Source organism: Bradyrhizobium sp. CCBAU 65884 (genome assembly GCF_028128835.1).
GTDB classification, from domain to species: Bacteria; Pseudomonadota; Alphaproteobacteria; order Rhizobiales; family Xanthobacteraceae; genus Bradyrhizobium; species Bradyrhizobium ottawaense.
In genome coordinates this window covers 1-52,324 of sequence record NZ_LBJU01000091.1, presented here as the reverse complement: position 1 = coordinate 52,324, position 52,324 = coordinate 1, and the positions used below count along the sequence as shown (strand labels likewise).

Annotated in this window: 50 protein-coding genes, 1 tRNA gene and 1 pseudogene; 23 read left to right on the top strand and 29 right to left on the bottom strand. The window is 64.7% G+C overall.

The window, feature by feature from the left end; translation table 11 throughout:
- From odhB to XI03_RS06950, 4 genes are all read left to right on the top strand, one after another.
- Nucleotides 1-891, top strand: an 891-nt coding sequence (gene odhB / locus XI03_RS06965) for a 2-oxoglutarate dehydrogenase complex dihydrolipoyllysine-residue succinyltransferase (RefSeq protein WP_271591694.1), incomplete at its 5' end; no start/stop codon positions are given.
- Nucleotides 892-955: 64 nt separating this feature from the next.
- Complete coding sequence (locus tag XI03_RS06960) at nt 956-1,705, top strand: SDR family oxidoreductase (RefSeq protein WP_028139215.1); 750 nt, start codon at nt 956-958, stop codon at nt 1,703-1,705.
- A gap of 57 nt (nt 1,706-1,762) precedes the next feature.
- Nucleotides 1,763-3,163, top strand: a complete 1,401-nt coding sequence (lpdA, locus tag XI03_RS06955) for a dihydrolipoyl dehydrogenase (protein ID WP_271591693.1) — start codon at nt 1,763-1,765, stop codon at nt 3,161-3,163.
- A 34-nt stretch (nt 3,164-3,197) separates the two neighbouring features.
- Nucleotides 3,198-3,728 (top strand): hypothetical protein, encoded by a 531-nt coding sequence (locus tag XI03_RS06950; protein WP_028139213.1) that lies wholly within the window; start codon nt 3,198-3,200, stop codon nt 3,726-3,728.
- 210 nt (nt 3,729-3,938) lie between these two features.
- Here the strand turns inward: XI03_RS06950 and XI03_RS06945 are convergent, their stop codons facing one another.
- On the bottom strand, nt 3,939-4,529 hold the full coding sequence (locus XI03_RS06945) for a DUF4337 domain-containing protein (RefSeq protein WP_028139212.1): 591 nt from the start codon (nt 4,527-4,529) through the stop codon (nt 3,939-3,941).
- A gap of 100 nt (nt 4,530-4,629) precedes the next feature.
- Nucleotides 4,630-5,595 (bottom strand): tyrosine recombinase XerC, encoded by a 966-nt coding sequence (locus XI03_RS06940; protein WP_095425480.1) that lies wholly within the window; start codon nt 5,593-5,595, stop codon nt 4,630-4,632.
- Between the two features lie 111 nt (nt 5,596-5,706).
- On the opposite strand from XI03_RS06940, the gene XI03_RS06935 reads away from it, so the two are divergent.
- On the top strand, nt 5,707-7,917 hold the full coding sequence (locus XI03_RS06935; protein ID WP_271591692.1) for a primosomal protein N': 2,211 nt from the start codon (nt 5,707-5,709) through the stop codon (nt 7,915-7,917).
- A 283-nt stretch (nt 7,918-8,200) separates the two neighbouring features.
- Here the strand turns inward: XI03_RS06935 and XI03_RS06930 are convergent, their stop codons facing one another.
- Nucleotides 8,201-8,701 (bottom strand): septal ring lytic transglycosylase RlpA family protein, encoded by a 501-nt coding sequence (locus XI03_RS06930; RefSeq protein ID WP_028139209.1) that lies wholly within the window; start codon nt 8,699-8,701, stop codon nt 8,201-8,203.
- Nucleotides 8,702-9,385: 684 nt separating this feature from the next.
- On the opposite strand from XI03_RS06930, the gene XI03_RS06925 reads away from it, so the two are divergent.
- The 6 genes from XI03_RS06925 (at nt 9,386) to XI03_RS06900 (ending at nt 16,329) form a co-directional block, all read left to right on the top strand.
- The gene (locus tag XI03_RS06925) at nt 9,386-9,946 is read left to right on the top strand and encodes a F0F1 ATP synthase subunit delta (RefSeq protein WP_018318859.1); all 561 of its coding nucleotides are present in this window, start codon (nt 9,386-9,388) and stop codon (nt 9,944-9,946) included.
- Nucleotides 9,946-11,475 (top strand): F0F1 ATP synthase subunit alpha, encoded by a 1,530-nt coding sequence (gene atpA, locus XI03_RS06920; RefSeq protein WP_028139207.1) that lies wholly within the window; start codon nt 9,946-9,948, stop codon nt 11,473-11,475. Before XI03_RS06925 ends, atpA begins: the two co-directional genes overlap by 1 nt.
- A gap of 179 nt (nt 11,476-11,654) precedes the next feature.
- Nucleotides 11,655-12,530, top strand: a complete 876-nt coding sequence (locus XI03_RS06915; RefSeq protein ID WP_095425477.1) for a F0F1 ATP synthase subunit gamma — start codon at nt 11,655-11,657, stop codon at nt 12,528-12,530.
- A gap of 52 nt (nt 12,531-12,582) precedes the next feature.
- Nucleotides 12,583-14,025 carry a F0F1 ATP synthase subunit beta gene (gene atpD / locus XI03_RS06910; RefSeq protein WP_095425476.1) on the top strand — a complete coding sequence of 481 codons (1,443 nt, stop codon included), beginning with the start codon at nt 12,583-12,585 and terminating at the stop codon, nt 14,023-14,025.
- Nucleotides 14,026-14,112: 87 nt separating this feature from the next.
- A complete protein-coding gene (locus XI03_RS06905; protein ID WP_091964925.1) occupies nt 14,113-14,520 on the top strand; it encodes a F0F1 ATP synthase subunit epsilon in 408 nt (135 codons plus the stop codon).
- A 162-nt stretch (nt 14,521-14,682) separates the two neighbouring features.
- A complete protein-coding gene (locus XI03_RS06900) occupies nt 14,683-16,329 on the top strand; it encodes an adenylate/guanylate cyclase domain-containing protein (RefSeq protein WP_271591691.1) in 1,647 nt (548 codons plus the stop codon).
- A gap of 289 nt (nt 16,330-16,618) precedes the next feature.
- Here XI03_RS06900 and XI03_RS06895 read toward each other — a convergent pair whose 3' ends face one another.
- From XI03_RS06895 to proB, 10 genes are all read right to left on the bottom strand, one after another.
- On the bottom strand, nt 16,619-17,119 hold the full coding sequence (locus XI03_RS06895; RefSeq protein WP_271591690.1) for an RNA pyrophosphohydrolase: 501 nt from the start codon (nt 17,117-17,119) through the stop codon (nt 16,619-16,621).
- Between the two features lie 62 nt (nt 17,120-17,181).
- Entirely contained in the window at nt 17,182-17,688 is a 507-nt protein-coding gene (locus XI03_RS06890; RefSeq protein ID WP_038972607.1) for an RNA pyrophosphohydrolase, read from the bottom strand.
- Between the two features lie 76 nt (nt 17,689-17,764).
- The gene (locus XI03_RS06885) at nt 17,765-18,997 is read right to left on the bottom strand and encodes a divergent polysaccharide deacetylase family protein (RefSeq protein WP_271591689.1); all 1,233 of its coding nucleotides are present in this window, start codon (nt 18,995-18,997) and stop codon (nt 17,765-17,767) included.
- A 163-nt stretch (nt 18,998-19,160) separates the two neighbouring features.
- Nucleotides 19,161-20,519: a S41 family peptidase gene (locus XI03_RS06880; RefSeq protein ID WP_018318850.1), complete on the bottom strand. Its 1,359-nt coding sequence runs from the start codon at nt 20,517-20,519 to the stop codon at nt 19,161-19,163.
- Entirely contained in the window at nt 20,516-21,847 is a 1,332-nt protein-coding gene (locus XI03_RS06875) for a murein hydrolase activator EnvC family protein (protein WP_271591696.1), read from the bottom strand. The genes XI03_RS06880 and XI03_RS06875 overlap by 4 nt, the downstream gene beginning before the upstream one ends.
- A 32-nt stretch (nt 21,848-21,879) precedes the next feature.
- The gene (rlmH, locus tag XI03_RS06870; RefSeq protein WP_028139199.1) at nt 21,880-22,362 is read right to left on the bottom strand and encodes a 23S rRNA (pseudouridine(1915)-N(3))-methyltransferase RlmH; all 483 of its coding nucleotides are present in this window, start codon (nt 22,360-22,362) and stop codon (nt 21,880-21,882) included.
- Between the two features lie 112 nt (nt 22,363-22,474).
- Nucleotides 22,475-22,846 (bottom strand): ribosome silencing factor, encoded by a 372-nt coding sequence (rsfS, locus tag XI03_RS06865; RefSeq protein WP_028139198.1) that lies wholly within the window; start codon nt 22,844-22,846, stop codon nt 22,475-22,477.
- A 223-nt stretch (nt 22,847-23,069) separates the two neighbouring features.
- On the bottom strand, nt 23,070-23,714 hold the full coding sequence (locus XI03_RS06860) for a nicotinate-nucleotide adenylyltransferase (RefSeq protein WP_028139197.1): 645 nt from the start codon (nt 23,712-23,714) through the stop codon (nt 23,070-23,072).
- A gap of 22 nt (nt 23,715-23,736) precedes the next feature.
- Nucleotides 23,737-25,032 (bottom strand): glutamate-5-semialdehyde dehydrogenase, encoded by a 1,296-nt coding sequence (locus XI03_RS06855; RefSeq protein WP_095425472.1) that lies wholly within the window; start codon nt 25,030-25,032, stop codon nt 23,737-23,739.
- A gap of 146 nt (nt 25,033-25,178) precedes the next feature.
- Nucleotides 25,179-26,300: a glutamate 5-kinase gene (gene proB, locus XI03_RS06850; RefSeq protein WP_028139195.1), complete on the bottom strand. Its 1,122-nt coding sequence runs from the start codon at nt 26,298-26,300 to the stop codon at nt 25,179-25,181.
- Nucleotides 26,301-26,489: 189 nt separating this feature from the next.
- Here proB and XI03_RS06845 point away from each other — a divergent pair, with 189 nt between their 5' ends.
- Nucleotides 26,490-27,458 carry a Bug family tripartite tricarboxylate transporter substrate binding protein gene (locus XI03_RS06845; RefSeq protein ID WP_271591688.1) on the top strand — a complete coding sequence of 323 codons (969 nt, stop codon included), beginning with the start codon at nt 26,490-26,492 and terminating at the stop codon, nt 27,456-27,458.
- Between the two features lie 28 nt (nt 27,459-27,486).
- Nucleotides 27,487-27,993, top strand: a complete 507-nt coding sequence (locus tag XI03_RS06840; RefSeq protein ID WP_271591687.1) for a competence protein ComJ — start codon at nt 27,487-27,489, stop codon at nt 27,991-27,993.
- Nucleotides 27,994-28,016: 23 nt separating this feature from the next.
- Here the strand turns inward: XI03_RS06840 and XI03_RS06835 are convergent, their stop codons facing one another.
- The 3 genes from XI03_RS06835 to XI03_RS06825 form a co-directional block, all read right to left on the bottom strand.
- Complete coding sequence (locus XI03_RS06835; RefSeq protein ID WP_271591686.1) at nt 28,017-29,651, bottom strand: alkaline phosphatase family protein; 1,635 nt, start codon at nt 29,649-29,651, stop codon at nt 28,017-28,019.
- Between the two features lie 223 nt (nt 29,652-29,874).
- Nucleotides 29,875-30,915: a GTPase ObgE gene (gene obgE, locus XI03_RS06830; RefSeq protein WP_038949254.1), complete on the bottom strand. Its 1,041-nt coding sequence runs from the start codon at nt 30,913-30,915 to the stop codon at nt 29,875-29,877.
- 85 nt (nt 30,916-31,000) lie between these two features.
- A complete protein-coding gene (locus tag XI03_RS06825; protein WP_271591685.1) occupies nt 31,001-31,483 on the bottom strand; it encodes a MaoC family dehydratase in 483 nt (160 codons plus the stop codon).
- Nucleotides 31,484-31,602: 119 nt separating this feature from the next.
- Between XI03_RS06825 and XI03_RS06820 the strand changes: the two genes are divergently transcribed.
- A complete protein-coding gene (locus XI03_RS06820) occupies nt 31,603-32,517 on the top strand; it encodes a DMT family transporter (protein ID WP_028139189.1) in 915 nt (304 codons plus the stop codon).
- A 181-nt stretch (nt 32,518-32,698) separates the two neighbouring features.
- On the opposite strand, the gene XI03_RS06815 is transcribed toward XI03_RS06820, so the two are convergent.
- From XI03_RS06815 to rplU, 3 genes are all read right to left on the bottom strand, one after another.
- On the bottom strand, nt 32,699-33,292 hold the full coding sequence (locus XI03_RS06815) for a GNAT family N-acetyltransferase (protein ID WP_161966314.1): 594 nt from the start codon (nt 33,290-33,292) through the stop codon (nt 32,699-32,701).
- 153 nt (nt 33,293-33,445) lie between these two features.
- The gene (gene rpmA / locus XI03_RS06810) at nt 33,446-33,715 is read right to left on the bottom strand and encodes a 50S ribosomal protein L27 (RefSeq protein WP_008137923.1); all 270 of its coding nucleotides are present in this window, start codon (nt 33,713-33,715) and stop codon (nt 33,446-33,448) included.
- A gap of 103 nt (nt 33,716-33,818) precedes the next feature.
- Nucleotides 33,819-34,205: a 50S ribosomal protein L21 gene (gene rplU, locus XI03_RS06805; RefSeq protein WP_271591684.1), complete on the bottom strand. Its 387-nt coding sequence runs from the start codon at nt 34,203-34,205 to the stop codon at nt 33,819-33,821.
- Between the two features lie 332 nt (nt 34,206-34,537).
- On the opposite strand from rplU, the gene XI03_RS06800 reads away from it, so the two are divergent.
- From XI03_RS06800 to XI03_RS06780, 5 genes are all read left to right on the top strand, one after another.
- Nucleotides 34,538-35,686, top strand: a complete 1,149-nt coding sequence (locus XI03_RS06800; RefSeq protein ID WP_028139186.1) for an ROK family protein — start codon at nt 34,538-34,540, stop codon at nt 35,684-35,686.
- A 408-nt stretch (nt 35,687-36,094) separates the two neighbouring features.
- A tRNA-Ser gene (locus XI03_RS06795) sits at nt 36,095-36,184 on the top strand.
- A gap of 53 nt (nt 36,185-36,237) precedes the next feature.
- On the top strand, nt 36,238-36,630 hold the full coding sequence (locus XI03_RS06790; protein ID WP_240536464.1) for a hypothetical protein: 393 nt from the start codon (nt 36,238-36,240) through the stop codon (nt 36,628-36,630).
- Nucleotides 36,631-36,830: 200 nt separating this feature from the next.
- Nucleotides 36,831-38,102: a DUF2157 domain-containing protein gene (locus tag XI03_RS06785; protein ID WP_271591683.1), complete on the top strand. Its 1,272-nt coding sequence runs from the start codon at nt 36,831-36,833 to the stop codon at nt 38,100-38,102.
- Nucleotides 38,099-38,704, top strand: a complete 606-nt coding sequence (locus XI03_RS06780) for a GDYXXLXY domain-containing protein (protein ID WP_271591682.1) — start codon at nt 38,099-38,101, stop codon at nt 38,702-38,704. The genes XI03_RS06785 and XI03_RS06780 overlap by 4 nt, the downstream gene beginning before the upstream one ends.
- Here XI03_RS06780 and XI03_RS06775 read toward each other — a convergent pair.
- The 4 genes from XI03_RS06775 to XI03_RS06760 all read right to left on the bottom strand — a co-directional run bounded on the left by XI03_RS06775 (nt 38,701) and on the right by XI03_RS06760 (nt 42,518).
- Nucleotides 38,701-38,778: an SEC-C metal-binding domain-containing protein gene (locus XI03_RS06775; RefSeq protein ID WP_271591695.1), complete on the bottom strand. Its 78-nt coding sequence runs from the start codon at nt 38,776-38,778 to the stop codon at nt 38,701-38,703. The two genes, XI03_RS06780 and XI03_RS06775, sit on opposite strands and share 4 nt — an antisense overlap.
- Nucleotides 38,779-38,806: 28 nt before the next feature.
- A complete protein-coding gene (locus XI03_RS06770; protein WP_271591681.1) occupies nt 38,807-40,291 on the bottom strand; it encodes a DUF1598 domain-containing protein in 1,485 nt (494 codons plus the stop codon).
- 35 nt (nt 40,292-40,326) lie between these two features.
- Complete coding sequence (locus XI03_RS06765) at nt 40,327-40,989, bottom strand: hypothetical protein (protein WP_131233037.1); 663 nt, start codon at nt 40,987-40,989, stop codon at nt 40,327-40,329.
- 152 nt (nt 40,990-41,141) lie between these two features.
- The gene (locus tag XI03_RS06760; RefSeq protein WP_442869700.1) at nt 41,142-42,518 is read right to left on the bottom strand and encodes an aminotransferase-like domain-containing protein; all 1,377 of its coding nucleotides are present in this window, start codon (nt 42,516-42,518) and stop codon (nt 41,142-41,144) included.
- Between the two features lie 163 nt (nt 42,519-42,681).
- Between XI03_RS06760 and XI03_RS06755 the strand changes: the two genes are divergently transcribed.
- Nucleotides 42,682-43,542 (top strand): DMT family transporter, encoded by an 861-nt coding sequence (locus XI03_RS06755; protein ID WP_271591679.1) that lies wholly within the window; start codon nt 42,682-42,684, stop codon nt 43,540-43,542.
- A 10-nt stretch (nt 43,543-43,552) separates the two neighbouring features.
- Here XI03_RS06755 and XI03_RS06750 read toward each other — a convergent pair whose 3' ends face one another.
- Complete coding sequence (locus XI03_RS06750) at nt 43,553-44,767, bottom strand: EAL domain-containing response regulator (RefSeq protein ID WP_271591678.1); 1,215 nt, start codon at nt 44,765-44,767, stop codon at nt 43,553-43,555.
- A gap of 807 nt (nt 44,768-45,574) precedes the next feature.
- Entirely contained in the window at nt 45,575-46,738 is a 1,164-nt protein-coding gene (locus XI03_RS06745) for a hypothetical protein (RefSeq protein ID WP_212477672.1), read from the bottom strand.
- A 336-nt stretch (nt 46,739-47,074) separates the two neighbouring features.
- On the opposite strand from XI03_RS06745, the gene XI03_RS06740 reads away from it, so the two are divergent.
- A complete protein-coding gene (locus XI03_RS06740) occupies nt 47,075-47,698 on the top strand; it encodes a helix-turn-helix domain-containing protein (RefSeq protein ID WP_028139177.1) in 624 nt (207 codons plus the stop codon).
- Between the two features lie 82 nt (nt 47,699-47,780).
- Here the strand turns inward: XI03_RS06740 and XI03_RS06735 are convergent, their stop codons facing one another.
- The 4 genes and pseudogenes from XI03_RS06735 to XI03_RS06720 form a co-directional block, all read right to left on the bottom strand.
- Nucleotides 47,781-48,029, bottom strand: coding sequence for a hypothetical protein (locus XI03_RS06735; protein ID WP_038949373.1), 249 nt, complete (start codon nt 48,027-48,029; stop codon nt 47,781-47,783).
- Between the two features lie 99 nt (nt 48,030-48,128).
- Nucleotides 48,129-48,506: an Hpt domain-containing protein gene (locus XI03_RS06730; RefSeq protein ID WP_271591677.1), complete on the bottom strand. Its 378-nt coding sequence runs from the start codon at nt 48,504-48,506 to the stop codon at nt 48,129-48,131.
- A 156-nt stretch (nt 48,507-48,662) separates the two neighbouring features.
- Nucleotides 48,663-49,361, bottom strand: a complete 699-nt coding sequence (locus XI03_RS06725) for a Crp/Fnr family transcriptional regulator (RefSeq protein WP_038949375.1) — start codon at nt 49,359-49,361, stop codon at nt 48,663-48,665.
- Between the two features lie 189 nt (nt 49,362-49,550).
- A pseudogene (locus XI03_RS06720) lies at nt 49,551-50,262 on the bottom strand (Crp/Fnr family transcriptional regulator).
- Between the two features lie 412 nt (nt 50,263-50,674).
- Here XI03_RS06720 and XI03_RS06715 point away from each other — a divergent pair.
- Both XI03_RS06715 and XI03_RS06710 read left to right on the top strand, forming a co-directional pair.
- A complete protein-coding gene (locus tag XI03_RS06715) occupies nt 50,675-51,157 on the top strand; it encodes a response regulator (RefSeq protein ID WP_038949377.1) in 483 nt (160 codons plus the stop codon).
- Nucleotides 51,158-51,584: 427 nt separating this feature from the next.
- Nucleotides 51,585-52,324: Hpt domain-containing protein (locus XI03_RS06710; RefSeq protein WP_271591676.1), on the top strand; the 740-nt coding region annotated here is incomplete at its 3' end.

Here is a 52,324-nt window from a genome sequence, read left to right as displayed (position 1 = left end):
GCCCCGTCCGTGCGCAAGCTCTCGGCTGAGACCGGCGTCGATGCCTCCACCGTTCCGGGCTCCGGCAAGGACGGCCGCGTCACCAAGGGCGACATGCTCGCCGCGATCGAGCGTGCGGCCTCCGCGCCGACCCCGGTCAACCAGCCCGCCGCCGCGGTGCAGGTGCGCAGCCCGTCACCGGCCGACGACGCCGCCCGCGAAGAGCGCGTCAAGATGACCCGCCTGCGCCAGACCATCGCGCGCCGCCTCAAGGACGTGCAGAACACCGCGGCCATGCTGACGACCTTCAACGAGGTCGACATGACCAACGTGATGGCGCTGCGTGCCCACTACAAGGATGCATTCGAGAAGAAGCACGGCTCCAAGCTCGGGTTCATGGGCTTCTTCACCAAGGCCGTCGTGCAGGCGCTGAAGGACATCCCGGCCGTCAACGCCGAGATCGACGGCACGGATTTGATCTACAAGAACTACTACCACATCGGCGTCGCCGTCGGCACCGACAAGGGCCTCGTCGTGCCCGTAGTGCGCGACTGCGACCACAAGTCAATTGCCGACATCGAGAAGGGCATCGCCGATTTCGGCCGCCGCGCCCGTGACGGCCAGCTCAAGATCGACGAGATGCAGGGCGGCACCTTCACCATCACCAATGGCGGCATCTACGGCTCGCTGATGTCGACCCCGATCCTGAACGCGCCGCAGTCCGGCATCCTCGGCATGCACAAGATCCAGGAGCGGCCGATGGTCGTCGGCGGCAAGATCGAGGTCCGCCCGATGATGTATCTGGCACTGTCCTATGATCACCGCGTGATCGACGGCAAGGAAGCCGTCACCTTCCTGGTTCGCGTCAAGGAGAGCCTGGAAGATCCGGCGCGCCTGGTGCTCGATCTCTGATCCCTGATGCTCTGCGAGCGCCGTCGCCATTCGCGACGGCGCGTGTCGAACCATGGAGGCGCGCGTGACGGATAAAGTCGTTGTCATCACCGGCGGCAGCCGCGGCATCGGGCGGGCGACTGCGATTGCGGCGGCCGCGCGCGGCTTTCGTGTCGTGGTCGGTTACGCCAGCAACAAGAAGGCCGCCGACGAGGTGGTCGCGCTGATCGAGGCCAGCAATGGCAAGGCGATCGCGGTGAAATGCGATGTGGCCGAGGAAAGCGACATCCTCGCGCTGTTCAAGGCGGCCGACAAGTTCGGCACGTTAGGGGCGCTCGTCAACAATGGCGGCATCGTCGGCCAGAGCGGCGTGCGGGTCGACGAGATGTCGGCCGAGCGCATCCAGCGCGTCATGGCGGTCAACGTCACCGGGTCGATCCTCTGCGCGCGCGAGGCGGTGAAGCGGATGTCGACCAAGCACGGCGGCAACGGCGGCGTCATCGTCAATTTGTCGTCGGTCGCCGCCAAGCTCGGCTCGCCCAACACCTATGTCGATTACGCCGCGTCCAAGGGCGCGGTGGATTCCTTCACCATCGGTCTTGGCCATGAAGTCGCAGCCGAAGGCATCCGCGTCGCCGCGATCCGCCCCGGCCTGATCGACACCGAAATCCACGCCGCCGGCGGCGAGCCCGATCGCGCCCATCGTCTGGCCCATCTGGTGCCGATGAAGCGCGTCGGCACATCGGATGAAATCGCCAATGCCATCGTCTGGCTGATGTCGGACGAGGCTTCCTATGTCACCTCAGCCATTCTCGATGTGTCCGGCGGACGCTGACGCACCGGCGGACGCTGACACATCCTCATCACGCCTAACCTTACGGGACTTTCTCTCATGGCTACCTACGATCTCGTCGTCATCGGCACCGGACCGGGCGGTTATGTCTGCGCGGTGCGCGCAGCCCAGCTCGGCATGAAAGTCGCCGTGGTCGAAAAGAACGCAACCCTCGGCGGCACCTGCCTCAATGTCGGCTGCATGCCGTCGAAGGCGCTGCTGCACGCGTCCGAGATGTTCGAGGAAGCCGGGCACTCCTTCGCCAAGATGGGCGTGTCGGTCTCCTCGCCGAAGCTCGATCTTCCCGCGATGATGAACTTCAAGCAGCAGGGCATCGACGGCAACGTCAAGGGCGTTGAGTTCCTGATGAAGAAGAACAAGATCGACGTGCTCAAGGGCACCGGCAAGATCTTGGGGACCGGCAAGGTGGAAGTCTCCGCCGACGGCAAGTCGCAGACGATCGAAACGAAGAGCATCGTGATCGCGACCGGTTCGGACATCGCGCGCCTCAAGGGCATCGAGATCGACGAGAAGCGCATCGTGTCCTCGACCGGCGCGCTGTCGCTCGACAAGGTGCCCGGCAAGCTCTTGATCGTCGGCGCCGGCGTGATCGGCCTCGAGCTCGGCTCGGTCTGGCACCGTCTCGGCGCCGAAGTCGTCGTCGTCGAATTCCTGGATCGCATCCTGCCCGGCATGGACGGCGAGATCGCCAAGCAATTCCAGCGCATCCTGGAAAAGCAGGGCTTTGCGTTCAAGCTCGGCGCCAAGGTCACCGCGGTCGACAGCTCAGGCAAGACGCTGAAGGCGACCATCGAGCCCGCCGCCGGCGGCGCCGCCGAGACGCTGGAAGCCGACGTCGTTCTGGTCTGTATCGGCCGCGTGCCCTACACCGACGCGCTCGGCCTGAAGGAGGCCGGCGTCGCGCTCGACAATCGCGGCCGCGTACAGATCGATCCGCACTTCGCCACCAGCCTGAAGGGCGTCTATGCCATCGGCGACGTCGTCGCAGGCCCGATGCTCGCGCACAAGGCCGAGGATGAAGGCGTGGCGGTGGCCGAGATCATCGCCGGCCAGGCCGGCCACGTGAATTACGATGTGATCCCAGGCGTCGTGTATACCACGCCGGAAGTGTCCTCCGTCGGCAAGACCGAGGAGGAACTGAAGCAGGCGGGCGTGGCTTATACCGTCGGGAAATTTCCCTTTACCGCCAACGGCCGCTCCAAGGTCAACCAGACCACTGACGGCTTTGTGAAGATTCTCGCAGATGCGAAGACCGATCGCGTGCTCGGCGTGCACATTATCGGCCGCGAAGCCGGCGAAATGATCCATGAGGCCTGTGTTCTCATGGAGTTTGGCGGCAGTGCGGAAGATCTCGCGCGCACCTGCCACGCGCATCCGACCCGCTCGGAGGCCATCAAGGAAGCCGCGCTTGCAGTCGGCAAGCGGGCCATCCATATGTAACCGAGCGCCCAGCGCCGAATCGGGCGGGAAACACATGCTGCGCCGCCTTCTTCAACCGGTCTGGGTCCTGCTTGCGATCGTCTTCCTGATCGAAGCTTGGCTGTGGGACCATCTCGAGCCGATCGTTGCGCGGGTTGTCGCAGCCGTCCCGCTCGCACGTTTCAAGCAATGGCTGACGGAGCGCGTCGATGCGCTGTCGCCGGCCATGACGCTGATCGTGTTCGCGGTCCCCATCGTCCCGCTGTTTCCGCTCAAGCTGGTCGGCCTGTGGCTGCTCACGCATGAATACTGGACCAGTGCGGTCTTCACGATCGTTTTCGCGAAGCTGCTCGGCGTCGGCGTCACCGCCTTCGTGTTCGACGTGACGCGCGACAAGCTTTTGGAGATGCACTGGTTCGAGCGGATCTACGATCTGGTGATGAAGGTCCGCGCCAAGGCCGCCGAGCTGGTCGACCCGATCAAGCGCCGTATCCGCGAGCTGATCGCCGGCAACGGCGAGGGCTGGTCGTCACGCACGCTGCGTGTGATCCAGCGTTTCAGGAAGAGCGTGCACCAGGCGCGGTAGCTGCCCGCACATTCAGTCTCTCACCGTCACCCCCGCGCAACCGCGAAGCGGTTGTCGCTGGAGGTGGCCGCTTCTTCAGCGGCCGCCCTGGAAGGGCGACGGCCCGGCTGCATCTCGGCCGTTCATCCTTCGAGGCTCCGGGCGCAGTGCTGATGCACTGCGCTCCTCGCACCTCAGGATGACGGAGTTGGTGCGACGCTGCTGCGCCAACTAATGCAAATGCACCAGATGCGGCCACCACAGGCCGAGCGCGGTCATGAGCAGGCCGCCGAGCGTCAGGATGCCGGCGACATAGGCCAGCGCGAACATGCCGGTGATGATGGTGGCCGAGGCCAGCACGATGCCGATCTGGAAGGCGGCCGACGCCAGCTCGAAGTGATGGTATTTCGCGGTCGCCTCGTCGCGCTCGTGCTCGGCATGCTTGGCCTTCTCGGCGAGCTGCTCGGTGCCTTCGCCGGTCTCGGGCTCGGAGCGGTAGCGCTGCGCGGTCTTGGTCCAGTCGTCGATCTGCTTCTGCACCGTCGCCTTCATGGCGTCGTCGGTGGTGCCGGCCAGCGTCAGCTTGCCCTGCTCGGCCGCGGTCACCACCACGGTACGGCGGATGCTCTTGGCCTGGAAGAACGCCCAGAGATTGGCGCCCTCGACGTTCTTGCTGATGGATTCGGTCTGGGCGCCCTTGCCGAGCGTCTCCGAGATCGCCAGGAACAGCGCCAGCACGGCGATCAGGAGCGCGATCTTCTTGTTCGAGCCGGACGCGTGTTCGGCGTGCTCGGCATGCTCCATGCTTTCATGTGCGCTCATCAGTCTCTCCTGCCTCGGTTCCGCAACGATTGACCGAACCGCGCGGCGAGCGCAAGAGGCACGCTCGCTGTGACAGCTTCATGTCAGGAATCAGTGGCGTTCAGCGCCTTGGATGCGCGCTGGCATAGACTTCCAGCAGTCGCTCGGAATCGATTCCGGTATAGATCTGCGTGGTCGAGAGCGAGGAATGGCCGAGCAATTCCTGGATGGCGCGTAAGTCCCCGCCGCGTGACAACAGATGCGTGGCGAAGGAATGCCGGAGCGCGTGCGGCGTCGCGCTGTCGGGCAGGCCGAGTGCGCCGCGCAGCCGCTCCATCGCGAGCTGGATGATGCGTGGGCTCAAGGGCCCGCCGCGCGCGCCGACGAAGATGGGGCCCTCGGCGGGCAGCGGATACGGGCACATCGCGACGTATTCCTGCACGAGCTCGAGCACGTTCTGCAGCACCGGCACCATGCGGGTCTTGTTGCCTTTGCCGGTCACGATCAGCACGTCGCCCTCGCCGGGACGCGGCACCTCGCGGCGCTTCAGGCCGAGCGCTTCGGAGATGCGCAGGCCGGAGCCGTACAAGAGCGCCATCACCGCGGCGTCGCGTGCCAAAATCCAGGTCTCGCGATCCTCGCCGGCCCGCTCGTCGGCATCGGCAAGGCGCTTGGCCGATGCCATCGGCAGCGGCTTCGGCAAGGTCTTGGCCACCTTCGGCGCACGGATCGCCGAGAGTGCGCCGACCTTGCCCTTGCCCTCGCGCTCGAGGAAGCGGCCGAAAGAGCGCAGGCCTGCCAGCGCGCGCATCAAGCTGCGGCCGGCAATGTCGTCGGCGCGGCGCATTGCCATGAAGGCGCGGACGTCGGTGGCTTCCAGCGCGGCGAAGCGCTCGAGCGTCACGCGTTCCCCCCAGTGGCTGCAGAGGAAATCCAGGCACTGCCGCAAGTCGCGGCCATAGGCTTCCAGCGTCTTCGGCGACAACCGCCGCTCGGCGCCGAGATGCGACAGCCAGCGCGTCATCTCCTGCGCGATCGAGGGATCGGCGCTGGCGAGCTCGATTTGTGGGGTGACGGCTTTGCTCATGCGCACTGGACGTGGTGATTCCACCCAGTATATCGCATCACACCCGTTTATCGTTCGCTAAGGCCGCCTCAGGGCGCTAGCCTTGAGGCCCCCGGTTCCGATTCTTCGTTCATGGATCACACCTCGCGCAGCACCACCGCCCCCACCAACGCGACCGGCATGGTCGACGTGCTGGTGCCGGTCGCGCTCGACCAGACCTATTCCTACAAGGTGCCGCGCGGGATGGAGCTGAAGGCGGGCGATCTCGTCGCCGTGCCGCTCGGGCCGCGCGAGGTGCTGGCCGTGGTCTGGGGAGAGAACGCCAATCCCGATCCGCGCCTGCACAACCGTCTCAAGGAGGTCAACGAGAAGCTCGATATCCCGCCGCTCAAGCCCGAGCTGCGGTCCGTGGTCGACTGGGTCGCCAATTACACGCTGAGCCCGCGCGGCATGGTGCTGCGCATGTGCCTGCGGATGGGCGAGAATCTCGGCCCCGAGCGGGTGCGCCCCGGCGTGCGCCTGGTCGGCGATCCGCCGAAAAGGCTGACGCCGGCGCGCCAGCGCGTGATCGAGGTGCTGTCGGACCGGCTGCTGCACGGCAAGTCCGAAGCCGCCAAGGAAGCCGGCGTCTCCTCAGGCGTGATCGACGGGCTCGTCGACGAGGGCACGCTCACGGTCGAGCCGATGCCGCCGCCTCCGCCGCCGCCCGTGCCCGATCCGGATTTCGGCCGGCCGGACTTTACCCCGCTGCAGCGCGCGGCGGTCGACACGATGCGCGCGCTCGCGGCCAACGGCACCTTCCACGTCGCATTGCTCGACGGCGTCACCGGCTCCGGCAAGACCGAGGTCTATTTCGAGGCGATCGCGGAAGCCATCCGCCGCGGCAGGCAATCGCTGATCCTGATGCCGGAGATCGCGCTCACCGGCCAGTTCCTCGATCGCTTCGCGCAACGCTTTGGCGTGCGGCCGATCGAATGGCATTCGGAGCTGACGCCGCGCACGCGCGCGCGGAACTGGGCGGCGATCTCTGGAGGCAGCGCGCCGGTCGTGGTCGGCGCGCGCTCGGCGCTGTTTCTGCCCTACGCCAAGCTCGGCCTGATCGTCGTCGATGAAGAGCACGACCAGGCCTACAAGCAGGACGAGGGCGTGCATTATCACGCCCGCGACATGGCGGTGGTGCGGGCGCATATCGCCAAGATCCCGGTCGTGCTGGCCTCGGCGACGCCGTCGGTCGAGTCCGAGGTCAATGCGCGCAAGAACCGCTATCAGCGCATCGCGCTGCCCTCGCGCTTCGGTGGCCAGCACATGCCGCATATCGAGGCCATCGACATGCGCCGCGAGCCGCCGGCGCGCGGCCGCTTCATCTCGCCGCGGCTCGCCGGGGAGATCAGAAAAGCGATCGAGAAACGCGAGCAGGCGCTGCTGTTCCTCAATCGCCGCGGCTATGCGCCGCTGACCCTGTGCCGCGGCTGCGGCCATCGCTTCGCCTGCACCATCTGCGATGCCTGGCTGGTCGATCACCGTTTCCGTCAGCGCCTGGTCTGCCATCATTGCGGCTTCTCGATGCCGCGTCCGCATCTCTGCCCGAATTGCTCGGCCGAGGAATCGCTGGTCGCGGTCGGCCCGGGCGTCGAGCGCCTGCAGGAGGAGGCGGCGGCGCTGTTTCCGCAGGCGCGCACCATGGTGCTGTCGAGCGATCTCATCACCTCGATCGAGACGATGCGCTCGGAGCTTGCCGAGATCGCGGAGGGCCGCGTCGACATCATCATCGGCACGCAGCTCGTGGCCAAGGGCCACAATTTCCCGCGGCTCAATCTGGTCGGCGTGGTCGATGCGGATCTTGGTCTTTCCAACGGCGATCCGCGTGCGGCGGAACGCACCTGGCAATTGCTCAACCAGGTGATCGGCCGCGCCGGGCGCGAGCAGGGCCGCGGCGTCGGCTATCTCCAGACCCACCAGCCCGATCATCCCGTGATGAAGGCGCTGATCGCCTGCGACCGCGAGGCCTTTTACGACAGCGAGATCGATCTGCGCGAGCGCACGCTGTATCCGCCGTTCGGCCGGCTCGCCAGCCTGATCATCTCCGCCGGCGACCGCCCGAGCGCCGAGGGTCTCGGCCGCCGCCTCGTCGCGCTCGCCCCGCGCGACGAGCGCGTGGTGGTGCTGGGACCTGCGGAAGCGCCGCTCGCCGTGATCAAGGGCCGCTACCGCTTCCGCATCCTGGTGAAATCGGCGCGCGGTTTCGATCTGTCGGACTATTTGCGCGATTGGCTCGCCGTCTGCCCGAAGCCGACGGGCAATCAGAAGCTCGAAGTCGACGTCGATCCGCAGAGCTTCTTATAGCGGGCCACCGCTCTCTCCCCTCTCGTGCCCCGGACGCAGTGCAGCGCCCTTCAGCGCTGCGCTGCTGAGCCGGGGCCCATGGCGCCATGCTGCACCGTGTTGCTCTGGGTCCCGGCTCTGCGCCGCAACGCTCACGCGTTGCAGCTTGTCCGGGACACGAGCGGCGATGACGAGCCAATAAACCAATAAAAAAGCCCGCGGTCCCCCAAGACCGCGGGCTTGTTTCATGCGCGCATCAAACTGATGAAAACTGCGCGCGCTCGATGAGACGCTTTGTTGCGCCTTAGGAGACGACTTCCGCGGTGACGCGGCCGACGCCGGCGCCGGTGAGGCCGATGGCGCGGGCAGCGCCCGTGGAGAGGTCGAGAACCCGGCCGCGAATGAACGGGCCGCGGTCATTGATGGTGACGACAACGCTCTGGCCGCGGTGGGTGACGCGCAGCTTGGTGCCGAACGGCAGCGAGCGGTGCGCCGCGGTCAGGGCGTTCTGGTTGAAGCGCTGGCCCGAGGCCGTGCGGCTGCCGGACTCGTTGCCGTAAAAGGAGGCCACGCCGGAGAAGCTGTGGCCCGTGCCCGAGGTCGGCGTCATCGACGCATTGGCGTTGCGCCAATCGGAGGTCGCGTTGGTATCGGTCTGAGCGTGGTGGCGGTGATGATGATGCCGGTGATGCCGGGATTTGGCGGAAGCTTCGGTGGCAGTTCCACCGATGAGGAGAGTTGCGGCTACGAAAGCAATCGCCGTGCGTGGCCGGGTCACAAAGCCCAGCGTCTTCAAAGACAGCATTTAGTGGTCCCTAAGCTAGTATTGCCACACATGTGGCTAGTGGAGCCCCCATCAGTTTGTGAGCGGGTTGGCGTTTCGATTCCTAATGAGGCGTGAATTGGGCAGTAATCCATTCTGTGTCGTCATGAAACATCTTGTTACCGCGACGAGATATTCAGCGGATGTTCCGTAATCTTCGCCTTTAACGATTTGTTAATTCACTTAATACTTCGAAATACTGTAAAAACGAAGTCATCACCTTGAGCATTTAGAATTGGGTAAGTATTCGGCGAGTGGAGCCGGCGAGGCGGGAATCACGCCTCAGCGATCCGTGTTCATGGCCGCTATGCGCTGAGAGCAGGAACCAACAAGGCGAGACACGGCAGAACCCCCGCGACAATTCCGTGACGGGCACCTCGTCACCATGTCCCTGCTCAAGTCCCTGATAGTGGTCGTCGGATCGGGTAGTGATCGATGCATCCAGCGTGCGACGAACTGGCGACAGAACCTCGTGCCTTTAATTTGGCGTCATGTTGCACCTGCGCGCCTGCTATGTTAGCAAAGCCGCGATTTTAACGGATCCGGCACGTCCCGTGTCGGCCGGAAATCGAAGTCCCGCTTGAATTCCAAGGGCTTGGATCGCTTGGCGCCGCTTTGTGGCGACGGTTTTTCCCTTGCGAGTTTGACAGCAAAAAGAGCGCGTCTGTGGCTGCAGAAGATACGTCCGTTTCAGGTGTGTCCGGCCGTTATGCAACGGCCTTGTTTGAACTGGCCCGCGACCAGAAAGTGGTCGACGAGGTCAAAGCCGATCTCGAGAAATTCGAGGCCATGCTGAACGAGAGCGCCGATCTGAAGCGCCTCGTCCGCAGCCCGGTTTTCGCAGCCGATGCCCAGTCCAAGGCGCTGTCGGCCGTGCTGGCCAAGGCCGGCATCGCCGGCATCTCCGCCAATTTCCTGAAAGTCCTGACCGCCAATCGCCGCCTGTTCGCGGTGGTCGACGTCATTCGCGCCTACCGGGCCCTGGTCGCCAGGTTCAAGGGCGAGGTGACGGCCGACGTCACCGTGGCGGAAACGCTTTCGGACAAGAATCTCGACGCCCTCAAGGTTGCCCTGAAGTCGGTGACCGGCAAGGACGTCGCGCTCAACGTGAATGTCGATCCCTCGATCATCGGTGGCCTCGTCGTCAAGCTCGGCAGCCGCATGATCGATAGTTCGCTTCGCACCAAACTCAATTCGATCAAGCACGCGATGAAAGAGGCAGGCTGATGGACATCCGCGCCGCGGAAATTTCCGCGATCCTCAAGGACCAGATCAAGAATTTCGGCCAGGAAGCTGAAGTCTCCGAAGTCGGACAGGTGCTGTCCGTCGGCGACGGTATCGCTCGCGTCTACGGTCTGGACAACGTCCAGGCCGGCGAAATGGTCGAGTTCGAGAACGGCACCCGCGGCATGGCGCTGAACCTCGAAACCGACAACGTCGGCGTCGTGATCTTCGGCGGCGACCGTGAGATCAAGGAAGGCCAGACCGTCAAGCGCACCCGCGCCATCGTGGACGCGCCGGTCGGCAAAGGCCTGCTCGGCCGCGTCGTTGACGCGCTCGGCAATCCGATCGACGGCAAGGGCCCGATCCAGGCCGACAAGCGCATGCGCGTCGACGTCAAGGCGCCCGGCATCATTCCGCGCAAGTCGGTGAGCGAGCCGATGGCGACCGGCCTCAAGGCGATCGACGCCCTGATCCCGATCGGCCGCGGCCAGCGCGAACTGATCATCGGCGACCGTCAGACCGGCAAGACCGCGATCGCGCTCGACACCATCCTGAACCAGAAGCCGCTCAACGCGCAGCCCGACGAGAACATCAAGCTGTACTGCGTCTACGTCGCGGTCGGCCAGAAGCGCTCGACGGTTGCCCAGTTCGTGAAGGTGCTGGAAGAGCAGGGCGCGCTCGAATATTCGATCGTCGTCGCCGCCACCGCGTCGGATCCGGCGCCGATGCAGTACATCGCGCCGTTCACGGCCTGCACCATGGGCGAGTTCTTCCGCGACAACGGCATGCACGCGGTCATCATCTATGACGATCTGTCCAAGCAGGCCGTCGCCTACCGCCAGATGTCGCTGCTGCTGCGCCGCCCGCCGGGCCGCGAAGCCTATCCGGGCGACGTGTTCTATCTGCATTCCCGCCTGCTTGAGCGCGCGGCCAAGCTCAGCAAGGATCACGGCTCGGGCTCGCTGACCGCACTGCCGGTCATCGAAACCCAGGCCAACGACGTGTCGGCCTACATTCCGACCAACGTCATCTCGATCACCGACGGCCAGATCTTCCTGGAAACCGACCTGTTCTTCCAGGGCATCCGTCCCGCGGTGAACGTCGGTCTGTCGGTGTCGCGCGTCGGCTCCTCGGCGCAGACCAAGGCCACCAAGAAGGTCGCCGGCAAGATCAAGGGCGAGCTGGCGCAGTACCGCGAAATGGCGGCTTTCGCGCAGTTCGGCTCCGACTTGGACGCCTCGACCCAGCGCCTGCTGAACCGCGGCTCGCGCCTGACCGAGCTCCTGAAGCAGCCGCAGTTCGCGCCGCTGAAGATGGAAGAGCAGGTCTGCGTGATCTGGGCCGGCACCAACGGCTATCTCGATCCGCTCCCGGTCAACAAGGTGCGCGCGTTCGAGGACGGCCTGCTGTCGCTGCTGCGCGGCAAGAACGTCGAGATCCTCAATTCGATCCGCGATACCCGCGACCTCTCCGACGACGTGGCTGCCAAGCTGAAGTCGGTTGTCGAAGGTTTTGCGAAGAGCTTCGCGTAAGAAAGAACCGTCGCGGCCGGGCTAAAGCGCGAAGCGCGTCTTCGCAATTGAAGTCCCGGCCATCCACGTCTAGCGACGTGTGAGACGGCACGTGGATGCCCGGGACGAGCCCGGGCATGACGACTGGGATAGGCTAGCGGCCTTGATCCAAGAGATCGAACCGCCGGGGTGAACGAAGAATGGCGTCACTTAAAGACATGCGCGTGCGCATCGCCTCCACCAAGGCGACGCAAAAGATCACCAAGGCCATGCAGATGGTCGCTGCGTCCAGGTTGCGCCGCGCCCAACAGGCGGCCGAAGCTGCGCGCCCCTATGCCGACAAGATGAGCGCGGTGATCTCCAACATCGCCAGCGCTGCCGCCGGTTCGCCCGGCGCGCCGGCGCTGCTTGCCGGCACCGGCAAGGACCAGGTTCACCTGCTGCTGGTCTGCACCGGCGAGCGCGGCCTGTCCGGTGCCTTCAACTCCTCGATCGTGCGTCTCGCGCGCGATCGTGCCCAGGCGCTGATGGCGCAGGGCAAGGAAGTCAAATTCTTCTGTGTCGGCCGCAAGGGCTATGAGCAGCTCCGCCGCCAGTTCGACAAGCAGATCGTCGAACATCTCGACCTGCGCAGCGTTCGTCAGCTCGGTTTCGTCAACGCCGAGGACATTGCCAGGAAGGTGCTGGCCCGTTTCGAGAATGGCGAGTTCGACGTCTGCACGCTGTTCTACGCGCAGTTCAAGTCGGTGATCGCCCAGATCCCGACCGCGCAGCAGATCATTCCGCTGGTCGTGGAAGAAAAGGCGGCGAATGCGCCGACGACGTCCTACGAATATGAGCCGGAGGAGGACGAACTCCTTTCGGGCCTGCTGCCGCGCAACATCGCGGTGCAGATCTTCCGCGCGCTGCTGGAGAACACCGCTTCGTTCTACGGCGCGCAGATGAGCTCGATGGACAACGCCACCCGCAACGCCGGCGAAATGATCCGCAAGCAAACCCAGATCTACAACCGAACCCGTCAAGCCCAGATCACCAAGGAGCTGATCGAGATCATCTCCGGCGCCGAGGCGGTCTGACGCACGAACTCAACGACGGTCGTTCAAGTAAAGAATTTCGAAGGAGAGCTTCATGGCTACAGCAGCTAACCCGGTCGGTCGCGTCACCCAGGTCATGGGCGCCGTCGTCGACGTTCAGTTCGAGGGCCACCTCCCGGCCATTCTCAATTCGCTGGAAACCAAGAACGGCAACATCCGCCTCGTGCTGGAAGTTGCGCAGCATCTCGGTGAGTCCACCGTCCGCACGATCGCGATGGACGTGACCGAAGGTCTGGTGCGCGGCCAGGAAGTGACCGACACCGGCCAGCCGATCCGCGTTCCCGTCGGCGAAGGCACGCTCGGCCGCATCATCAACGTCATCGGCGAGCCGATCGACGAAGCCGGCCCGGTCAACGCCGAAAGCCTGCGCCCCATCCATCAGGACGCGCCGAGCTATACCGACCAGTCGACCGAAGCTGAAATTCTGGTCACCGGCATCAAGGTCGTCGATCTCCTGGCTCCGTATGCGAAGGGCGGCAAGATCGGCCTGTTCGGCGGCGCCGGCGTCGGCAAGACCGTGCTGATTCAGGAGCTGATCAACAACGTCGCGAAGGCGCACGGCGGTTACTCCGTGTTCGCCGGCGTCGGCGAGCGTACCCGCGAGGGCAACGACCTCTATCACGAGTTCATCGAATCCAAGGTCAACGCCGATCCGAAGAATCCGGATCCGAGCGTGAAGTCGAAGTGCGCGCTGGTGTTCGGTCAGATGAACGAGCCGCCCGGCGCCCGCGCCCGCGTCGCGCTCACGGGTCTCACCATCGCGGAAGACTTCCGCGACAAGGGCCAGGACGTGCTGTTCTTCGTCGACAACATCTTCCGCTTCACCCAGGCCGGCTCGGAAGTGTCGGCGCTGCTCGGCCGCATTCCTTCGGCGGTGGGTTATCAGCCGACGCTCGCCACCGACATGGGCGCGCTGCAGGAGCGCATCACCACCACGCAGAAGGGTTCGATCACCTCGGTGCAGGCCATCTACGTTCCGGCCGACGACTTGACCGACCCGGCGCCCGCGACCTCGTTCGCGCATCTTGACGCGACCACCACGCTGTCGCGCTCGATCGCCGAAAAGGGCATCTATCCCGCGGTGGACCCGCTGGACTCGACCTCGCGCATGCTCTCCCCGCTGGTCGTCGGCGAGGAGCACTACGCGGTTGCCCGTCAGGTCCAGCAGGTGCTGCAGCGCTACAAGGCGCTCCAGGACATCATCGCCATTCTCGGCATGGACGAGCTTTCGGAAGAGGACAAGCTGACGGTGGCGCGCGCCCGCAAGGTCGAGCGCTTCATGTCGCAGCCGTTCCACGTCGCCGAAATCTTCACGGGATCGCCGGGCAAGTTCGTCGAGCTCGCCGACACCATCAAGGGCTTCAAGGGCCTGGTGGAAGGCAAGTACGACCACCTGCCCGAAGCCGCCTTCTACATGGTCGGCACGATCGAAGAAGCCGTCGAGAAGGGCAAGAAGCTGGCGGCGGAAGCCGCCTAAGCTGGCGAATAGCGAATAGGGAGTGGCGAATAGCTGCTCCCTGTTTCAAGCAATCGCCATTCGCTACTCACCATTCGCAGGTTTGTTATGGCCACCTTCCACTTCGATCTCGTCTCTCCGGAAAAGCTCGCCTTCTCGGGCGAGGTCGATCAGGTCGACATCCCCGGCGTCGAGGGTGATTTCGGCGTGCTGGCAGGGCATGCGCCGGTCGTGGCCGCGATCCGTCCGGGCATCCTCACCATCACCACCGGCGGCCGCCATGAGAAGGTCATCGTGCTCGGCGGTCTCGCCGAAGTCTCCGAAAAGGGCCTGACCGTGCTCGCCGATGTCGCGACGTCGCTGGCCGAGCTCGACCGCGCCCAGTTCGCCGCGACCATCTCGGAGATGGAAGAGGGGCTGAAGGAGCATGAAGGCGGCGAGCTCGATCAGGCGATCGAGCGGCTCGACCACTTCAAGAGCATCCAGCAGCAGCTCAACTCCACGGCTATGCACTAAGCCCCGGGGCACCGCTCCGGGGCTCGAACGAGAATCCTGCAAGACATTCCCTGACCAAGTGCAGCGCTCGTCACACCCGTGGCGGGCGCTGAAACTTTGTTGCACCCCGCCGCCGATAACGGCATTCTGCAGGTGCGAATTTGGTCCGGGGGCCGGTGGCGGATGAAACGCAAGATCGCAGCGATTTTCGCGGCCGATATTGCCGGCTACTCGAGACTGGTCGCGGAAGACGAGGAGGAGACGCTGCGGCGTCTGGCCTCCTATCGCGAAGTCGTCGACGATTTCATCGCGAGGGCCGGCGGGCGCATCTTCAATACGGCGGGCGATGCCGTGCTCGCGGAATTCCCGAGCGCGGTCGATGCGGTGCGTTGCGCGATCGACATCCAGGAATCCCTGCGGACCCGCAACATGGCCTATCCGCCGAGCCGGCAGATGTCGTTCCGCATCGGCATCACCATCGGCGACGTGGTCGAGCGCAACGGCGATCTGCTCGGCGACGGCGTCAACATCGCGGCGCGGCTGGAGGGTCTCGCCGAGGTCGGCGGCATCTGCGTCTCGCGCGCAGTGCATGAGCAGGTCGCCAACAAGCTCTCGGTGCAGTTCGCCGATATCGGCGCGCAGGAGGTCAAGAACATCCCGACGCCGGTGCATGCCTACATGGTGGCGATGCGGCGCGAGGACGGCAGCTATACCAAGCCGCAGCTGAAGAAGGCGGGCTCAAAGCTCGCCACGGCGCCGGTGTGGATGTGGCCGCTGGTGGTCGCAATCGTCTCGATCGTCGCCATCGGCGTCACCGGCTTCCTCTACAACACCAAGCTCAAGCAGACGGCGAATGTCGCGGCGACGCCGGCCGCAGCACCAAGCGCGGAGCCGAGCTCCGCGCCGACGCAGCTCGCCAAGGCGCCGATGTCGCCGATGGCGCCGCAGAATGCTGGCGCTGCGATGGCGCCGATGCCTGCGCCGTCACCCTCGGCCGCGCCGATAGCGGGCAAGTTTGCGGCCGACAGCGTGCCCTTCATCAACGAGCGCGTCCGCACCTTTCTTGCCGGAGACTATTCCACCGCCGGCGACTACAAGGCCTTCGCGCTCAATGTCGGCGGCTTCAGCGGCTCGGCCCTGAATCAGCCGAACGAGGAGGCCGCGCGCAACACCGCGCTCGAGCAGTGCCAGAAGCGCGCCGATGCCGCGCAATCGCCGCGGCGCTGCGAGCTCTATGCGGTCGGCAACAACGTCGTCTACACGCACGGCAAGCCGCCGATGCCGCTGTCTCCCTATTTCAGGCATGACGCCATGACCGAGCGGCGCTTCGCATCGAAGGATTTTCCGATGGTGCGCGAACCGCAAAAGGTCCGGCTCGAGAACATGTTCGTGCCGGCGGCGAAATCCCGCTCGGTCGCGCTCGGCCCCGGCGGACAATATTTCATGGTGCTCGGCGCCTCATCCGCCGAAGATGCAGCGCGCCGTTCGCTGGAATCGTGCGGCGCGATTGCCGGCGTGGCGTGCCTCGTGGTCGCAATCGACGACAATTTCGTCGTTCCGATCCCGACGCTGTTCAGGATCACCGGCTTCTTCAATGCCGCCTCCAACGCCTCGATCATGGCGGATGCGCGCGGCGAGGTCGTGCGCAAGCTCGGTGACGGTATGGGCTGGAACGCGGTCGCGGTCGGCACCGCGGGCCGGCCAGGCCTCGGCCTCAAGGCCGCCGACGAGCAGGCCGCCGTCACCTCCGCACTCGCCGACTGCGCCAAGCGCGACAGCGACTGCCACGTCATCGCGCTCGGCCCGTTCACGGTGGGGCCGATCAATTAGCGCGTGCTTTGATTGAGCCCGATCGTTGCCGGGCGCGAGATGCGCTCCCTCTCCCGCTTGCGGGGGAGGGCTGGGGTGGGGGTGTCTCCGCAACGGGACACTCCCTGGGTGGAGAGAGCCCCCACCCGGCGCTTCGCGCCGACCTCCCCCGCAAGCGGGAGAGGTTGGACACCCGTGACGGATTGCGCAGCGCGGTGAACTTCTTCCGCGGTGTCAATCGCTTCACAACAACCACAGCCCACCGCGCCGGCGGCGGCCTTCTACTGTGCATGGGGTTGATTTCGCGGTTTCAGTTTGCGAAGGCCGCAAACTCTCCTGCCACCGCGCGATAGACCTCCCGTCGGAACGGCACCACGACGTCGGCAACACGGTCCAGACGCTCCCAGCGCCAGGCGTCGAACTCGGCGGGCTGGCCGTTGCGCGGCGTCAGCGGGTCGATCTCGTCATCCTTGCCGGTGAAGCGCAGCGCGAACCATTTTTGCCGCTGGCCGCGAAACTTCGCGAGGCGATGCGTCTGCGGTCCGTCATAGGGCGGGAATTCGTAGCTGAGCCAATCGGTCTCGCCGAGATAGTCCGCGCTCTTGACGCTGGTCTCCTCCCAGAGCTCGCGCATCGCGGCATCGCGCAAATTCTCGCCGTCGTCGACGCCGCCCTGCGGCATCTGCCAATCGAGGCCGGGCAGGATGATCTCGGGACCGTCGCCCTTGAAGCGATGGCCGATCAACACGCGGCCTTCGGTGTTGAAGAGAGCGATCCCCACGTTGGGGCGGTAGGGCTTTTCATTCGTCACGCGCAAATCTCTCATCGTCATTCCCGGGTGCATTAGCACCGAAGCCGGGACGACAATTCGATTTATTGGTCCGCCAGCGCAGAAAATTCCTGCACCACGCGCTCATAGACCGGGCGCTTGAAGGGAATGATCAGCCCGGTCAGATTCTTCATCGGTTCCCAGCGCCAGCTCACGAATTCGGCCTTGTGGCCGCCGCCGCCAGGATTGGCGACATTGATCTCGCTGTCCTTGCCGGTGAAGCGCACGGCGAACCATTTCTGGCGCTGGCCGCGGTAGCGGCCCTTCCAGGCGCGCCCGGCGACCGTGCGCGGAATGTCGTAGGTTAGCCAGTCCGGGACCTCGCCGAGCCGCTCGACCGAGCGCACGCTGGTTTCCTCATAGAGCTCGCGCTTGGCGGCGTCCCAGGTGTCCTCGCCGGGATCGACGCCGCCTTGCGGCATCTGCCAGACGTGGGTGTCGTCGACATGCTCGATGCCGCCGGCGCGGCGGCCGATGAACACCCGTCCCTCTGTGTTGATCAGCATCACACCGACGCAGGTCCGGTAGGGCAGATCCTCGTAACGCGCCATTCCGCCAGACCTCTCGCATGCTGCTGGTTGCGGCTTGACCGGTCCCGCGGGACCCGTGCCGTACCAATCCGTTGATTTAGCTGGATTTTGATTTCAGCATCGCGGTTGTCAATGGCACCAAAAGGATACCCCGGTCGCCCAATGTCTTGGTCCAGGCGCCGATGCGCTCGATCGAGACGGGAAGGGCGGAGGCGGTGCCGACAGCCGCGCCGCGCTCGCGTGCCGCCGATTCGAGCTTGTTCAGGGCGCGGTCGATCTCGGTCGGGGTCGGCACCACGTCGATCGCGATGTCGCCCTTGCCGAACGGCATGGCCTGGTTCGCCGCGGCCTGGGCTGCAATGCTGCGGGGCGAGGAGCCGTCGTCGAAGAAACCGAGGCCGCGCTTGGCCGCCTCGCGGATGATCGGCTGCATCGCCGGCTCCGTCGCGACGAAGCGGGCGCCCATGAAATTGGTGATGCCGGCATAGCCCTGCATCCGGCTGAAATGCCAGTACAGGCGGTCCATGTTCTGGTCGGCGCTGAGCGAGGTCAGCAGCGTCTGCGGTCCCGGATCATTGTCGGGGAAGTCGTAGGGCTCCATCGGGATCTGGAGGAAGATCTCGTGGCGCTGCGCGCGGGCCCGTTCGGCGAGCTTGCCGGGATCGGTGCCGTAGGGCGTGAAGGCCAGCGTCACCGCTGCCGGCAGCCTCATGATGGCATCGGCGGTCTTGGCGGCGCCGACGCCGAGGCCGCCGATCACGATGGCGACCACGGGCATCTTGGCGGCCTTGGCGCGATCGGCGTCCGCCGCATAGACGTTGAACGGCTTCAGCCCGTCGGCGACCACCGGGATCATGCCGTAGCGTGACTTCTCGAGCAGTTTTGGATTGATCCCGGCCATGACCGGCGGCGGGGCCGAAGCGGCCCCGGCCTTGTCGCCTGCGTCCTCGCCGATCACCACGTCGTGGCGGGCGCCGGTGGAGCCGTCGATCATGGTGACGGTCTTCTGCTCCCCGGGGGCGGCCTGCTTCGGCGCCTCCTGGCTGTCGTGCTTGCCGTCCTGCTTGCTAGCTTGCTTGCTGTCCTGGCCGGCGGCGGGCTTCTCGTCGGCAGCCTTGTCGGCGCCCTTCTCGCTGATGGCGATCCGCGTCATCGGCTCGCCGCCGAGCGGATCCTTGTTGAAGATGGCGAAGCCGGCAAAGGTGAGGAGGAACAGGCCGAGCAGCACGGCGAGCACCTGCATGGCCGTGAACGGCAGCCGCAGCCGGCGTTTCCGGCGCGGCTTGTCCTGTCCGAGCGGGGCGCTCAGATCATCGGCCGTTTCAGTCATGCGCGATCCCGAATCACTGCCAATGACGATACCACGCCGGGGTCAAGCGGCGGCAGGCCGGGATAGGCCGGGGATGCCAGGAGTTATCAGCAACCAGGAGTTCCAAGCAAAAAGGGCGGCTCCGAGGAGCCGCCCTTTCGTGGGATCGCGCGGATACGCCGACTTAGTTCGCCGCTTTGGGCTTGTCGGTCGTGGCCTTGTTGTCGCCGCCGGGGGTGGGCGCGGCGGAGGCGCTGTTCTTGATGCCGTGGAGCAGGTCGTCGGCGAGCTTGAGCGCCTTGTCGTCCTTGGCGTCCGGCGGGACGTAGGACTGCGAGCCGGTCTTCTCGTCGCCGTCGTTCTTCAGATGGCCGCGCAGCGAAGCCTCGCCCTTGGTGTCGGTGCGCGACTTCAACTCGTCCGGCACGTCCTGCAGCACTTCGATGTCGGGCACGATGCCCTTGGCCTGGATCGACTTGCCCGACGGCGTGTAATAGCGCGCCGTGGTCAGCCGCAGCGCGCCATTGCCGCTTCCGAGCGGAATGATGGTCTGCACCGAGCCCTTGCCGAACGAGCGCGTGCCGACGATGGTCGCGCGCTTGTGGTCCTGCAGCGCGCCGGCGACGATCTCCGAGGCCGAGGCCGAGCCGCCATTGACCAGCACGATGACAGGCTTGCCCTTGGTCAGATCGCCCGAATGCGCGGTGCGACGCTGGGTCTCCTCGGCATTGCGGCCGCGGGTCGACACGATCTCGCCCTTCTCCAGGAACGAGTCGGAGACAGTGACTGCTTCCTCGAGCAGGCCGCCCGGATTGTTGCGGAGGTCGATGATGTAGCCCTTCAGCTTGTCGCCGATCTGGTTCGAGAGGTTGGCGACCTCGCGCTTCAGGCCTTCGGTGGTCTGCTCGTTGAAGGTGGTGATGCGGATATAGGCGATGTCGTCGGCCTCGACGCGCGCGCGCACCGAGCGGACGCGGATGTTGTCGCGCACCAGGGTGACGTCGATCGGATTGTCCTGACCCTTGCGGATGATCTTGAGCTTGATCTTGGTATTGACGGGGCCGCGCATCTTCTCGACCGCCTGGTTCAGGGTCAGGCCCTGCACCGCCTCGTCGTCGAGATTGGTGATGATGTCGTTGGCCATGACACCGGCGCGCGAAGCCGGGGTGTCGTCGATCGGCGAGACCACCTTGATCAGGCCGTCCTCCATCGTGACCTCGATGCCGAGGCCGCCGAACTCACCGCGGGTCTGCACCTGCATGTCGCGGAAGCTCTTGGCGTCCATGTAGCTCGAATGCGGATCGAGGCCGGTGAGCATGCCGCTGATGGCGGATTCGATCAGCTTGGTGTCGTCGGGCTTCTCGACGTAGTCGGAGCGCACGCGCTCGAAGACGTCGCCGAACAGATTGAGCTGACGATAGGTGTCTGCGGTGGCGGCTCGCGCGCTGGAGCCCATGAACACCGCACGCGGCTGGGTCACGAACAGCATCAGCGCCGCACCGGTGGCCGCGCTGAGGAGGATTACTGAAGTCTTGCGCATCATCCGCGAACCTTCTCGCCTTCATTTGCGGCCCACCATGGGCCTGGATCGATTGGAGTGCCGTCCTTACGGAACTCGACATACAGCACAGGTTGACTCGCGTTCGTCGCGAGAATGGAGGCGACCTGAGAGGTCGATCCCATCGTCGCGACCGGCTCCCCCGTGAGCACAAACTGTCCGATGTTGACCGAAATGCGCTCCATCCCGGCGATCAGGACATGATACCCGCCCCCGGCATTGAGGATCAAGAGTTGTCCATAGCTGCGGAACGGGCCTGAATAGACCACCCAGCCGTCACACGGCGTTGTGACCTGGGAGCCGGGCTTGGTCGCCAGGGAAATGCCCTTCTGGACCCCGCCGGCCCCGTCGGAACCGCCGAAATCCCTGATCTTGTTACCGTTAACCGGAAGAGGCAGGAGACCCTTGGCGGAGGCAAAGACGATCGCGGGGGTGGTCCGGGACCGGTCCTTGAACACGCCCGGGCCGGACTTGACGCTCGCGCTTGCGGCCGCCTTGGCCTCGGCCTGCCTTGCGGCCTCGGCTGCCTTCTCGGCGGCCTTGGCTGCGCTCTGCAGATCCTGCTCCATCTTGGTGATCAGGCCCTGGAGATCGCCGACCTGTCTCGAAAGCGCGATGGCGCGCGAATTCTCGGCGTCGAGGTCCTTTTCGCGTGCCGCCTGCTGGCGCTGCCGCTCGTCGACGAGGGCGGTGAGCCGGGTCTGGTCGCTCCTGACCTTGTCGCGATCGGAGGCGAGCTGGTCGCGCTCGGTGGCGATATTCTTGCGCAAGGCCACGAGCTCGCCGAGCTCGCCTGCGATCCTCTCGGCGCGGCCGCGCAGCTCCGGCACCACGGCGCCGAGCAGCATCGCCGTGCGCAGTGATTGCAGCGCATCTTCGGGCCGCACCAGCAGCGCAGGCGGCGTGCGCCGTCCGGCCCGCTGCAGTGCTGCCAGCACCTCGACGATGTCGGCACGGCGCGAATCGAGCGAGGAGCGCATCGCCTGCTCGCGTCCGTTGAGCGCGCGCAACCGGGCTTCGGTCTCGTCGATCGTGGTCTCCACGTTGCGCACATTGGCGGCGGTGTCGATCAGCTGCTGATTGAGCTGGGTACGGTCCTGGCCGAGTGAGGTGATCTCGGCCTTGAGCTTGGCCTGCGCCTCTTCCGCGCTCTTCTGCCTGGCACGCGCTGCTTCGAGCTCCTGCTCGCGCTGCTTGATGGCGTCGGGCGAGACGGCGGCGGTCTGGGGCGCCGGCGCCGCGGTCTGGGCTTGCGCGAGGCTTGCGCCGGCAACGCTTGTGATCAGCAACAGGTTGAGGAGCGGCGCTCGCATCGTGTCGGCAAAGGTGCTCGTTGTGGCGCGCATCACGCGCGGTGATAGGGGTGGCCGGCCAGAATGGTGGCGGCCCGATAAAGCTGTTCCAGAAGCATGACGCGGACCATTTGGTGCGGCCAGGTCGCAGAGCCGAACGCGATCGCGAGCTTCGCCTTACGGCGCAATTCGGGCGAAAGTCCGTCCGCCCCTCCGATCACGAAGATAGTATGTCCGGCTCCCTCGTCTCGCCAGCGTCCGAGATGCCGTGCGAATACGGTGGAGTCGAGATTTTGCCCGCGCTCGTCCAGTGCCACCAGGATCGATTTGTCCGGAATATGCGCGGAGATCGCGGCGGCCTCTTCGGTCATCCGCGTCGCGGTGTCGCGCGCGCGGCTCTCGGGGATTTCGTGGACCAGGAGCTCGCGGAATCCGAGCTTGCGGCCGGCCTCGTCGAACCGCTCGAAATAGCGGTCGGCAAGCTCCCGTTCGGGGCCCTGCTTCAGCCGGCCCACCGCAATGACAGCAACGCGCATGATATCTTCAGGGGTCTGATATCTTCAGGGTCGTGTTTTCAAGACCGCGCGCAAATGGCGCGCGCACGACGCTAGCATGCGCGTCAGCCGATTCGAAATCGGCTCGATCAGCCTAGATCGCCTTCGCCGCGATCGCTTTCGCAGCCCCTGGGCCCTGCGTGTACAATCGCTCGAGATTGTAGAACTCGCGGACCTCGGGTCTGAACACGTGCACGATCACGTCGCCGGAATCGATCAGCACCCAGTCGCAATTGGGCAAGCCCTCGACATGGATGTTCTTGATGCCGTTTTCCTTGAGGCCCTTGGCGACGTTTTCCGCGATCGCGCCAACGTGCCGGTTCACCCGGCCGGTGGTGACGATCATGTAGTCGGAGTACGCCGATTTGCCGCGAAGGTCGATGGTGACCGTCTCTTCCGCCTTCATGTCGTCGAGGCGGGAGAGGATCAGGCTCAGCGTCTTGTCGGCGTCGGGTTGCGCCTTCAAGGCCGCAGCTTTGGCTGATGTTTTACGCGCCGGCTTGGCAACCTTGGGTAAAACAGACTTCGTCGAAGCTGACTTGGACAATACAGATGTGGTCAGGGACCATTCCTTTCACTGTATCGCGAACGCCGAATCCGGCGCTCACCGGTTACACTACATCATGTGGGGTTAAGGGTTTCAATATGCCAGAGAGGCGGAAGTCCACACCACATCCACGCCCTCGTCCTCACATTGTACCTTTCCAGCTCCCGTCCGGGTTCCGTAAGCCGGTCGAGGACAGATTCAGCTTCATTCCGGTCAGGAAAACCCAGGCCGGCGCCGGCTGATCCGCAAGCAGCGCTGCCTTGTTCTCGGGGAGGCGATAGCGCGCCAGCGCCTGGGCGGCGGGGGAGGCGAGGGCGCGAAAACTCTGCGGCGGGCGGTCGATGACTGCCATCGGCACCTGGCCGGCGATGCGCCGCCAGTGCTGCCAACGATGGAATTGAGCGAGATTGTCGGCGCCCATGATCCAGACAAAGCGCAGGCCGCTGAGGCGGCGGCGCAAGGTGTTGATCGTGTCGATAGTGTAGCGCGTGCGGATGACGGATTCGAGACAGCTGACCTCGATCCTGGGATCATCGGCGACGTCGCGCGCGGCCTGCATGCGCTCCCCGAGCTCATGCAGATTGCCGTTCTCCTTCAGCGGATTGCCCGGAGTCACCAGCCACCACACGCGGTCGAGCTGAAGGCGCTTCAGCGCGAACTGGCTGATCGCGCGATGCGCCTGGTGCGGCGGATTGAACGAGCCGCCGAGCAGGCCGATGCGCATGCCTTCGGTGTAGGGCGGTATCGCCTGCGCGAAGAAGCGGGGGGCGACGAAATTGTTACTCAATGTCCGCGCCCCGCGACGTTACTTACGGCCGTGTCTGACCGGTGCCGTGAACGCGATATTTGAAGCTCGTCAGCTGCTCGGCCCCGACCGGGCCGCGGGCGTGGAAGCGGCCGGTCGCAATCCCGATCTCGGCGCCGAAGCCGAACTCGCCGCCATCGGCGAACTGCGTGGAGGCGTTGTGCAGCACGATCGCGGAATCGACCTCGCTCAGGAATTTCCTCGCAGCCGCCTCATCTGCGCTCACGATCGCATCGGTGTGATGCGAGCCATGGTTCTGAATGTGCGCGATTGCGCCATCGACGCCGTCGACGACCTTCGCCGCGATGATCGCGTCGAGATATTCGGTGTCCCAATCGTCTTCGCTCGCAGGTTTTACGCGCGCATCCGTTCCTTGCACCGTTTCGTCGCCGCGTACTTCGCAGCCCGCCTCGATCAGCATTTCGACCAGCGGCTTCAGATTTTTGCCGGCCGCGGCGCGATCGACCAGCAGCGTCTCGGCCGCGCCGCAGACCCCGGTGCGGCGCATTTTTGCGTTGAGCACGAGCGACTTCGCCATCGCGAGGTCGGCGCTGGCATCGACATAGACGTGGTTGACGCCTTCCAGATGCGCGAACACAGGCACGCGCGCCTCCTGCTCGACGCGCGCGACGAGGCTTTTTCCCCCGCGGGGCACGATCACGTCGACGGCGCCGTTCAGGCCCGACAGCATCATGCCGACGGCCGCGCGGTCGCGCGTCGGGACCAGCGTGATCGCAGCTTCAGGCAGGCCGGCTTCACGCAGGCCCTGCACCAGGCATTCATGGATCGCGCGGCAGGACCGAAAACTGTCCGAGCCGCCGCGCAGGATCACGGCATTGCCGGACTTCAGGCACAGCACGCCGGCGTCGGCCGCAACGTTCGGACGGCTCTCGAAGATCACGCCGACGACGCCGAGCGGCACGCGCACGCGCTCGATCCTCATGCCGTTTGGCCGCTGCCAGCTCTCGGTGACGATGCCGACGGGATCGGCGATGCCGCGTACGATGCCGATGCCCTCGGCCATGCCCTCGATGCGGGCCGGCGTCAGCGTCAGGCGGTCGATGAAGGAGGAGGTGGCATTGCCGGAGGCGCGGGCTTCGGCGACGTCCTCGGCATTGGCGGCGAGGATCGCCGCAGAGCTCGCGCGGATCGCCCGCTCCATGGCTTCCAGCGCCCGGTTTTTCTGCTCCGGCGGCGCCAGCGCCAGCACGCGCGCGGCAGCGCGGGCACGGGTGGCGAGATCGGACATCAGCGCCTGGAGATCGGCATTGCCGTCAACGGCTTTGAGGGGGGCGGCCATTGGAGTTTCAACCTTCTGCTAAGGCGGTGTCCTAGCACGGAAATCCCGCTTTTGCGAAGGGCGGGGAGGGTATGGCTGCTCTCCCCGGCGAGGCGCCGGCTAGGTCATTGGCCCAGCAAACTCAGTGAAAAGGGCCGTCGCGGCCCTTACCCGCCCACCACCAGATCGTCGCGGTGGATCATCTCCGATCTTCCGCTGATGCCGAGGATGGTCATTACATCAGGGGACGAGCGGCCCTTGATCCGCTCGGCGACCTCGGCGTCGTAGGCGATCAGGCCGCGGCCGACCTCGCTGGTGTCGGGGCCGCGCACGATCACGGCATCGCCGCGGGCGAACTGGCCCTCGACCTTGATCACGCCGGCCGGCAGCAGGCTGGCGCCGGCACGCAGCGCCGTCACTGCGCCGGCGTCGATGGTCAGCGTGCCCTTCGGCTCCAGCGTGCCCGCGATCCAGCGCTTTCGCGAGGTGATGGGATTGGCCGGCGTCAGGAACCAGGTGCAGCGGCCGCCGTCGGCGATCGCCTGCAAGGGATGCTCGATCTTGCCGGAGGCGATCAGCATATGCGTGCCGCCGGTGGTCGCGATCTTGGCTGCCTCGACCTTGGTGCGCATGCCGCCGCGCGACAGCTCGGACTCGGCGTCTCCCGCCACGGCTTCGATCTCCGAGGAGATGCTCTCGACCACCGGAATGAGCTTTGCGTTCGGATTGTTCTTCGGTGGAGCGTCGTAGAGCCCGTCGATGTCGGACAGTAGCACGAGCAAGTCGGCGCTCGCCATGGTGGCGACGCGCGCGGCGAGGCGATCATTGTCGCCGTAGCGGATCTCGTTGGTGGCGACCGTGTCGTTCTCATTGATCACGGGGATCGCGCGCCACTCCAGCAGCTTGCCGATGGTGGAGCGTGCATTGAGATAGCGACGGCGCTCCTCGGTGTCCTGGAGCGTCACCAGGATCTGGCCGGCGCCGATGTCGTGTGCCCCGAGCACCTCGGACCAGATCCGCGCCAGCGCGATCTGGCCGACGGCGGCGGCGGCCTGGCTCTCTTCCAGCTTCAGCGGGCCGCGCGGCAGCTTGAGACGGCTGCGGCCGAGCGCGATCGAGCCGGAGGAGACGACGAGGACGTCGCGCCCCTCCCTGTGCAGCTTGGCCATGTCGTCGGCAAGCGCGGCGAGCCAGGATGCCCGCACCTCGCCCTTGTCGGAATCGACCAGCAGCGCGGAGCCGACCTTGACGACGATGCGGCGGAATTGACTGAGTTCGGGGCTGGCCATGGCGGTCGTCAAATTGCTCTGTCGTTGGTCCGGCGGAGCGAAAAAGGGCGGCGCCGATGCGGCTAGCTTTTGCAGCAGGACGGTGGCCGGCGCAAGGCAGCGGAGCCGGTAAATAGGCCGAACTGAGCCCTTGTCGGCCGAGGCCCGGGCAGTCTATGCCTCGAATAATCAATAACGAGGGAGGATGACGTGGACCGACGCAGCTTCATCGCCGGAGGCCTCTCTCTGCCCTTGCTGGCGCAGGCCAGTGGCGCACATGCTCAATCCGGTCCGCTGACGCGCATCATCTTCCCGTTCGCGGCAGGCGGCAGCGGTGATGCCTTGTGTCGTCTCATCGCCGAGCAATTCGGCGCCCCGCTTGGGCGAACCATGATCGTCGAGAATCGTACCGGTGGTGACGGGTTGATCGGAATCAGGGCCGTGAAGGGCGCAAGCTCCGACGGCAATACAATCTTGGTGACGACGGGTCCGACCATGTACCTGCTGCCGATGGTGGAGAATCAACCGAGCTTCGACGCGGCCAGGGATTTCGTCCCCGTGTCGCAACTGGTTCGCTTCGAGTTTGCCGTCGTTGCAAGTCCCGCGATCGGGGTGGGTAGTTTCAGTGAACTCGTCACCTGGTTGAGGGCAAATGTCGCAAAGGCCGCCTATGGGACACCAGGCAGCGGCAACATCCCGCACTTCCTCGGATGGCGACTTGAACAGATGCTTGATCTTTCAATGACCCGGGCGCCCTATCGCGGGAGTGCGCTGGTCATGAATGATCTCATCGCCGGCCATCTGCCGTTCGGCATCACCACGGTATCCGATGCGATCGCGCAGCATCGTGCCAACGGCGTGAGGATCCTCGCGATTGCAAGCGCCGAGCGCTCGACGTTCGTCCCCGACGTGCCGACGCTGAAGGAAAGCGGCATCGATCTCGTTGCCGACGGCTGGTACGGCATGTGGCTCCCCGCCGGCAGCCCGCCGGATTTTGCCGAAAAGCTCAGCGCAGCCGCGGTCGCGATGCTGGCCAAGCCGGAGGTGAAGGAGAAGCTCACCGCGATCGGGTTGATTCCGGTCGGGAGCAATGCGGACGGGCTTTCGAAGGAGCTCGCCGCCAACACGGCGTTCTGGCAGCCGATCGTCAAGGCGACGGGATACAAGATCGAGAATTGAACCGTAATCGTGAAGTGGGTCTCCGCTAATGGAACAGCAGCTGCGTGGCGCCGCGCGGTTGTTTGCGAGTCACTATCAAATCGTCGTCTGCGACGATCCGCGCAGACCGCTTGGTGCTGATGAAAATTGGAATGACGAGAAGACCAAACGGGGCTTTGCAGGCGCGCCCACGTTCCGCATGATCAATACCGAAGCTGATCTTAATGACCATTGGGTCGAGCTGGTCGCCGCTAGCCGGCCGCCCTCCTTCGATGAATGGCAGCGGATCACCTGCGTCCACTTCCGATCCGAGAGCGGACGCGTTCACGTCATGTCGGTGATCGACAATGAGCCTGCATATTCCGCAGACGTGAAGCCGGGCGATTATTCGATCTATGCGGCCGCGCAAAATCTCGGAATCGATCAATTGAGCCTCGGCGAGAGCACGAACCTCGCTGATGTCGAATTCGCCCAGCGAAAAGATGTCGAGTGGTATCGCCTCTTTCTGGTTCCGGGCAAACCGGAGTTCGAAGGACGACTCGTGGACCGCCCTTAAGACGTACCGAGCGATGATTTGGCTTACATCTTCGCGCGTTGCGCGATGCCGTCCTTGATCGCGTCGAGCTCTTTCTCATCCCAGATGCCGATCAGGAAGCCGCCCTTCACCTGGAGCTGGTTATCGGCATAGGCCGCGATCTTCTCGCGCGGCGTGGTGATGTGATCGTTCGGATGCAGCGCCCAGTCGAACAGCTCGGCCTGCAACCGCGCGATGATGCCGGCGCATTCGGGGTCGTCGCCGCGATCGACATATTCTTGCGGATCGGTTTCGAGATCGTACAGCATCGGGCGGAAGCCGGAGGCGTGGATGTATTTCCAGCGGCCGTCGAACACCATGAACAGGCGGCAGCGCTCGATCGGCTGGTTCAGCTTCAGCCGCACATCCTGCATGGCATAGTCGTATTCGGAGAAGGCGACCTTGCGCCAATCAGGCGGCGTCGATCCGCGCAGCAGCGGAAGCAGCGAGCACCCTTCGAGGATGTGACCCGGCACCTTGCCGCCGAAATAGTCGACGAAGGTCGGCGCGAGGTCGATGCCTTCCACCAGCGCGTCGCTGCGCGTGCCGCGTGTGGCGTCGGCCTCTTTCGACGGGTCGATGATGATCAACGGAATCTTCGCCGACTGCTCGTGGAACAAATCCTTCTCGCCCATCCAGTGATCGCCGAGATAATCGCCGTGATCGGAGGTGAACACGATCATGGTGGTTTCCAGCAGATCGCGCTCACCCAAGAACTTCATCAGCACGCCCATCTGGTCGTCGATCTGGGTGATCAGGCCCATATAGGTCGGGATCACCTTCTCGCGGGCCTCGTCGCGCGCCATGTTGCGGGAGTAACGCATGTCCATATAGGCGCCGAACACCGGATGCGGATTCTGCCGCTCGCGCTCGGAGCGGATCACCGGGATCATGTCCGAGGTCGAGTACATGCTGGCGTAGGGCTCCGGCGCGATATAGGGCCAGTGCGGCTTGATGTAGGACAGATGCAGGCACCACGGCCGACCATCGGTCTCGGCCTCGCCGATGAAATCCATCGCGCGCCGCGTCATGTAGGGCGTTTCGGAATGCTCATCCGGCACGCGCGCGGCCTTGTCGGCATGCACCAGCAGCCAGCCGTTCTGCAACGAGCCGTCCTCGGCCGCGCCCGAATTGGCCCAATGCTCCCAGGGATTGCTGGCTTCAAAACCCTGCTTGCGCAGATATTCGTCGTATTTCGGGCGCGGGCGGCCGGTCGGATGCAGACCGTCGTCGCGCTCATAGGGTTCAAAACCGCATTCGGCGACATGCACGCCGATCATCGATTCCGGGGGAATGCCGAGCGCCTTCATGCCTTCGAGATCAGGCGCCATGTGGGTCTTGCCGACCAGCACGTTGCGCACGCCAATCTTCTTCAGGTGATCGCCGAGCGTCGGCTCGCCGACGCGCAGCGGCCAGCCGTTCCAGTGCGAGCCGTGCGAGCGCATGTAGCGGCCGGTGTAGAACGACATCCGCGACGGGCCGCAGATCGGCGATTGCACATAGGCCTTGCTGAACAGCACGCCGCGCTTGGCCATCGCGTCGATGTTCGGCGTCTTCAGCGTGGGATGGCCGGTGCAGCCGAGATAATCATAGCGAAGCTGGTCGCACATGATCCAGAGAACATTCTTCGCGCGCGCCATGCGTCATCCCTGCCGTTTCTTGATTGTTGATGCTGCGCTATCGCGCTAGCGAAGACAAGCCAGTGACCCGCGTGCCCGTAGTCTCACACTCCGCTGTCGTCCCTGCGAAAGCAGGGACCCATAACCACAGGGAGTGGTTTGGCGAAGATTCGTCGCTCGGGACTACAGCCATCCGCATCGAGAGATCACGCGGTATGGGTCCCTGCGTGCGCAGGGACGACAATCACGCCGACCACGGCTCCGCTTCGGCCGCGCTCTTGGCCTTGGCCGACACCGGGGCCTCGCCGATCACCTCGACCAGCGCACGCAGGGCTTCCTTGACGCCATCGCCGGTGACGCCGGAGAGCAGCAGCGGCGTCTTTTTCGCAGCCCGCTTCAGCCGGTCCCTCTGCTTCTTCAATTCGTCCGGCTCGACCGCGTCGATCTTGTTCAGCGCGACGATCTCGATCTTGTCGGTCAAGAGCCCGCCATAGGCGTCGAGTTCCTTGCGCACCGTCTTGTAGGCCTTGCCGGCGTGCTCGCAGGTCGCATCGATCAGATGCAGCAGCACGCGGCAGCGCTCGACATGGCCGAGGAAGCGGTCGCCGAGGCCGGTGCCTTCATGCGCGCCTTCGATCAGGCCGGGAATGTCCGCGAGCACGAATTCGCGGCCGTCGGCATTCACGACGCCGAGCTGCGGATGCAGCGTGGTGAAGGGATAGTCGGCGATCTTCGGCCGCGCCGCGCTGACCTTGGACAGGAAGGTCGACTTGCCGGCATTGGGCATGCCGACGAGACCGGCATCCGCGATCAGCTTCAGCCGCAGCCAGATCCAGCGCTCTTCGCCCACCTGGCCGGGATTGGCGTTGCGCGGCGCGCGGTTGGTCGAGGTCTTGAAATGCGCGTTGCCGAAGCCGCCATTGCCGCCCTCGGCCAGCACGAACTTTTCGCCGACCTTGGTGAAGTCGTGGATCAGCGTCTCTCGGTCCTCGTCGAAGATCTGCGTGCCCATCGGCACCTTCAGCACGATATTCTTGCCGTTGGCGCCGTGGCGGTCCGACCCTGAGCCGTTCTCGCCCTTCTGCGCCTTGAAGTGCTGCTGGTAGCGGTAGTCGATCAGCGTGTTGAGGCCATCGGCGACCTCGATGATGACGTTGCCGCCACGGCCGCCATTGCCACCGGAGGGACCGCCGAATTCGATGAACTTCTCGCGGCGGAACGCCACGCAGCCGTTCCCGCCGTCACCGGAGCGGATATAGACCTTTGCTTCGTCGAGGAATTTCATGGGCCATAGGTAGGCCAGCCGGCCCCCTCCGGCAACCCGGATAGATCCGCAAATCGGCCGAATTTCTCGCGATTTCGCCCCTTGCTTAACCAGTCGGCCGGCGCCGGATCAGGAATTTCTGCATCCCCTCCAGCACCAGCTCCTTGCGCTGGTTGAACACGGTGCTGCGAAGCGTCACCGCGCCGGTGGTGCGGCCCGGCACGAGCTCGGTGACTTCGAGCGCGGGGTAGATGGTGTCATCGGCAAACACGGGCTTGAGGAACCGGCTCGACTGCTCGAGGAAGCCCACCAGGGACTCCTCGACCATGAACGGAAACAGGCCGGCGCCCGGCGCGGTGTGGATCAGCGTCTGGAAACCGTGGGCGAGCAGATGCGGCATGCCGCGGCTGCGGCAATATTCCACGTCATAGTGCACAGGATGGGTGTCGCCGCTCGCAGTCTGGAACGCGGCGAATATCGCCGAGGTCTGGGTCCGGCTCGGCAGCACGAAGCGTTCGCCGATGACGAAATCCTCAAACCAGCGTTGCGTGGGGATCATGCGATGCTGGGTCGGATCGAAGTCGGGCATGTCCCTGCTCTCTGTTCGTGGTCGGCCTATCGCTACCGCGACGCGAAGAGTGCGACAATCCGTTCAATTCGCCGGATGCGGGCTTGTCCCTGTGGCTCATGCCATTACAACGGCGCTCGATGCCCCTGTTCAAGAACCTCTCCGCCTATGACGATCGCTCCGCGCGCCTCGCCGGCATTGGGCTGATGGTGCTGTCGATCTTCATGTTCTCGTTCGGCGACGCCATGGGCAAGTTCCTGGTCGGGACTTATTCGGTGGGGCAGCTCTTGTTCCTGCGCGCCTGCGCGGCGCTGCTGCTGCTCGCACCGCTGATCTGGCGGCAGCGCCACGATTTCGTCCGCCTTGAGCGGCCGTGGCTGCAGCTGTTTCGCGTCGTGCTGTCGACGCTCGAGGTCGCCGCCTTCTTCCTCGCCACCGTCTATCTGCCGCTCGCCGACGTCATCACCTATTATCTTGCCGGTCCCATCTTCGTCACCGCGATGTCGGCGATCTTCTTAGGAGAGAAGGTCGGCTGGCGGCGCTGGACCGCGATCCTGATCGGCTTTTGCGGCGTCCTGATCGCGCTGCGGCCGTCGGCGCAGACCGTCAGCCTGCCGGCGCTGATCGCGCTCGGCGGCAGCCTGTCGTTTGCGACCTTGATGCTGATCACGCGCAGCCTGCGCAAGACGCCCGACATCGTGATGGCATCCTCGCAATTCGTCGGCACGTTTTCGCTGGGCGCGGTGCTGTCGGCGTTTCACTGGGTGCCGCCGACGCCGAGCAGCCTCGTGATCTTCGCGCTGGCCGGATGCGTCTCGGTCACCGCGCTGTTCTGCGTCAACCGCTCGCTCAAGCTGGCGCCGGCCAGCGTCGTGGTGCCCTATCAATATTCCATGATCGTCTGGGCCGTGATCTTCGGCTTCGTTGTGTTCGGCGACGTCCCATCAATGGCCACGCTCATCGGCGCCGCGATCATCATCGGGGCGGGGTTCTATATTTATCTGCGCGAGCGCGATTTGGGGCGCGCAAGTGAAGAGATCAATCCGCCGGCGTAGCCCCACCCACGCTGTCGTCCCGGACAAGCGCGCCTCAAGCGCGCGTAGATCCGGGACCCATACCCACAGGGAAGTGTTTTGCGAAGGCTCGGAGTGGGCGCTTCGCCCCACACTCCTCCCTGTGGTTATGGGTCCCCGCCTTCGCGGGGACGACAGCGGTGATTGAGGACGCGCCCGCGCCCTACCTCACCCGTCTTGCACTGCTCCAGCTCTTCAGCGACGCCCACACGCCGCGCGAGAGGCGGAAGCAGTCGACCGGCGTCGAGGAGCCCAGCGCGAGGAAACGGTGCAGCTGCACGCCGCTCCACTGGAAGCCGCACTTCTCCAGCACGTTGCGCGAGGCCGGATTGGTGACGCGCGCGCCGGCATAGAGGTGCTCGTCCTCGAACTCCTCGAAGAAGAAGTCGATCGCGCCGCGGGCGGCCTCGGTGGCAAAACCCTGGCCCCAGTGCTCGACGCCGAGCCAATAGCCGAGCTCGGCATTGCCGGGCGTGGAGCAGTCGATGCCGACCATGCCGACCGGCCCGGTGTCGTGCTCGATCAGGAACACGGTCTCGCTGCCGAGCGCGGCGGTGGCGCGAACGAAGGCGACGGCGTCGTCCTGCGAATAGGGATGCGGGAGGCGGCGGGTGTTTTCGGCGACACGGCGGTCGTTGGCGAGCCAGGCGATGGTCCTGACATCGGCGAGGGTCGGCCGCCGCAAGGTCAGCCGTTCGGTGGCGACGACACCAGGTCTCGCCTCAGCCAAGGTCGCGCTCGAGAAATCCTGCAACATGTCCGGCTCCGTGAAAGTCACTAAGTCAAAGTGAGCAAGTCAAAAGAAAAGGGGAGGCCGGTTTCCCGCCTCCCCCTTGGAGCCTTCGATCTCTTGTGATCTCTGGACTCCGCCGGTTTGGTAGGACCGGCGGACTCCAATTTGATCCACCGTCTATTCAGCCGCCTCTGCGAGCGGGAGCACCGATACGAAGGTGCGGCCGTTGGCTTTGGCCTGGAACGTGACGCGACCCTCGATCTTGGCGAACAGAGTGTGGTCCGTGCCCATGCCGACATTAAGGCCCGGGTGCCAGGTGGTGCCGCGCTGACGCGCAATGATGTTGCCGGGAATCACAACTTCCCCGCCGAACGCCTTAATGCCGAGGCGCTTACCCTTGGAATCGCGACCGTTGCGCGATGAACCGCCTGCTTTTTTGTGAGCCATGGCTCGTCTCCGAAATCCTGCGTATTTCTAGATCAATTCCTTGACGGAATCATTTCAAAATTTCTCACGCATCAATTCGTGAATTGGCGTGATCGATTTCGCGTTACTCGGCGGCTTCCGCTGCCGGCTCCTTCGGCACCTTCTCCCGCTTCGGACGCGGGCCCTTGGTGGGCTTGGCGCCATCGGTCAGGATCTCGGAGATGCGGAGCACCGTGATCTCGTCGCGATAGCCGCGCTTGCGGCGCGAATTCTTGCGGCGGCGCTTCTTGAACGCGATGACCTTGGGGCCGCGCTTGTGGTCGAGCACCTCGACCGCAACGGACGCGCCTGCGACCGTCGGAATACCCAGCACCGGCGTGTCGCCGCCGACCACCAGAACTTCATTCAGCTGAATGATCGAGCCGACTTCGCCTTCGATCTTGCCTACTTCGAGAACATCATCCGGCACGACGCGGTATTGCTTGCCGCCGGTTTTGATGACTGCGAACATCGTTTTTTTCTCCGTGTTCAATCCCGGCCTCGCGACGGATATCGTCGGGGTCGGCTTTTTGTCAGTCGCTATGGGTTTATGCGAGTTTTGTGCGGGCGGGAGTTATCCCTTTGAAAACCCACGCAAAAACAAGCGGCGCGAGAAACGCCCCGCGCCGGTTGTGGGACTTATAGCCGCCGGCCGAGAAGAGTCAAGGAAAAGCGGGCGAAAAGCGCCCGGATTTGAAGGATTTGGCCCGGCTTGCGGTCTTCAGCCGAATCTCGACCGGCTTTGCAACAAACCGGTTCCCTCGCAGTTAGTCCGCCGGAACAAGTAAGCGGGCAAGGGCTCCCATGGCAACGGACGAACTGGTCAAGGCGACGGGCATCGCCCATCACGGCGCGGAGCGGCTGCCGTCGGTGGAGATCGACAGCTTCAACATCGAGATGAAGGACGAGGACGGCTTTCTCGGCGATCGCGCCAGCAAGGGCGCCTTCCGCGACATCCTCGACCGCTGGCGCAAGCCGCTGCGCAAGACCGGGGAGGACCCGTTCGGCAAGGAACCGTCGGAGGAGATCAGCAAGAAGACGCTGGATGCCATCCTGGTCGGCGACGACACCGAGGCCTCCGCGGTCGTGCACAGCGCGATCGAGGATTTCGCCCAGGAGCTCGCTTACGTCACCCGGCGTTTCCTCAAGACCAAGGCCTGGGCCAAGACCGAGCGCATCGTGGTCGGCGGCGGCTTCCGCGATTCCCGGCTCGGCGAGCTCGCGATCGCGCGCACCGAGATCATCCTGAAATCCGAGGACTTCAAGATCGACATGATGCCGATCCGCCATCACCCGGATGAAGCCGGCCTGATCGGCGCGCTGCATCTGGCGCCGTCCTGGATCTTCGAGGCCCATGACAGCATTTTGGCCGTCGACATCGGCGGCACCAATATCCGCTGTGGCCTGGTCGAAACCGCTTGGAAAAAGGCAAAAGACCTGTCGAAGGCCAAGGTCGTGAAATCCGAGCTGTGGCGTCACGCCGACGATGAGCCGACGCGCGAAGGCGCGGTCAAGCGGCTCACCAAGATGCTGAAGGGGCTGATCACGGAAGCCGAGAACGAAGGCTTCAAGCTCGCGCCTTTCATCGGCATCGCCTGTCCCGGCGTGATCAAGGACGACGGCTCGATCGAGAAGGGTGCGCAGAACCTGCCGGGCAATTGGGAGAGCAGCAAGTTCAACCTGCCGGCGAGCCTGATCGAGGGCATCCCCGAGATCGGCGAGCACGACACCGCGATCCTGATGCACAATGACGGCGTGGTTCAGGGCCTCTCCGAGGTGCCGTTCATGCAGGACGTCGAGCGCTGGGGCGTGCTCACCATCGGCACGGGCCTTGGCAATGCGCGCTTCACCAACCGCCGCAAGGACAGCGGAAAGGACCGGGACACTACGGAGAACGGCAAGAAAAAGGCCAAGGAAAACAACAAGGACAGCGCCAAAAGCGACAAGGAGTAACCTTGACTGGTTAGGTTAAGGACCGGATTGCGTTGCGGCGCCGGGGCCGCACGCTAGGGTCGAACGGTCGCCTCACCCTGGCCGGCGAAGCCGCCCTTCCCAGCCAGTATTTCAATGAGCGGCACGGGACCGCCAGTGTTTACCGCGTCTGGCGGTCCCACCCCGTTTTTTACCAAACCCGTGATTCGGGACCCGCGCGCGGTTTCAGCCGGCGCGTCGGCTGACCGGCGGCCGTATTTCCGCAAAGTGCCGCCGAAATCCGCAAGTCAGCCCCGCCACCGCCGCGACATCGTGGGGTCCGGCCGGAAAACCGGTCTGATTTTCGCCCCGCGCGCCTTGTCTGGCCCGCCATCCTCGCCTATTAACGCCCCCAACCACAGGGGCCCTGCTCCTACCATGGCGCCTTCAGGAGAGGTGGCAGAGTGGTTGAATGCACCGCACTCGAAATGCGGCATAGGTGCAAGCCTATCGGGGGTTCGAATCCCTCCCTCTCCGCCAATTTGCGCCCGACCTCCATCAATCTGTGAGCGCGAGCAGTAAAGTATCCAGTGATGGCGATGAAGATCGGACCGCAGCCCGCGAAATGGCTGCACAAAAAAGCCAAGCAAGGGATGCGTGGCTATCCGGTCGGTACGCTTGCCTTCTATGGTCCCGACAATCAACGGGCCTCGAAGGTTGCGGTGTCGGTGATCCGGTATGAAGGAGCTGAGCCCGATCTGCGTCGCTGGTTTTCGGAAACCGGCGACGTGCGAACCGATCCGATAATTCTCTCGGAGATCGCTGCGCATCTGCGTCAAAGCTCCGTGCACTCGGTGGCGATGGTGGACGGAATCATTGGATGTCCGCACGAAGAAGGCGTTGATTATCCGATGGGCGAGCCTTGCCCAAGGTGTTCCTTCTGGAGGGGACGAGATCGCTGGACAGGCGAGTTGGATCCCGGCTGAATATTTCTCGCGCAGGCTCCAGGGCGGTATTCTGGCGGTCGCGCATGCGATCCGCGAACGCAGCCTCACCGGTTGACCTGCTACGCAGCAACCGACACCCCGATGTCCCCACCAAAGCGGTGCCAGCTTGAACCCACCACCCGCACGACCCGACCTAGCAATGCCCCGCCATCATGCGGGACCGAGGTAACCTCACCCCAATGTTCGAAAAGACCTACCGCGACCGCCTCGACGCTGATCTTGCGCAATGGGAAGCCGAGGGCGTGATCGCGCCGGCGGCGGCTGCCGCGATCCGCAATGCGCTGCCGCCGCTGCCTGCGGGCATCAACATCGCCGTGGTCGTCGGCATCGTCGGCGGTCTGTTGATCGCGGCCGCATTCCTTGCCTTCGTCGCGGCGCACTGGACCGAGATCGCGCGGCTGTTGCGGTTCGCGATCCTGCTCGCCGGCATGATCGCTACCTCTGGCCTCGGGGCCTGGTTCGCGGCGAGCGGCCGCAATGTTCTCGCCGATCTCTGCGCCAGCGTCGGCGCGATCATCTTTGGCGCGGGCATCGCGCTGGTCGGCCAGATGTATCATCTCGGCGACGACTTTGCCGGCGGCATGCTGCTGTGGTCGATCGGCGCGTTCGCCGCGGCGCTGCTGACCGGCTCGCGCGGTGCGCTCGCGGTCGGCCTCGTCGCCGCCGGCATCTGGACCTGCATGCGGATCTACGACGCGCCCGACGTCCTGCATCTTCCGTTCGTGGCGGTCTGGCTGATCGCAGCAAGCCTCGCCTTCGCCTGGAATTCGCGCGCCGCCGCCCATCTCGTCGCGCTCGCGGTGCTGCCGTGGTGGATCGCGACGTCGCTCCGCTTCGAGTTCGACGGCGCCCAGCCGTCCTTCGTGCTCGCCAACGGCGCCGCCCTGCTGTTCGGCGCCGGGCTCGCGCTCGCAGCCTGGCCCTCGCCGAGGGCGCTCCGGCTCGGGACCGTCCTGTCGATCTACGGGGCGTTCTCGCTCGCCGCTGTCGCTGTCCTGGAGGTGACGACGGTCGACGACTTCATTCGCTTCCGGACCGGCACGGCGTCCGGCCAGCCGCTGTGGGCGATCCTGTGCGGGGCCGCAGGGGTGATCCTCGCCCTCGTCTCCGCCACGTTCACGAAGCGTGCGGGTGAGATCCTCGGCGCCTGCGCGACCGGGCTGGTGTTGCTCGCCGCGCCGATCTGGCCGGTCTCCACGGCCGGCGAGCCCTGGCTCGCTTATGCCGCGCTGTTGTGCGCCATGCTGTGCCTCGTCGTGTCAGGCGTGCTCGATGACGTGCGTCCGCGCATCGTCGCCGGCTGGCTCGGGATCGCCGGCGTCATCGCCGGCATCACCTGGGCGGTGAAGGGCTCGCTGCTGCGTCGCTCGGCGTTCCTTGCGGCGGCCGGCATCGTCACTGTCGTCTTTGCAACGGCGCTCAATCGCGCGCTGCCGAGGGCTGCGCGATGAACAGGTTGGTCACGTCCGTTTCCGAGTTCTGGCAGCGCATCCCGAAAGCCCTGCTGTTCGCAGCCGCCGTCCTGCTGCAATGCGTTCTGCTGGTGCTGATGGTCGCCGACCGCATGCAGATTTTGCGCGAGGGCACCGAGGTCACTCTGCAGACGCAGCCGGTCGATCCGCGCGATCTCCTGCGCGGCGACTATGTCGTGCTGCGCTACGACATCTCGCAACTGCCGGCAGGTGCGCTCGCCGGCAAGCCGGCCGACGCGCGCAATCCCGCCGTGTTCGTCAAGCTCGCGCCCAACGCCGATGGCGTCTACGCCGCCGTTTCGGCGCATGCCGAGCCCGTGCCGGTCTCGGCGCCCGAGGTGCTGATCCGCGGCAGGGTCAGCCATTCCTGCGGATCCAACGTCCGCACCTTCTGCGACAGGCTGACGATCAAATACGGTCTCGAAAGCTATTTCGTGCCCGAAGGCGAGGGCGGCAAGCTCGAGCAGGCCCGCAACCAGCAGAAGCTGCGGATCGTTGCCGCCGTGCTCCCCTCAGGCCGCGCCGCCATCAAGCGGCTGCTGCTCGACGGCGAGCCGGTCTATGAGGAGCCGCTGTATTAAGTTGCTTCGTGTGCGCCATGACAATGCTTGAAGCGCTTTCCTGAATTGCATGGGCAAAGGTCGTTGCGTCGCAAGCCTGCAAGCTCCCCCGACGTCCCTGGTTCACCGGGACTCTTCAGGAGTGGCGTTGATGATGCGTCCGGACCGGCGGCCGCCAATTCCGGGCTCGGTGCGTTTCGACGATTCAGCAGCCACCCGGCCAATATTCCGGTCACCACGAACCCGCCCAGCAGCCGCCATTCCCATCTTGATGTCGTTAGCCTCCTTGCGCTCCTTCTCCTCGGACTCCCTCGCCGCTTGTAAGCGTTGCTCTTCCCGTTCCACATACCACTTTGCAGCGGCTTGAAGCGCCGTCGGCGGAACCGTCCAGCTCACCGATGATTTTTCCGGTCTTGAAAGAACGATCGCCCGCGACAGCAGTGCCATTTGCGACGGCGACTTGCTTTCAGAACTGACTCTGTTCGCCGTCAAACGCGATGCGAGCCCGAGCGAAACCCCACCACAGACCGATGACACCAGCGTCAGACGACGATTGCCCTTCGCTTCTTCGAGGGTTTCCCAGCGCCCCAGGCCTGGAAGCGAATCCGGCAATGCAACGTGATCGATCTCATGAGCGTCGATCAGTCGCGTGAGATCATACGCGTAGAGGTTCCGCTCCTTCAGGATATGTGCAATCGCGAAATGCCGGTAGATATTGTACATGTCGCGCCAGATCGGCTCGGCACGAATTGTCTCCTCCATGCGAGCGGTCCAATCACAGGCGAACTCCCTTGCGATGGGATCTTCGTTCCCGCTCTTGGCCCCTGCATCTGCGTCGGCATCCGCGTCGCTGAGGATCACCTGGGCCGACTGCAGGAACGCTGTTTCATAATCGTGCGCATATTCGAACTTGCCGGGTTCAAACCAGAACCGGCGCCGGCTGCTCCAATCGCCCGTGGACGTGCCAGCCCGAAGCATCTGCCGCGACTGGTTGAGCCGGCGCGTGAACGTCCCGGGCAAGGGCGGATCAACCGGCAGTTGAAGCGTGCCCTGCGAAACCTGCTTCATGCGATAATCGGCTTCGACGAGCACCTTCGTCACGCGGGAATGCCTGGGCAGGGCGTCCACGCGAACCATTTGCGGCTGTTGCGAGCACATGCGCAGGTATTGTTGCTTCGCGGCCGCGTCGCGCCCGGCAATCTGGTCGAGACCGGGCGTTTGGCTTCTGTCCGGGTCCAGAGAGATTCCCGGCTCGATCTTCCCGTATTTTCTGTCGGCCGATCTGATCGCGACGATGAGATCGTCGAGATAGAGATCCGGTTGGCCCCTCTCGGCAACTCCGCAAAGCAGGATATCGTTGTCGTCGTCCCGGCAGACAGCGTCGATGCGGGTCAATCCGGTCAGCCGCTTTGGTCCGCCCGACTTCGCCCGCTTCAAGGCTTCGCGCAGCGAAACCGCGACGTCCGCCCGCATGTCCGTGATCGCCGTCGCGGGGGGAGCCTTGCAGGCGCTGTCAGCCGCCACCGCAGCCAGGGGCTGTTGCGCGACGAGCGCGCTGACGCCCGACGCCAGGAAGCCGCGCCGATTGACAAGCACTCTGTGCATCATGGAGGTCTATTTCCCCGCTTCGAGAAATTTCGAGGTTAAGTATCCGGCTTCTTCAAATTGAGAACCTTGCGCCTGAGCTCGCCCAGGTCGCTTTCCTTCCCCGTCGGAGCCGCTCCGATGTGCACGCCGCCGACAGGTGCCGCGGATGGCGAATGAGTTGGACTGCTGACGTTTGATCCGGATGGCTTTGAGCCGATTTCGGGTGAATTCGAGCCTGATCCAGCTCGCTCGCCGGCGCCGCTGACGCCCGACTCTCTGGTGGGGAAGGAATTTCCGCTTGGGGAGGAATTTGGTCTCCGGGCGCTGGGGGCCACTCGTCCGCCGCCGTCACCTGAAACGTCCGAGTCCAGCGGCGTGCGCTGATTTCGCCAGCGCTGAAGCTCCTGCAACTCGCGAGCGACGGCGGCTGCGCCGTTCAACCGCATCCGCTCCTCCTGGGGACTCTCGTAGTCTGGCCGGGTCGTGAGGTTTTCTCTCAACGAAGCCCTGTCAATGCATTGTCCGGCATCATAGGCAGTTCGAGCGACGTCCTGCTTGAGACTGTCGCACTCCATGCATTTTTTATACAGACCCTGCAATTCGACGGAGATGTAGCTGCAGTTCCACCCGGGACCGTGCTTCTTCTGCAGGGTCTCGGCCTGGGCCGGAAAATTGCAGGCTCCAACAGCTGCAATTGCCGCGAGAATGAAGTAGCGCATGAATGTCATTCAGCTAATGATGTGACCGGATCGACGGCCGGCAAAACAATTTTCACTCGCAGCTTAAACCAGCAGAACTATGCTGCAACTTCTTTCCGTCCAATTAGTATCGGCCTTGCACAGTTTGGCTAATTCCGTTGTTGCGACGGGTATCAGGCGCCATGGTTTCGGGCGTGTTTTTTCAATGCTCGCCGCAGCACGTCCCACACGCGGGGATCGTTCATTTGCGCCACGTTGAAGCGCATGAAGTGCTGGGCCGTTTGCGATACGCTGAAAACGTTGCCCGGCGCCAGCACGACATCCTCCTCCAGCGCCGCGCGCGCGACCTGCGCGGCGTCCTGTCCGCCCGTAAGGCGGCACCAGAGGAAGAATCCGCCGCGCGGCATCAGCCATGGCTCCAGCCCCAACGCCTGAAGTTTTCGCGCGACGTCGCGGCGCGTGCGCGTCAGCTTTTGCCGGAGCTCGTCCATGTGCTTGCGATAGCCGCCGCCGGCCAGCACCTTCGCGATGATTTCCGTCGCGACCGGGCTCGGGCCACCAAAGCTGGTTGCGACCTGGAGGTCGACGAGATACTCGATCCAGTCGGCGCGCGCGGCGATGTAGCCTGAGCGTACCGAGGCCGACAGCGTCTTGGAGAAGCTGCCGATGCGGATCACGCGGGTGAGCCCGTCGAGCGCCGCTAGGCGCGGCGAGCGCTCCGGCTCGAAATCGCCAAAGATGTCATCCTCGATGATGGTGAGGTCGTGCGCGGCGGCCACGGTCAGAAGCCGGTGCGCGGTTGCAAGCGACATCGTCGCGCCGGTCGGATTGTGCAGGGCCGAATTGGTGACGTAGAGCCTGGGACGTTCGGCACCGAGGATCTGCTCGAAGCGGGTGACATCAGGGCCCGACGGCGTATAGGGCACGCCGACGATCCTGGCCTGATGCGCCCGCAGCAGCGCGCGGAAATTGAAATAGCAGGGATCGTCGACCAGCACCGTGTCGCCGGGACGGAGCAGGAAGCGGCAGACGAGGTCGGCGCCTTGCGTGCCCGAGCCCGTCAGCATGAGCTGATCGACCGACGCGGGAATCGAATCCTCGGCAAGGCGCGCGAGCAGCAGCCGGCGCAGCGAAAGGCCGCCGCGCGTGCTGCCATAGTCCGTCAAGAGATCCGCATCGGTCCGCGCGAGGGCACGGACGGCGCGGCGCAAGGCCGCTTCCGGCATCCACTCCGCCGGCAGCCAGCCGCAGCCGGGCTTCGACACGGCGGCGTCGGCATCGAGCGATTGCCTGGAGACCCAGAACGGATCGACCTCCCGGTCGCGCCGCGGCCCGGCCTCGGTCAGCGCAAGCGGCGGCATGATGGTCGGCGAGACATAGAAGCCGGAGCCGCGACGGGCGCGGATCAGGCCTTCGGCCGCGAGGCGATCATAGGCTTCGACGACGGTCGACGGCGACACGCCCATCGTGGCGGCCAGGCTGCGGACCGATGGCAGGCGGTCGCCGGCACTGAGCGCGCGGCCGGCGACCTTGGCGCGGATCGCGCTCATCACGTCAATGGTCCGCGTGCCGCCGCGCCCCTTCGATGACGCTCCGATGTCCAAGGTGTATCACCTTCCATATCCATACAGTTCTGCCGGATTGTACTGGATTGTGACTGGCCGTGCCACCGCCGGCAGCCGAGTATCGCGGCTCGGGAAAGGCGGAACGGACATGCAATCTGCGGGAAGCGGCTGGGGCAACGGCCTGCTCGGCGTCATCATCTTCAGCGGCTCGCTGCCGGCGACGCGCGTCGCGGTCGGCGGCTTCTCCGCGCTGTTCCTGACATCGGCCCGCGCGGTCATCGCGGCGCTGATCGGTGTGGCCGTGCTCGGCGTGCTGCGGCAGGCCCGGCCGCAGCGGGGGGATTTCGCCTCTCTCACCATCGTCGCCATCGGCGTCGTGGTCGGCTTCCCGCTGCTGACGGCGCTCGCGCTCCAGCACATCACCTCGGCCCGTTCGATCGTCTTCATCGGCTTGTTGCCGCTCTCCACCGCGGTCTTCGCCGTGCTGCGCGGCGGCGAGCGGCCGCAGCCCTTGTTCTGGCTGTTCGCGATCCTCGGCAGTGCCACGGTGGCCGGCTTTGCCTTGTCGAACGGCGGTTCGGCCTCGCTCACCGGCGATCTCCTGATGGTGGTCGCGATCGTGCTGTGCGGCCTCGGCTATGCCGAAGGCGCCGCATTGTCGCGCCGGCTCGGCGGCTGGCAGGTGATCTCCTGGGCGCTCCTGCTCGCGCTGCCGCTGATGGTGCCGGTCGCGGTTCTGACCTGGCCGGCGAGCTGGAGCGGCGTCAGCGTGCCCGCCTGGATCGGGCTCGCTTACGTCTCGATCTTCAGCATGTTCGTCGGCTTCATCTTCTGGTACCGCGGCCTTGCGATCGGCGGCATTGCGCGTGTCGGCCAGTTGCAGCAGCTCCAGCCGTTCTTCGGTCTCGCGCTCGCCGGCCTGCTGCTGCACGAGCCCGTCGCCTGGAGCATGATCGTCGCGACCGTCCTCGTGGTCGCCTGCGTGTTCTTCGCGCGGCGGTTTGCGTGAGGCTTGTGCCTCACGCCTGCCCCATCACCGTCTTCGTCAGCGCGCCCTTTGCAAACTTCTTCAGCGGCATCGGCTTGCCGAACAGGAAGCCCTGCACGAGATCGAAGCCGAGCTCGTTGGCGGCGACGAGGTCGGCGCGGCTTTCGACCCCCTGGGCCACGCTGCGCGCGCCAAAGCCCTGCGCGAGCTCGACGATGTGACGGCACACCGTGCGCTTCAACCGGTCACTGCCGCTGCCGGTGACGAATTGCCGGTCGGCCTTCAGCTTGACGAAGGGGACTTTGTCCCGCTCCATCAGCGCCGGCCAGTTGGCGCCGAGATTGTCGATCGACAGGCCGATATTGTGTAGCCCGACCTCGCGCGCGACCTCGGTCAGGTGATCGAGATCGCGGATTGCCTCCTCGCTGTCGATCTCGACCGTCAGCCCGCCGAAGGCCGGATGCGTCGGCACGCGGCGGCAGAGATCGCGCACCGCCTGCGGCTCCTTCAGATAGGACGCGGGCAGGTTGATCGAGAGATCGACCGGGGTCTGCTGCTCCAGCAGATAATGCCAGTCCCGTATAGCGCGCTCGATCACGAATTCGGAGAGGTCGCGCAGATGCGGATCGCGCTCTTCGGGAATGAAGTAAGCCGGCGGCACCACGCCCCAGGTCGGATGCCGCATCCGTACCAGCGCCTCGGCGCCGCTGCGAATCAGCGTGCGTGCGTCGATCTTGGGCTGGTACCAGAGCTCGAGCCAGCCGGCATGAAGGGCCTCGCCGACATGCACGGCGGGACTCGGCGCGGGCTCTTCCGGCAGCAGCATGGCGATGCGCTCGCGCAGCGTTTCCGCCGCAAAGGGCGTGGTCAATGGCGGCAGCATGGCAAGGCCATATTCCTCGCCGACCTGCCGCACGGCCTTGACGATGATCGACTCGCGGGCGCCGACGGCGAGAACCTTGCCGGCGAATGCCTCGCGCACCAGTATTTCGAGGAATCTCCCCGGCTCGATGCCGTCGGCGGCGACGCCGAGCAGGATCAGGTCCGGCAATTCGGTGGCGAGCACGGTTTGCAGCTCGTCCGAGCTGGCGCATTCGCTGGTGACGAAGCCGAGATCCTCCAGCACCTCGCTGAGGAAGGCGCGCAGATGCCGCTTGCTATCGGCCACGCAGGCGCGCGGCGTTACCTTTCGTCGTCCGAAGGTCACAGGCCTTCGTCCGACGAGTTCAACCATCCCATCGTTCATCAACACCACTCCCGTTCCGTGACGGTTTCTTAAACGCCGAGCGTGGGTTCAAATAAGGAGAGCTTCACATCGTTCTTGAATTATCTGAGTAACGTTAAGCCCTGCAATTCGAGCTAATTTGTCGACAGACTCTTCGCAAAGAACTCGCATACCCGAGCACCACGCGCGCAACGCCTGCCAGCGCACGCGAAATGTCTCTCGCGCGATCTGAGCTGCGTCCTGTTCGCCGACGGATGGAAGCGAGCGACGCAGATGTGTGCCCTTTCGAAGCAACGACGCGACCAGCGGAGATTAATTTCCGGCGTTTCTTCGGGGTGTGCGCCCGCTCGTGCGCGACGAAGACGGTGAACAGGACCGCGTCGTCCGCGGTGGGCGGGCTGCGTTGCGGCGGTCGCTCTCCCCGATGGCTTTGGGTGGATTGGGAGCGTGCGGCGGCGACGTTCGGAGGATTGCATTCGCGCGATGCGCGCAAGTTTCGCTTTCGCTCGTGACGGTTCTGCGACACCGCGTCCGGGCCCACGGCTGCAAATGTGAAGTGCATCACACGCGCATTGCTGCACCTGCGCTATTGCTCCGCACAGCCGGTGGTGGGCTGTCGAGGATTTACGACAATGACGATGCGGCGAATGATGTATTGGTGGTTCAGGGTCGTGATGTCAGGGCGATTTCTCGATCGCTTCCTGTGCCTGCCGCGTGCGCATTAAAGCGCGATGCGATCATCGCGCTTTGGGTTATTGTTCAAGCATGATCTTTTCGGAAAACCGCTGCGCACTTTTCCGGATCATGCTTTAGACACCTCGCGCGATATCAGGTCTGCCCGATCAATTTGCGAAACGCCGCCGCGCCGTCCTGCACCACGTCGCGGCCCTTCCAGGCCAGATAGGTCAGCTTGCCGCCGAGCGTGTCGTGGCTGCGCAGCCGGCGCGAGCCGAGAATGTGGCCGACATTGGACGGGAAGCGGCTCACCTCGGCCGACACCAGTGCCGCGATCGCGTCCATCAATTGCTGGAGCCGGATTCCCCATTCGCAACCCTCGATGCCGTCGATGCGCACCTTGAGTGCATATTCGGTGTCGTAGATCTCGGCGAGCAGGTCGCGGGCGACCAGCACCCGGTTGTGCCGGAGTGCGATCCGAAGCGCGAGGCGCTTGTCGTCGAGCCGGTCGAGTACCATGGGAATGACGCAGGCATAGGGCGTCGCGGCGACATCGGTGACGCTCTTGCTCGCAGCGGCCTTGGTGGCGAGACGCGCCAATTGCCAGGGCATCGTCAGGCGCCTCGCCACCAGCGCCAGCGCGAAGGGCAGCGCATCGGGATGAGACTTCTTGAAGGCGTCGAGCTGTGCGGTGATCTGGGCAACCCGGCCGTCGTCGAATTTCACGATCTTCTCAGGCAGCTTTTCGTTGAACTTCGGCAGCGCATTGCCCGCACGCAGCACGTGCTGCATCTTCCTGACGTCGTCGAAGGCGGTGCGTGAGGCCGTGTATTGCGCGAGTTTGCCGCGCGCGAATTCGGTGCTCTCGGCCGAGGCGAAGGTGCTCTCGAGGACCTTCACGACCTTGGTCTGGAAGGTCGAGGCGACCTTCAGGACTTCCTTCGGGTTGTTGGCGGCGACCTGGTCGTTGATCGCCTTGATGTAGTCGCGTGCCATGGTCGGCAGCAGGTCGCGGCAGATCCACTCCCAGATCGGGGTGAGGGTGTTGCGCGAGATCCGTCCCATATTGGCGTGCTCGGGCGCGCCGTCGATCAGGAGCAACTCGAGCGGCGCGAAGAAATAGCGCGACGGGCTGGTGGCGCGCGCCTGGGTCGATCCGTCCTTGCGAAACTCGGCGCGCAAGCGCGACTGGATGTCGGACGAGCCGGGCATGTCGATGCCGCACAGCTCGAGCCGTTCGAGTTCGCTGAGCAAACAGCTGCGCGACAGCGGCGTCAGCCTCTGCAGGAATTCCGACAGCCGATCGATGTCGTTCATGGCACGCAATCTTTCGCAGCGTTTCCCGCGGGCGTGCGGGCCCAATGCGTGGAGGCATTTGCGCGCTCTCTACTTCCCCTCAGAGAAGCAAGTCGCCGTTAATTAATCCGTAAAACCCGGGGGGCGGCGTCGGGCCAAAGCAGCGGTTAAGGATGATTTCGTCCGTCTGCCCAAGTTTTGGGCGAAAAACTCAACCCTGGCGTGGGCCGGCGCCGCCAAACGCAAGCACAAATTGTGCCGGCGACACCACTTTAACGCAAAACCGACAAAATCACCGTAGTCTTACGGAGCAAAAAGTTAACCACAGACCGCCCCCGGTTCCGCTAAACGAGTGACATGGGGTCACAGAATGATACGGCCACCGATTCGCGGCCGTCGGAATGGTACGAAAGCAGCGCTGCTCCAACTGAAGAGCTCGATTTCGTCCGCCTGAGCGCCGCCCGGGCCAAGGCCGCCGACGAAATGGCTGCTGCCATCGCCCGCGAGCTCAACGGCCCCCTGACTGCCCTGCTGCTCTACATGGGCGAGATCAAGCATCACAGCGATCAACTCGCGCCTGTGACCGGCGACCGCGCCTATTTGCAGCGCGTGGTCGAGAACGCGCTGGCACAAACCGAGCGCGTTTGCGGCCTGGTCAAGCAGCTTGCCGGTCCTCACAAGGGTGGCTTGTCGATCCCCTCCAGCGCCGAGGACGCGGAATCGAAGGCCGTCCGCGCCCAGCAGGCCCAGCGCGTGCCGAGCGCCGAACTCCTCAGCCTGTCGGGTCAGAAGCGGCTGACCAAGCGCGAGCGCGAGGTGCTGAGGCTGATCAGCGAAGGTTATTCGAACAAGCAGGGTGCGCTTCGAATGCAGATCAGCCCGCGCACGTTCGAGAGCCATCGCGCCGAGGCGATGCGCAAGCTCGGTGCGCGCAACACCGCGGATCTCGTCCGCGCGGCGCTGCTGCACTCGATCGACTGAGGCTGGTGTGTTGCAGCGCCGGCGGGCGATGCGGACAAGGCCCCGAGAGATCTTCCGGGACGTCTGAAAAACCCGATCGCGCTCAGAAATAATCTTCGGCGAAGGGACGCGCGCGCGAGACGGGACGCAGCGGCTTGATCTCTTCCTTCGGTCCGTTCGGGATGATCGTGATGGTCCAGCGGGGCGGCATGCTCGATTCATGCTCCAGCACCGAACGCACGAAGCCGGTCACCGTGGACTCGCCAGCCCTCACCGTCGCCATGCGGCCGTTGAACTGAGCAATACGGAAGCGGCGAACCTCTTTCTGGTCCGCGGTCTCGTAGGTGAACATGGAAACCCTCCTGGTTTCCGGCGACTATCGCCACCTATGATTAGCCATCTCTAAAAATCCCAAGCCGTAGAAGTACGGCGGGAATGCACGCGCGTGTGGTTAGCCCTGCGGCTCCTGCGCGCGCGCGGCGGCGTAGGCGGCGTCCATCAGGTCCAGGAGATCGCGGAATTCGCCATCGCCGAGCCTCTCTGCGGACTTCTCCAGTCGCAGCGCCAGCGCCGCGAGCCTGACATAGCCGAACGTTCCGGCCGCGCTCTTCAGCGAATGCGCTTCGCGCGCGATCCTGGCGTGATGCTGCGGCGGCGGGAGCGTGCGAAACAATTGCAGGCGCGCGGAAGTCTCGCTCCAGAATACATCGCGCACTTCGCAGGCACCGTCCTCGCCGATCTCGCGCACCAGCGCTTCGTAAGCGCGCGGCTCGCGGGCAGGCTCGGCATCGAGCGCCTTCTGCGCGGGCGCGACGGTGACTTCAAACATGGGCCTGCTGCCTTGATCACGGGTCATTTGTCGCGCGGCACGTCCCGGCGCGAGGAATGCCCCGTGTCTACGGCATTCGAATTTCAGTTCCGGTAGCAGGACACTAGGTGTTTGCAGGCCGGCATTAGCAGGCAGTTTACCATGCGCGTGCGGCGGTCAGCGCGCGCCGAGCAGCCGGTCGTACTGGGCCTTCACGGTGGCGTAGCATTCGCATGCCGTCTGGCGCAGGCCGTCGAGGTTGGTGATCTGGATGTGCCCGCGGCTGTAATGGATGAAATTGGCTTGTTGCAGGGTGTTGGCGACCAGCGACACGCTGTTGCGCCGTGCGCCGATCATCTGCGCCATGGCCTCCTGGGTCAGCAGCAGCCGGTAGTCGCCCGAGAGGTCATGCGTGTGCAACAGGCAGCGCGACAGCCGCGACTCCACCGGATGGGCGGCATTGCAGCCTGCCGTCTGCTGGACCTGGGCGTAGACCGCGAGCCCGTGGCGCGTCAGCAACGTGCGCAGGGTGCTGCTCTGATCGGCGGCGATCCGCAGCCGGTCGAGATCCATCACCGACGCGACGCCCGGAACCAGCACGATGGCGGTGTTCAGCGCGGACGCATCGCCCATGGTCGAGAGCGTCCCGAGCAGGCTGTCTCGGCCGATCATGGCGACTTGCACATGCTCGCCCTTGGCGAGTTTCACCACCAGCGAAATGACGCCGCGGTGGGGAAAATACGCGCGCTTCAGCGCCTCGCCGGTCTCGACCAGCACTGCGTCATGGGGCAGGTCGACTGTTCGCAGGTGCGGGCGGATCGATTCATAGTCGTCTGCCGACAGTGCGGACAGGAAACCGTTGGCTGAGCGCACCATCGTTTCCAAAAGCTGCCTCCCGTTCCCGCGCCATCGAATCGCGATAGACGAAATCACGCCCGGCGGCGGGTAAGTTCCATCATGTTCACGCCGGGATATATTGGCAATTGGGACAAGTTGTCCGACCACGGCAGCGGTCCTGCCACGCTGCGTGCATGCCGGCATACAGTCGATTGTGCCGAGCTGTCGTCACGGCACGGTTCCTACCAGGCGGAGGTGGTGGGCTTTCACGGCCGAATAGCAGTCGCAGGACGTCCTCTCCAGCGCCCGCAGATCGAGGATTTCAATCTGGCCGCGGCTGTAGTGAATGATGCCGGCCCGCTGCAGCGCATGCGCGACCAGCGAGACGGCATTGCGCCGTACGCCCAACATCTGCGCCAGCGCCTCCTGGGTCAGCGGCAGGATTTCACTGTCCGAGAGATCGCGGGCACGCAGGAGCCAGCGCGCGAGGCGCGCCTCGACCGGGTGCAGCGTATTGCAGAGCAGCGACTGCTGCGCATGCGCGAGCAAGGCCTGCTCAATGGCGGACCATCAGCTGGCGAAACGGCGCGCTTGCGGCAGCGACCGTACGGAAAGCTGCGATTTCCAGCACGGAAGCGGTCCCTGGGAACAGCACGACCGCGTCTGTCGGCGCGATGCCGCCGGCAAGCGCCGCGCCGCCACCGACGACACTGTCGCGGCCCAGCATCGCCACCTCGATCATCTGTCCTTCGGACAGGCCCACCGTGATCGAAACGGATCCGCCATGCGGGAAGTAGACATATCTCAGCGCAGCACCCGCCTCGCACAAGACAGATTTCCTGACCATTTCGACTGTGGCGAGATGCGGACGCAGCAGATCGAGATCTGCCGCGTCGAGCATTTGCAGTAATTGGTTGGACGGGCGGCCGCTCGCAATCATTGAAGGTCAATCCGGCGTGTTCGATGTACGATCGGTGTAAGGCCCGCTCGTCATCCAGTTGCGCGGTGACAAAAACATATTGTAAAGGTTGTGGGGCTGTCCATATACCCGTTAGAGGGCAGACAGGCTGCGGCATTTGCGGCGGAAATAAGAATGGCGCGCTGATTCGCTCATGAGCCTGTGCGCCGGTCCTGCGGGGGCTGCGCAGGAAAAAGCTGCAAGGGGGCTTTCATGAGCCGGAAGCATTGCATCCGCGCTGCGATCAGAGGCCGGTCGACCCAGCATTTACAGCCATCCAATATTGCCATGAAGCCTGGCGTCGCGTGGCCGCAGATTTCGCGTCCATCTTCCCCGTGTCGCCAATGACATTCGCGACCGTCCATTTTTTCGATTGAAAGCAAAGGAGAACGGCGTGCCCCACGGTTCAATTATTGAATCGCCAAAACGGGAAACTCAAATGGGGACAGAAGGTCTGCGCCATATTCTCGTTGTCGACGACGACCCGATGGTCTGCATGGCCATCGAGGTCTATCTCCAGCGCAACAATTTTCGGGTAACGATTGCCGAAGGAGGTGAAGCCGGACTGCGCGCGCTCGAACACCAGCAATTCGATCTGATGATCATCGATATCTTTATGCCGCACATGCGCGGCTTCGAATCGATCCGGCTCTTTCACGAGCGGGCGCCGGTCATTCCGCTGATCGCGATGTCCGGCTACGCCTTTGCAAATCTGAATTCGCCTGCACCCGATTTCCTCCGGATGGCGCTCGAGCTCGGTGCCGCACGCTGTCTGCGCAAGCCGTTCACGCCGCACGCGCTGCTCGCCGCCATCAACGATTGCCTGGCGGAGCACCGTCCCGACGGCGACATCGCCTCGGCCGCGCGATTGGGTTAGCGCGGCGCGGGCGGCTATGGCCACGGGGTAACGGTTCGTTTACCGCGTCCGCGGACCACGCAGATCGCGCCGCCAATGCGAACTGAGGGGCGCGACTGCGCCTCTGGTTGCGGACGGCGCGGTTCGATGTCCCGCAGGCCGCCCCTATCGTCCTTCATGAGCAGGATTTTCCGGCGCGCTTCGCCCGCTGTTATCGGCCCGTTTACCTCACGCGTCCCCACCGTCGCGGCGCGGAGCCGGTTTTGCCGAAAGGCGCAGCCGCATGCGGGCGAACCGCAAACTTCTCTTCAATATCCGTATTAGGACGGAGGATGAAATTAACGGGACTGTGAAAAGGGATGTCTAACGATCGAGAATAGGGCTTCCGTCCGTGCCAAAGGTGGCGCAGGCGCCGAAGTCCAGGGGTCAGGTCAGTAAGGCGTAGCTCATGGATGATCTGTTGCGGGAGTTTTTGACGGAGACCAGCGAGAGCCTGGACACCGTCGACAACCAGTTGGTGAAGTTCGAACAGGAGCCGAACAACGCCAAGATCCTGGATAACATCTTCCGCCTGGTCCACACCATCAAGGGCACCTGCGGCTTCCTCGGATTGCCGCGGCTGGAAGCGCTGGCGCATGCCGGCGAGACGTTGATGGGCAAATTCCGTGACGGCATGCCGGTGACCGGGCAGGCGGTGACGGTGATCCTGTCCTCGATCGACCGCATCAAGGAAATCCTCGCCGGCCTCGAGGCGACCGAAGCCGAGCCCGAGGGGACCGACCGCGATCTCATCGACAAGCTGGAAGCGATGGTCGAGCAGGGCATGGCGGCAATGGCCGCGGGCGCTGCCGCCGCTCCCGTTGCCGAGGCTCCGCCGCTGGTGCCGGAAGCTCCGGCCGCCGCTGAGCCGGCAAACCTGACCTCGGGCACGCTGATCGACCAGACCCTGGAGCGCCCGCTGCGTCCGGGCGAAGTCTCGCTCGACGAGCTCGAGCGCGCCTTCCGCGAGACCGCGATCGAAGCGCCGACGCCCGCCCCCGTCGCCAAGGCTGAAGCCAAGGCCGAGCCCGCGCCGGCCGCTGAAGCGCCCGCGCCCGTTGCCAAGGAAGTCGCAAAGCCCGCCAAGGAGAAGGCCGCGCCGAAGAAGTCGATGGCCGACGAGGGCGCCAGCGAAGGCGACCGCATCGC

Excerpts from the sequence above, each read along its gene's own strand:
- XI03_RS06820 (WP_028139189.1), top strand. The coding sequence starts at position 31,603 with ATGCCCCTGTTCAAGAACCTCTCCGCCTATGACGATCGCTCCGCGCGC.
- XI03_RS06740 (WP_028139177.1), top strand. The coding sequence starts at position 47,075 with ATGGGGTCACAGAATGATACGGCCACCGATTCGCGGCCGTCGGAATGG.
- XI03_RS06760 (WP_442869700.1), bottom strand. The coding sequence starts at position 42,518 with ATGAGCGCGATCCGCGCCAAGGTCGCCGGCCGCGCGCTCAGTGCCGGC.
- XI03_RS06880 (WP_018318850.1), bottom strand. The coding sequence starts at position 20,519 with ATGATGCGCAAGACTTCAGTAATCCTCCTCAGCGCGGCCACCGGTGCG.
- XI03_RS06835 (WP_271591686.1), bottom strand. The coding sequence starts at position 29,651 with ATGGCGCGCGCGAAGAATGTTCTCTGGATCATGTGCGACCAGCTTCGC.
- XI03_RS06785 (WP_271591683.1), top strand. The coding sequence starts at position 36,831 with ATGTTCGAAAAGACCTACCGCGACCGCCTCGACGCTGATCTTGCGCAA.
- XI03_RS06855 (WP_095425472.1), bottom strand. The coding sequence starts at position 25,032 with ATGGCCGCCCCCCTCAAAGCCGTTGACGGCAATGCCGATCTCCAGGCG.
- atpA (WP_028139207.1), top strand. The coding sequence starts at position 9,946 with ATGGACATCCGCGCCGCGGAAATTTCCGCGATCCTCAAGGACCAGATC.
- proB (WP_028139195.1), bottom strand. The coding sequence starts at position 26,300 with ATGGCCAGCCCCGAACTCAGTCAATTCCGCCGCATCGTCGTCAAGGTC.
- rlmH (WP_028139199.1), bottom strand. The coding sequence starts at position 22,362 with ATGCGCGTTGCTGTCATTGCGGTGGGCCGGCTGAAGCAGGGCCCCGAA.
- XI03_RS06825 (WP_271591685.1), bottom strand. The coding sequence starts at position 31,483 with ATGCCCGACTTCGATCCGACCCAGCATCGCATGATCCCCACGCAACGC.
- rplU (WP_271591684.1), bottom strand. The coding sequence starts at position 34,205 with ATGTTCGCAGTCATCAAAACCGGCGGCAAGCAATACCGCGTCGTGCCG.
- XI03_RS06815 (WP_161966314.1), bottom strand. The coding sequence starts at position 33,292 with ATGTTGCAGGATTTCTCGAGCGCGACCTTGGCTGAGGCGAGACCTGGT.
- XI03_RS06950 (WP_028139213.1), top strand. The coding sequence starts at position 3,198 with ATGCTGCGCCGCCTTCTTCAACCGGTCTGGGTCCTGCTTGCGATCGTC.
- XI03_RS06930 (WP_028139209.1), bottom strand. The coding sequence starts at position 8,701 with ATGCTGTCTTTGAAGACGCTGGGCTTTGTGACCCGGCCACGCACGGCG.
- XI03_RS06915 (WP_095425477.1), top strand. The coding sequence starts at position 11,655 with ATGGCGTCACTTAAAGACATGCGCGTGCGCATCGCCTCCACCAAGGCG.
- XI03_RS06750 (WP_271591678.1), bottom strand. The coding sequence starts at position 44,767 with ATGAACGATGGGATGGTTGAACTCGTCGGACGAAGGCCTGTGACCTTC.
- XI03_RS06725 (WP_038949375.1), bottom strand. The coding sequence starts at position 49,361 with ATGGTGCGCTCAGCCAACGGTTTCCTGTCCGCACTGTCGGCAGACGAC.
- XI03_RS06755 (WP_271591679.1), top strand. The coding sequence starts at position 42,682 with ATGCAATCTGCGGGAAGCGGCTGGGGCAACGGCCTGCTCGGCGTCATC.
- obgE (WP_038949254.1), bottom strand. The coding sequence starts at position 30,915 with ATGAAATTCCTCGACGAAGCAAAGGTCTATATCCGCTCCGGTGACGGC.
- XI03_RS06765 (WP_131233037.1), bottom strand. The coding sequence starts at position 40,989 with ATGCGCTACTTCATTCTCGCGGCAATTGCAGCTGTTGGAGCCTGCAAT.
- rpmA (WP_008137923.1), bottom strand. The coding sequence starts at position 33,715 with ATGGCTCACAAAAAAGCAGGCGGTTCATCGCGCAACGGTCGCGATTCC.
- XI03_RS06790 (WP_240536464.1), top strand. The coding sequence starts at position 36,238 with ATGGCGATGAAGATCGGACCGCAGCCCGCGAAATGGCTGCACAAAAAA.
- XI03_RS06735 (WP_038949373.1), bottom strand. The coding sequence starts at position 48,029 with ATGTTCACCTACGAGACCGCGGACCAGAAAGAGGTTCGCCGCTTCCGT.
- atpD (WP_095425476.1), top strand. The coding sequence starts at position 12,583 with ATGGCTACAGCAGCTAACCCGGTCGGTCGCGTCACCCAGGTCATGGGC.
- XI03_RS06730 (WP_271591677.1), bottom strand. The coding sequence starts at position 48,506 with ATGTTTGAAGTCACCGTCGCGCCCGCGCAGAAGGCGCTCGATGCCGAG.
- XI03_RS06745 (WP_212477672.1), bottom strand. The coding sequence starts at position 46,738 with ATGAACGACATCGATCGGCTGTCGGAATTCCTGCAGAGGCTGACGCCG.
- XI03_RS06770 (WP_271591681.1), bottom strand. The coding sequence starts at position 40,291 with ATGATGCACAGAGTGCTTGTCAATCGGCGCGGCTTCCTGGCGTCGGGC.
- XI03_RS06885 (WP_271591689.1), bottom strand. The coding sequence starts at position 18,997 with ATGACTGAAACGGCCGATGATCTGAGCGCCCCGCTCGGACAGGACAAG.
- XI03_RS06945 (WP_028139212.1), bottom strand. The coding sequence starts at position 4,529 with ATGAGCGCACATGAAAGCATGGAGCATGCCGAGCACGCCGAACACGCG.
- XI03_RS06905 (WP_091964925.1), top strand. The coding sequence starts at position 14,113 with ATGGCCACCTTCCACTTCGATCTCGTCTCTCCGGAAAAGCTCGCCTTC.
- XI03_RS06935 (WP_271591692.1), top strand. The coding sequence starts at position 5,707 with ATGGATCACACCTCGCGCAGCACCACCGCCCCCACCAACGCGACCGGC.
- XI03_RS06900 (WP_271591691.1), top strand. The coding sequence starts at position 14,683 with ATGAAACGCAAGATCGCAGCGATTTTCGCGGCCGATATTGCCGGCTAC.
- XI03_RS06890 (WP_038972607.1), bottom strand. The coding sequence starts at position 17,688 with ATGGCGCGTTACGAGGATCTGCCCTACCGGACCTGCGTCGGTGTGATG.
- XI03_RS06940 (WP_095425480.1), bottom strand. The coding sequence starts at position 5,595 with ATGAGCAAAGCCGTCACCCCACAAATCGAGCTCGCCAGCGCCGATCCC.
- XI03_RS06875 (WP_271591696.1), bottom strand. The coding sequence starts at position 21,847 with ATGCGAGCGCCGCTCCTCAACCTGTTGCTGATCACAAGCGTTGCCGGC.
- XI03_RS06840 (WP_271591687.1), top strand. The coding sequence starts at position 27,487 with ATGGAACAGCAGCTGCGTGGCGCCGCGCGGTTGTTTGCGAGTCACTAT.
- XI03_RS06800 (WP_028139186.1), top strand. The coding sequence starts at position 34,538 with ATGGCAACGGACGAACTGGTCAAGGCGACGGGCATCGCCCATCACGGC.
- XI03_RS06780 (WP_271591682.1), top strand. The coding sequence starts at position 38,099 with ATGAACAGGTTGGTCACGTCCGTTTCCGAGTTCTGGCAGCGCATCCCG.
- lpdA (WP_271591693.1), top strand. The coding sequence starts at position 1,763 with ATGGCTACCTACGATCTCGTCGTCATCGGCACCGGACCGGGCGGTTAT.